The sequence below is a fragment of the Azospira sp. MPR-E4 genome (assembly GCF_058809645.1).
Genome location: NZ_JBXAST010000018.1, coordinates 1 through 56134, shown reverse-complemented (window position 1 = coordinate 56134; position 56134 = coordinate 1). Strand labels below are relative to the sequence as shown.

Below are 56134 nucleotides of genomic sequence, written 5' to 3'. Positions count from 1 at the left end.
GTCGTGGGGGGCGGGCGTGGGGGCGAGGGCGGCGTTCATTTGCGGATGTCCATGGCGGAGCGCACGCTGTCAGCGAGCAGGTTGAAGGCGATGGAAGTGACGAAGATCAGCACGCCGGGCAGGGCGGCGACCCAGGGATTGCTGTAGATGGCCGAGCGCAGGGTGTTGAGCATGAGGCCCCACTCGGGTTCCGGCGGCTTCACCCCGAGCCCGAGGAAGGACAGGCCCGAGGCCAGGATCATGCTGACGCTGAGGAGGCCGGTGGCATAGACGAAGACCGGTCCCAGCACATTGCCCAGCACGTGGGTGCGGATGATGGAGAAGGCCCCGGCGCCGCTCATGCGCGCCGCCTCGATGTAGTCCAGCTGGCGCACCTGGGTGGTGACGCTCTCGGCCACCCGCACCACCTGGGGCACGAAAACCAGGGTCAGGGCGATCAGGCTGTTGCTCATGCCTGGCCCCAGGGCGCCGGAGATGGCCACCGCCAGCAGCACCGAGGGGAAGGCGTAGAAGATGTCGAGCACGCGCATGATGGCCATGTTCACCCGGCCGCCGACGTAGCCAGCCAGGAGGCCGATGGTGGTGCCGATGCCGAAGGCCGCCAGCACCGGCACCACACCCATGAGCAGGGAGAGGCGGCCGCCGTGCATGAGGCGGCTGAGCAGGTCGCGGCCCAGCTCGTCGGTGCCGAGAAGGAAGCCGGGGCTGCCGATGGGCAGCAGGCGCTTGATCATGCTGGCCTTGTAGGGATCGGCCGGGGCCAGCCAGGGCGCGAAGACGGCGGCGCCGACGATCAGCAGCAGCACGGCGGCGCTGGCCATGGCCATGGGGTCGCGCCGCAGCTGGCGCCACACCACGGTCCAGTAGCTGCGGCTGGGCTGGGCCGGCGCCGCAGCGGCCGGCAGGGGGAGGGGAAGGGTTGCGGACATGGTCGTTCCTCTTTCAGCTGCGGCCCATGCGCGGGTCGATCAGGGGTTGCAGGATGTCCACCAGCAGGTTGAGCACCACGAAGAACATGCACAGCACCAGGATGGTTCCCTGGAGCAGGGGGATGTCCCGCTGGAAGATGGCGGTGTTGAGAAGGAAGCCGGTGCCGGGCCAGGCGAAGACGGTCTCCACCAGGATGGAACCGCCCATCAGGTAGCCGATCTGCAGGCCGGCCACGGCCAGCACGGTGGGGGCGGTGTTCTTGGCCACATGGCGGAAGACGGCGCCGCCGGAGAGGCCCCGGGCGCGCAGGGCGGTGACGAATTCCTGGCCCAGCATGTCGGCCACCAGGGCCCGCACGGTGCGGGTGATGATGCCCATGGGGATCACCGACAGGGTCAGGGCCGGCAACACCAGGTAGCGCAGGTGCTCCAGGTCCCACAGCCACTCGCCGGAGCCGCCGGGGCCGGCGCCCATGGCCGGGAACCAGGGCAGCCAGATGGAAAAGAGGATGGTCAGGACCAGGCCCAGCCAGTAGTGGGGGATGCTGACGCCGACCACGGAGAGGGCGGTGGCTGCCTTGTCGATCCAGGTGCCGTGGCGGTAGCCGGCAAGGGCGCCGAGGATGCAACCGAGGACCACGCCGATGGCGGCGGCCATGCCGGCCAGGAGCAGGGTGTTGCTGACGGCGCTGAGCACTTCGGCGGTGACTTCCCGGCCCGAGGCGATGGACAGGCCCAGGTCGCCCTGCACGGCGCGCATCAGCCACAGGCCGTATTGCACGGGCACCGGCTTGTCCAGGCCGTAGGCGCTCTTCAAGGCCTGGATCACCTCTTCCGGTGCGTCGGCCGGGGCAATGGCGTTGAGGGGGTCGCCCGGGGCCAGATAGACGAGGACGAAGGACACCACCGTCACACTGAGGGCGATGGGGATGGCGTAGATCAGCCGTTTCAGGATGTAGGCAAACATGGCGGGCTTTCCGTCATGGGCCGGGGCTAACCCCGGCCCGGTGGGGATTACATGCGGATGGTGGTGAGGTCCTGGAACCAGTGCTGGGCCTGGATGAACTCCTTGACCTTGGGCGACAGGGCGTGGGGATTCACGTCATGCACCACCCACAGCATCTGGGCGTCGTCCACCATGCTCTGGTGCACGAAGGCGAGCAGGCCGTCCTGGGTCTTGCTGTCGAAGGTGGTGCGGATCTTCTCCAGGGCCGCGTCCACCTTGGGGTTGTTGTAGCCGCCCCAGTTCACCCCGTTGGGCGCCACGTAATGGCTGTCGGTGAAGCGGGTGATGGCGTAGAACGGGTCGGCCGTGACGTAGCCCAGGTTGATGGCGGTGATGCCCTTGCCGGCGTTGATGTCGGCCTTGGCCCCGGCGCGCCAGTGGCGGTACAGGTTCTCCAGCTCCACCACCTCGAAGGTCACCTCGATGCCGATCTCCGCCAGGCTCTGCTGCACGAACTCGTTCATGGGGAGGGACAGCATCTGGCCGGTGCCGCCCTGAGCGATGATGACCTTGGCCTTGAGGGGCTTGGAGGGGCCGTAGCCGGCCTGGGCCATGAGGGCGCGGGCGGCGGCCAGGTCGTAGCCGATCTTGAAGTTGGGCTTGCCGAACCAGGGGCTGGTGGCGTCCACCTGGCCCTTGGCCGGGGTGGCCAGGCCGCTCATCAGCTTGACCACCGCATCCCGGTCGATGGCCAGGTTGGCCGCCTTGCGCACCCGGATGTCGGTCCACGGCGAGCCCGGGTAGGTGGAGAAGTGGTAGGGCCAGACGTGGGGCGTGACGTTCTGCACCAGCTTGAAGCCGCCGGCCTTGAGCTGGGGCAGCACGTCCGGCGGCGGCGTCTCGATGATGTCCACCTGGCCGTTGAGCAGGGCGTTGGCCCGGGTCATGGCGTCGGGGATGGGCAGCAGGACGATGCGGTCGGTCTTGGGCAGGCGGCTCTTGTCCCAGTAGGCGGCGTTCTTCACCAGGTCGGCCCGTTCCCGGGGAACCAGCTTGTCCAGCTTGAAGGGGCCGGTGCCGGAGGGCTGGCTGGCCACCTTGTTCCAGTCCTTGCCCAGCTTTTCCCACTGGGCCGGGCTGGAGACCAGGAACCAGGGCAACTGGTAGGGGAACAGGGCGTCCACTTCCTTGGTGGTGATCTCCACCTCGTAGGGACCGACCTTGCGGTAGGAGGCGATGGAGGGAATGCGCGGGCGCACCTGGGCGCTCTGCTTGGCGTCGAACTGGGGCGACTTTTCCGCCAGGACCTTGTCCAGGTTCCAGATCACCGCATCGGCAGTGAATTCGGAGCCGTCATGGAACTTGACGCCCTTGCGCAGGGTGAAGCGCCACTTCTTGTTGTCCTTCGGATCTGCCTTCCACTCGGTGGCCAGGCCGGGCACCAGCTTGCCGGGGCGGTTGCCCACGTTGGCTTCCCAGGCGATCAGGGGGTCGTACAGGGTGTGGCCGGTGAACTGGTAGGCGCCGGCGCCCCGGTCCGGCTGGCCGGTGGTGAGGGGAATGTCGGCCATGGAAATGCCGTAGCGGGCCACCGTTTCTGCATGCAGTCCTGCATGCAGGGCGAAGCTCAGGGGGAGAGCTGCCAGCCAGTGGCGAAGCTTGAAATTGCGGGGTTTCATCGACTACTCCTAGGTTGGGGAGACAGTCCATGGATTGCATGCAACGTGCCAATCCGGGCCGGAGCGCCGATGTATTTCCTAGTCGCTTGAATGTGCTCTGCTAGTTGGCAAATTGTATTTTTTGCCGCGCCGGCGGCGGCAGTCGAACTTGCATACAAGATGCACCTGGACGGGGCGCATGCCCGGAGAAGATCACTGCTTAGGTGCCAGGCCAGGTTCCGTCATTGGCCGTCGGGCCGGCCTGGGGCGTGGCCCTTTGCCAGCGAAAGGCAGGGGCGGCATCAAGGGAAAAGGGGCAGGCTGGCGGTGGGTTGACCGGACCTTTTCTTTTCAATACATTACTGACCGGTCAGTCAGTAATGTATTCCCATGTCTCTCTGTGATTCCGCCGATCCACCCCGCCGCCGCCGCAAGGAAGCCCGCCCCCAGGAGCTGACGGCGGCTGCCCTGGAACTGTTTACCGAACGCGGTTTTGCCGCCACCCGGCTGGAGGACATCGCCGCCCGGGCCGGCGTTTCCAAGGGCACCCTGTACCTTTATTTCGACAGCAAGGAAGCCCTGTTCGAGGCGGTGATCCGGGAAGGCATCATTCCGGCCATGAACGAGGGCCGCACCATGCTGGAGGAGCACCAGGGCTCGGCCAGCGAACTGCTGCGCTGCCTGCTGCTCGGCTGGTGGGAGCTGCTGGGGGAAAGTCCCCTGGGCGGCGTGCCCAAGCTGATGGTTTCCGAGGCCGGCAACTTCCCCAAGGTGGCGGCGTTCTACCGGGAGAACGTCATCGATCCGGGCCGTGCCCTGCTGCGGGAGGCCCTGCAGCGCGGCATGGACCAGGGCGAGTTCCGTCCCGTGGATGTGGGCATGGCGGTGGACGTCATTTTCGCTCCCATCCTGATGCTGGCCGTGTGGCGCTATTCCATCGGCCCCTGCTGCGCCGAGGAGGAGCGGGACCCCGTCCGTTTCCTCGACACCCATTTCGATTTGTTGATCAAGGGCCTGCGGCCGTGAGCACCGCCCCTTCCGGAGTCCTCCCCATGAAAACCATTCCTTCCTTCGCGCTGCTGGCCGTCACGGCCATGGTCCTGGCCGCCTGCGGCAAGGAGGCGCCCAAGGCGCCCGAGCCCCGCCCGGCCCTGACCCAGGTGGTGGGCGCAGTCGGCCAGAGCGACATGCTGTGGGTGGGCGAGGTGCGGGCCCGCTACGAGACCGACCAGGGCTTCCGCATCGGCGGCAAGGTGGTGGAACGCAAGGTGGATATCGGCGCCGTGGTTAAGAAGGGCCAGATTCTTGCCCGCCTGGACCCGGTGGACGCGGGCCTCTCGGCGGCCGCCGCCAATGCCCAGACCAAGGCGGCCGAGGCCGACTTCCTGGTGGCCAAGGCGGAATACGAGCGGCAGAAGAAGCTGCTGGAAAAACAGTTCATCTCCCAGAGCGCCTTCGACAGCCGCGAGGCCCAGTTCAAGGCCGCCCAGGCCCGCCTCGACCAGGCCCGGGCCCAGGCTGCGGTGACCGGCAACCAGGCCGGCTACACCGACCTGGTGGCGGAAAAGGACGGGGTGGTGACCGACGTCAAGGTGGAGCCGGGGCAGGTGGTCAGCGCCGGCCAGCCGGCCATCCGACTGGCCCTGGCGGGCGACAAGGAAGTGGTGGTGGCGGTGCCGGAAGGTCGCATGAAGGGCATCGAGCCCGGCACCAGCGCCGTCATCCGCCTCTGGGCCAACCAGGACCAGTCCTACGCTGCCCGGGTGCGGGAAGTGGCGCCGGCAGCCGATGCCGCCACCCGCAGCTTCCAGGTCAAGGTCACTGTGCTGGAGCCGGATGCCGGCCTGCGCCTGGGCATGACCGCCGGCGTGCTCATCGGCAGCGCCGAGGCGCCCCTGCTGGTGCCCACCGCGGCCCTGACACGTCAGGACGGCAAGAACACGGTGTGGGTGGTCAATCCCCAGAGCGGCGAGGTGCAGCCCCGCAGCGTCACCACCGGGCCCTTCCGGGAGGACGGCGTGGTGGTGGAAAAGGGCCTGGCCCGGGGTGAGCGGGTGGTCATCGCCGGCGTGCACAAGCTGCAACCCGGCCAACTGGTGCGGGCCGTGGAGCCGAGCAACGTGCCTCTGCCCATGGTGGGCGGCGGCGGGGCTGGCCCCGTAGCCGCGACCCCGGTGGCGGCCAAGCCGGCGGAGTCCGCCAAGTGAAGCGCTTCAACATTTCCGAGTGGGGCCTGCGGCATCCGGCCCTGGTGCTCTATTTCATGGTGGCCCTGACCCTGGTGGGTCTGCTGGCCTATTCCAAGCTGGGCCAGTCGGAAGATCCGCCCTTCACCTTCAAGGTCATGGTGGTGCGCACCGCTTGGCCCGGCGCCAGTGCCCAGGAGGTGGAGCGCCAGGTCACCGAGAAGATCGAGAAGACCCTGCAGTCCGTGCCTTACGCGGACATCATCCGCAGCTATTCGCGGCCCGGCGAATCCATGATCTTCTTCCAGGCCAAGGACGCGACGCCCGCCGCGGCGGTGCCGGACATCTGGTACCAGGTGCGCAAGAAGGTGGGCGACATGCGCTACACCCTGCCCAAGGGTATCGAGGGCCCCACCTTCAACGACGAGTTCGGCGACGTGTACGGCAATCTCTACGCCGTGGTCGGCGACGGTTTCGGCTATACGGAACTGAAGCGCCAGGCCGAGGCCATCCGGGCCGAACTGCTGCGGGTGAAGGACGTGGCCAAGGTGGATTTCTTCGGCGAGCAGAAGGAGCGGGTCTATATCGAACTCTCCAACGCCAAGCTTGCTACCCTGGGCATTGATGGCGCCGCAGTGGTGGCCGCCCTGCAGAACCAGAATGCGGTGCTGGCAGCCGGCAGCTTCGATACCCCCAGCGAGCACATCCGCATCGACGTCAGCGGCCGTTACGACGACCTGGCGGCCCTGCGGGAAACCCGTCTGCGGGCCAACGGCCGCGAGGTGCGCCTGGGCGACATCGCCAGCATCGGCCGCGGCTATGAGGATCCGCCCACCCAGAAGATCCGCTACATGGGCAAGGAAGCGGTGCTGATCGGCGTCTCCATGGCCAAGGGCGGCGACATCATCCGCCTCGGCGGCGGCCTCGACGGCGCCGTGGCCTCCATCCAGGACCGCCTGCCGGTGGGCCTGGAACTGCACACCGTCTCCTCCCAGCCCCAGGCGGTGCAGCGTTCGGTCAATGAATTCGTGCGTTCCCTGATTGAGGCGGTGATCATCGTCCTCGGCGTCAGCCTGCTTTCCCTCGGCCTGCGCACCGGCATCGTGGTGGCCATCACCATTCCGGTGGTGCTGGCCATCACCTTCCTCTTCATGCAGATCTTCGGTGTCGGCCTGCACAAGATTTCCCTCGGCGCCCTGATCCTGGCCCTGGGCCTGCTGGTGGACGACGCCATCATCGCCGTGGAAATGATGGCGACCAAGATGGAACAGGGCTGGGCCCGGGCCAAGGCGGCCTCCTTCGCCTACGAATCCACCGCCATGCCCATGCTCTCCGGCACCCTGGTGACGGCCGCGGGCTTCCTGCCCATCGCCACCGCCGCTTCCGCCACCGGCGAGTACACCCGTTCCATCTTCCAGGTGACGGTGATTGCCCTGCTCATTTCCTGGGTGGCGGCGGTGCTGTTCGTGCCCTATCTTGGCTACAAGCTGCTGCCGGACTTCGCCCACCACCGGGTGGCCCATCAGGAGCCGGGACGCCTCAGCCGCTGGCTGATGCGCCGCCTGCCCTGGCTCGAACGCTGGCTGCACAAGGAGCCCCACACCCACAGCGAGCACGATATCTACGCCACGCCCTTCTATCGCCGCTTCCGCGCCCTGGTGGATGCCTGCGTGCGGCGCCGCTGGCTGGTGATCGGCATCACCGTGGGTGCCTTCGTCGCCTCCATCGTCGGTTTCGGCATGGTGCAGCAGCAGTTCTTCCCGGATTCCACACGGCCCGAACTGATCGTGGACCTGCGCCTGGCCGAGGGCGCCTCCTGGGATGCCGCCGACGCCGAGGCCAAGCGCCTGGAGTCCTGGCTGGCCGAGCAGCCCGGCATCGACAATGTGGTGGCCTACGTCGGTACCGGCAGCCCCCGCTTCTATCTGCCCCTGGATCAGCAGATGCCGCAGAAGAACTTCGCCCAGTTCGTCATCCTGACCCAGGGGTCGCCGGAACGGGAGACCCTGCGCAGCAAGCTGATCGATCTTTTCGAGCATGACTTCCCCAGCCTGCGGGCGGCCATCAACCGTCTGGAGAACGGCCCGCCGGTGGGCTTCCCGGTGCAGTTCCGCGTCGCCGGCCCCGATCTCAATGTGCTGCGTGGCTACGCCCACGAGGTGGCCCAGGTGATGCGGGCCAATCCCAGCCTGGCCAATGTGCACCTGGACTGGGAGGAGCCGGCCAAGGTGGTCCATCTCACCGTAGATCAGTCCAAGGCCCGCCTGCTGGGCGTCACCTCCAGCGACATCGCCAACCTGATCAACACCGCCCTCAAGGGCCAGAGCGTCACCGAATTCCGCGACGGCGCCGAACTGGTGGATGTGCATCTGCGCGGTACCGAAATGGAACGGCGGCGTCTCTCCCTGCTGCCGGACCTGATGCTGCCGACCCGGGCCGGCAAGGCCGTGCCCCTGTCCCAGGTGGCGACCCTGGAATACGGCTTCGAGGAAGGCATCGTCTGGCGCCGCAACCGGGTGCCCACCATCACCGTGCGCGGCAATATCTACGGCCACATGCAGGGGCCGGTGGTGTCGGCCCAGGTGGAAAAGTCCCTGCAGTCCATCAAGGCCTCCCTGCCCCTGGGCTACACCCTGGAAGTGGGTGGCGCTGTGGAAGAGTCGGCCAAGGGCGGCGCTTCCGTTGCCGCCGGCGTGCCCCTCTTCTTCCTGGTGGTGCTGACGGTGCTGATGCTGCAGCTGCAGAGCTTCTCCAAGGTGGCCATGGTGCTGCTGACCGCGCCCCTGGGCCTGGTCGGGGTGACCGTGTTCCTGCTGCTGTTCAACAAGCCCTTCGGCTTTGTCGCCATGCTCGGGACCATCGCCCTCTCCGGCATGATCATGCGCAACTCGGTGATCCTGGTGGACCAGATCGACCAGGACGAGAAGGCGGGCAAGCCCCGCTGGGAGGCCATCGTCGATTCTACGGTGCGGCGTCTGCGGCCCATCGTGCTGACGGCGGCGGCAGCCATCCTGGCCATGATTCCCCTGACCCGCAGCGCCTTCTTCGGCCCCATGGCCGTGGCCATCATGGGCGGCCTGACCGTGGCGACCCTGCTCACCCTTATTTTCCTGCCGGCCCTGTACGCCGCCTGGCACAAGGTCAAGCCTGCCGCGCCGGCGGAGTCCCTGCAAACGGTGGACGAAACCCTGGCCGGCAGTCGCCAGGGGCCTCAGTTATAATCGCCTTTTTCCGCCAACCACATATTAGTAAGTGCTAATATAACGACCGCAGACGGGGACTCGTGATGGAACAAGTGCAAAACATGGAACAAGCCCGCTTCAACATGATCGAGCAGCAGATCCGGCCTTGGAACGTGCTGGACCAGGATGTGCTGGACCTGCTGTCCGAGGTCCGGCGCGAGGAGTTCGTCCCCGCCGCCCATCAGGCCCTGGCCTTTGCCGACCTGGAGATTCCCCTGGGCGAAGGCGCCGTGATGCTGGCCCCCAAGATGGAAGCCAAGCTGCTGCAGGAACTGGCCGTGCAACCCAAGGACAAGGTCCTGGAAATCGGTACCGGCTCCGGCTACATGGCCGCCCTGCTCGCCGCCAAGGCCGACCAGGTGACCAGCGTCGAGATCAGCCCGGCCATCGCCAAGACCGCCAAGGCCAACCTGGCCAAGGCCGGCATCAGCAACGTCTCCGTCGAAGTGGGTGATGGCGTGCATGGCTGGGCCGCCGGCGCTCCCTACGACGTCATCGTCGTTTCCGGTTCCCTGCCGGTGGTGCCCGAAGAACTGCTGCAACAGCTCAAGGTTGGCGGCCGCATGGCCGTATTTGTCGGTGAGGCCCCGGTGATGGAAGCCCAGATCGTCACCCGCACCGGCGAGACCACCTTCGCCAGCCTCAATCTTTTCGAAACCGTGGTGGCGCCCCTGCAGAACGCGCCGGCCAAGGAGCGTTTCCGTTTCTGATTGCCCCTGATGAACCAGCTTTCCGTTTCCTCCCTCGCCGACTGGCTGGCCGATCCGACCCGCCCCCGCCCCCTGCTGCTGGATGTGCGCCAGCCGGAGGAGCTTGCCATCTGCGCCCTGCCGGACGTGGTGGCCATGCCCATGGCCACGGTGCCGGTGCGGGCAGACGAGTTGCCCCGGGACGAGGAAATCGTGGTGATCTGCCACCATGGCGGACGCAGCATGCAGGTGGCGATGTTCCTCGAGAACCGCGGTTTTAGCGCCATCCACAACCTGTCCGGCGGCATGCACGCCTGGGCCCAGGTGGTGGATCCGTCCATGCCGACCTACTGAAGGCTGTCCATGAAACTGAAAGCTGTTTCCCTGCTGCTGTCCTCCCTGTTCATCGCCGCCGCGGCCCAGGGGGCCGACCTGCTGCAGATCTACAAGGAGGCCCTGGACAACGATGCCCAGTTCACCGCCGCCAAGCACACCCTGGAAGCCGGCCGCGAAAAGCTGCCCCAGGGCCGGGCCAGCCTGCTGCCGACCCTGGGTGTGTCCGTGAACACCATGTGGAACGACGTGGACTACCAGCGGCGGGTCCCTGGCGCGGAAACGGCTAATGGCAAGTACAACAGTCACGGCTACAGCGTCAGCCTCAGCCAGCCCCTGTTCCGCTGGCAGAACTGGATGCAGTACGATCAGGCCAAGCTGCAGGTGGCCCAGGCCGAGGCCCAGTTCCTCCAGGCCCGCCAGGACCTGATCCTGCGCGTCGCCCAGGCCTATTTCGACGTGCTGTACGCCCAGGAGAACCTGCGCTCCCTGCAGGCCCAGAAGTCAGCCATTGCCCAGCAGCTGGAACTGGCGAAGAAGAGCTTCGAGGTGGGCACCGCCACCATCACCGACACCCACGAAGCCCAGTCCCGCTACGACCTGTCCACCGCCCAGGAAATTGCCGCCGAAAGCGATCTGGAAATCAAGCGTCGCAACCTGCAGGCCATCATCGGCCGGGAGGCGGGCGAGCTGGCCACCCTGCGTACCGACACCACCCTGGAGCCGCCCAAGCCTGCCAACATGAACGACTGGGTGGCTTCCGCCGAGAAGGACGCCCTGGCGGTGCAGATACAGGAAGCCCAGGTGGAAATCAGCGACAAGGAAGTGAGCAAGCAACGTGCCGGCCATTTTCCCACCCTGGACCTGGTGGCCACCCGCAGCAACGCGGTACAGACAGGCAGCGTACAGACCAATCCCCTTTTCCCCCCGGTCGGTTACGAGCAGGATTCCACTACTATTGGCGTGCAGTTGAACATTCCCCTGTTCCAGGGCGGCGCCGTGCTCTCCAAACAGCGTGAGGCCGAAGCCGGCCGCGAGGCGGCCCGTGCCACTCTGGATTATTCCCGCCGCCAGGCGGCCCTGGGGGCACGCCAGTACTATCTGGGCGTGGTCAATGGCCTGGCCCAGGTGCGGGCCCTGGAAGCGGCCCTGGTTTCGTCCAAGTCGGCCCTGGATTCGAACAAGCTGGGTTACGAGGTGGGGGTGCGCATCAACATCGACGTGCTGAACGCCGAGCAACAGGTCTATTCGACCCAGCGCGACCTGGCCAAGGCCCGTTTCGATACCCTGGTGAACCAGCTGCGCCTCAAGGGCGTGGTCGGCAGCCTCACCGACGAGGACCTGCAGCGGGTCAACGGCCTGCTGGCGCGATAAGGGAACGGATCAGGTCCATGGTCCTGGCGGTGGCCCCGCCGTGGGCCGCCGCGAAGGCTGACGCCGCATCGGACATGATGCGGCGTTTTTCTTTGTCCCGCAGCAGGGCCTGGGCCGTGCAGGCCAGGGATTGGCCAGCCTCAAGACGCAGGGCGGCACCGGCGGCGACGGCATCCTCCGCCGCCTGGGCGAAGTTGAAGGTGTGGGGGCCGAGCAGCAGGGGGCAGCCGCAGGCCGCCCCTTCGATCAGGTTCTGGCCGCCGAAGGGCAGCAGGCTGCCGCCCATCACGGCCAGGTCGGCACAACTGAAGTAGGCCGCCATTTCCCCCATGCTGTCCCCCAGCCAGACCCGGGTCTCCGGCGTCGGCAGGCCCTGGCTGCGCCGCACCAGACCGAGTCCTCTGGCCCGGACCAGTTCCTCGACCTGGTTGAAGCGCTGGGGGTGGCGCGGCACCAGCAGGAGCAGCAGGTCGGGAATGTCCATGGCTGCGCAGGCTTCCAGGATCAAGGCCTCCTCGCCCTCCCGGGTGCTGGCTGCCAGCCAGACGGTGCGACCGGCCAGCTGGCGGCGCCAGTCCTGTCCCTGTTGCCGCAATGCCGGGGCGATCTGCACGTCGAACTTGAGATTGCCGCAGACGCTGACCTGCTTGGCGCCGAGGCCTTGCAAGCGGGCCGCATCGTCCGGGGTCTGGGCGGCGATGCCGTCGAGACCGGCCAGGGCCGGGGCGAACAGGCTGGGCCAGCGGCCGTAGCCGCGGGCCGAACGGGCCGAGAGGCGGGCATTGACCAGCAGCATGGGGACGCCGTGGTGCCGGGCCTGGTGCAGCAGGTTGGGCCACAGCTCGGTTTCCATGAGCAGGCCCAGGCTGGGGCGGTAGCGCTCCAGGAAGCGGCTGACGGCGCCGGGATAGTCGTAGGGCAGGTAGCGGTAATGGAGGCGCGGGGCGTGGTCCTGGCCCAGGGCGGCGAACACCTGGGCGGCGGTGTCGCGGCCGGTGGGCGTCATGCCGGTGAGCAGAATCGAGTGCTGCGGATACTGGGCCAGCAGTTCGGCCAGCAGGGGCTGGGCGGCCCGGGTCTCGCCGACGGAGACGGCATGGACCCAGATCACCGGCCCCGGGATGGCCGCGCCGCTAAGGCCGAAGCGTTCGCCCCAGTGGCGGCGATACTCCGGCTGCTGCCGGCTGCGTCGCAGCAGGCGCAACAGCACCAGGGGCGTGGCTAGGCGCAGCAGCAGGGTGTACAGGAGGCGGGAAACCATGGCGCGTCAGCCGGCCAGGGCCCGCTCGACGGCATCGAGGATGGTGGCGAGACTGGGTGGTGCCCCCTTCTGGCCGTAGCTTTCGCAGAAGGCGTCGCCGAAGACGGCCGCCTGCACGCTGTCCGAATCGCAGAAAATGCCGACCGTGGGGCGTCCCAGGGCGGCGGCGAAGTGGGTGAAGCCCGTGTCCAGGCCCACCACTACCCGGGCCCCGGCCAGGAAGCGGCCGGCCGTGCCCAGGTCCATCAGGGGCGGGATGAAGGAACCGGGCAGCCGGGCCCCAAGGCGCTCGCTGCGCTGGCGCTCTTCGGGGCTGCCCCAGGGCAGGGCGGCGACGATGCCGTCTCGGGCCAGGCGCTGGCCCAGGGCGACCCAGTGCTCCTCGGCCCACAGCTTGGGCGGGCGGCTGGCGGCGTGCATCAGCACGGCGTAAGGCTGGCCGGGCAGCCAGTCGGCCACCAGGGGCTCGGCCTGGATGCCATAGCGCGGCGGCGTATCCAGGTCATAGCCGAGGGCGCCGGCAGCCACGGCACGGCAGCGGTCCACCACATGGCGCGACCATTTGATGGGCAGGCGCAGGTCGTAGAAGCGGGCGGCGAAAGGCTCCTTGATGCTGCGGGCGTCGCCGCCGACGATGCGTCCGCCGGGAGCGAGCCGGGCCAGCTTGTCCACCGCGGCGCTCTTCAGCAGACCCTGGCTGTCGAGGACGAAATCGTAGGCCTGGGCCTGCAGGGCACGGCGGAATTCCCCCATTTCCTGCCAGGCGTGGCGCTGGCCCAACTGCTTGCGCCAGCGGCGCCAGGCGATGGGAATGACGCGGCGCACACCGGGGTGCAGGGAGGGAATGGGAACGTAGGCTTCTTCGGCCACCCAGTCGATGCGGGCCTCGGGGAAGCGGGCCAGGATGTCGGTGACGGCCGGGCAGTTGTGGACCAGATCCCCCATGGAGGAGGTCTTTACCATAAGAATTTGGGGCATCGGGGCGGCGGTGGTGGTTTTTGACTTGGGGCCGGGGCCGGGGGGATTTAGAATCCCTGCTGGCCTCCATTATAGCTTGCGCATGTATTCTGCCCCTCCTCCTGCCGCGACGGCGCCCCTCAGTGCGGTGCTGATCACCCTGAATGCCGCCCATTCGCTCCCGTCCTGTCTGCAGAGCCTGGCGTTCGCCGACGAAATCGTCGTGGTGGATTCGGGCAGCAGCGACGGCACCGTGGCCCTGGCCGAGCACTACGGCGCCCGGGTTATCCATCAAGAGTGGCTGGGCTTCGGTCGCCAGAAGCAGTTTGCCGTCAGCCAGGCGCGCCACGACTGGGTCTTTTGCATCGATGCCGACGAACAGGTGACGCCGGCCCTGGCGGCAGCCATTGGCGCCGCCCTGCAGGGGCCCCGGCATCACGCCTACCGGGTTGCCCGCTGCAACCGTTTCATGGGGCGCTACCTGCGCCACGGCGAGGGCTATCCGGACTGGAACCTGCGCCTCTTCCACCGCGGCCATGCCCGCTGGTCCGACGACGCGGTGCACGAGCACGTGCTGACCGGGGAAAGCGTGGGCGATCTGGCGGGGGACCTGCTGCACGACTCGGCCGAAACCCTGGATAGCTACCTGGCCAAACAGAACCGCTACACCACCCTGGCGGCCGAGGCCGCCCATCGCGCCGGCAAGCGGGCCGGCAGCGGCCGTCTGCTGCTGTCACCCCTGTTCCGCTTCATCAAGTTCTACCTGGTGCGGCGGGGCTTCCTGGACGGCCTGCCGGGCCTGGTGCATACCCTGATCGGCTGCACGAACAGCTTTGCCAAGTATGCGAAAATGATCGACCTGCAGCGGCGCTTCGGGCGCTGAGCTTTCTTCTGGAATTCCCATGCTAGTCCCGGTGGTGGTGGCACGCACTCCGCTTAGAGCCTCCTTGAGCGCGGTGATTTTGCGGCGGGTGTCCCGTGGTGTTGTCCGATGCCAGTTTCCTATCACTGATGGCCGAATTGGGCTGGGGTGATCGCCGCTCTCCTCGTAGAACTATGGTGTTATATGTATGGCTACTTACGCGATCGGTGACATTCAGGGGTGCTATCAGACGCTCCGGCAGTTGCTGGATTTGTGTCGTTTTGATCCGCTCCGCGATCAGCTGTGGTTGGTCGGTGACTTGGTCAACCGGGGGCCCCGCTCCCTTGAAACCCTGCGTTTCATCAAGGGGCTGGGGGAGCGCGCCATCACGGTGCTCGGTAACCACGATCTATCGTTGCTGATGGCAGCGGAAGGTTATGGAAAGCGCCATCGCAGTGACACCATCGATGACATCCTGCAGGCTCCAGATAGAGATGAATTGCTGTACTGGCTGCGCCAGCAGCGGCTAATGCATGTTATGGGTGAATATGGGATGGTTCATGCCGGCCTGCTGCCGAAATGGACTGCTAGCGAGGCTTTTGCATTGGCACAAGAGGTGGAGCAGGCCCTGCAGGCAGAGAATTACCGGGAGTTCCTGGCTAATATGTGGGGCAGCGAACCGGGTTCCTGGGATTCCAGCCTGACCGGTTGGCCCCGCTTGCGGGTGATCGTCAATGCCATGACCCGCATGCGCTTCTGCTCCCCGGCCGGGGAAATGGACTTCAAGGCCAAGGGCGAACTGAGCCAGGCGCCGGCCGGCTATCTGCCCTGGTTCGAGGTGCCGGGCCGGCGCAGCGCCGCGACGGTCCTGGTGACCGGCCACTGGTCGGCCCTGGGGCTGCGCCTGGAACCCAATCTGCTGGCCCTGGACTCCGGCTGCCTGTGGGGCGGCAAGCTGTCCGCCCTGCGTCTGGAGGACCGGGCCCTGTTCCAGGTGGACTGCGCCGCCGACGAGGCCGTGCCCCTTTTCAAGGAATGAGCATGCATATTCTGGTCACCGGCGGCCTGGGCTATATCGGCTCCCATACCTGCGTCGAGTTGCTGCAGGCCGGCCATGGCGTCACCATCCTCGACAACCTCTCCAACAGCCGTGCCGATGTGGCCGAGCGCATTGCCCGCCTGGGCGGTGCCGCGCCGATCTTCATCGAGGGCGACGTGCGGGACCGCCAGTTGCTGTGCCGGATTTTCCGGGAGCAGGCTGTCGATGCCGTGATCCACTTTGCCGGCCTCAAGGCGGTGGGGGAGTCGGTGGCCCAGCCTCTGCGCTATTACGAGTGGAACGTTTATGGCAGCCTGGTCCTCTTCGAAGCCATGGCCGCCGCCGGGGTGCGTCGTCTTGTCTTCAGTTCCTCGGCCACTGTCTATGGCAATCCCGGGATCGTCAAATTTCACGAAGACTTGCCGGTGGCGCCCATCAATCCCTATGGGCGCAGCAAGTTGATGGTCGAGCAGATGCTCGGTGACCTGCGGCAAAGCGATCCGGCCTGGCAGGTTGCCTGCCTGCGCTATTTCAATCCTGTTGGTGCGCACCAGAGTGGCCTGTTGGGCGAGGCGCCCCTGGGGATTCCCAATAACCTCATGCCCTTTGTCGCCCAGGTGGCAGCCGGAGTCCGGGAACGGTTGGAGGTATTCGGCAACGATTACCCGACACCGGATGGTACCGGAATCCGTGACTATATTCATGTCATGGACTTGGCCAGGGGGCATCTGGCGGCACTGCAGTATCTATTCACCGACGATGCCGGCCTGCTTACGGTGAATCTGGGGGGCGGCAGGGGTTACAGCGTTCTGGAAATGGTGGAGGCATTTGCTCAAGCCTCGGGCAAATCTATCCCCTATCGTGTCGGGCCTCGGCGTCCCGGGGACCTGGCGGAGTACTTTGCCGATCCGTCACGCGCTGAACAAATTCTGGGCTGGAAGGCCCAGTATGACCTGGCCGCCATGTGCCGCGACACCTGGCGCTGGCAGCAGACTGCGGTGACGTTGGGGTTGGCCTAGGCGGCGTGCTGTAGGGGCGCGGCTGCCCCTGTCTCGTTGCTGCCCAGCATGAGGCGCGTGGCGATCTGCTGACGGGCCTGCTGGGCCAGTTCCTTGCGCCCTCCCGCGGCCTCCACGGTGAGGGGCGGGCATGCTTCCACCCGGCCTTCCAGCCAGCCGGCCGCCAGGATGGATTGCAGGCATTGCCACAGGCTGGTCTCCCCCACGTAGGCGGCAGCGGTGCTGCGCCGGCCGTTGCGGTCATGGTAGGAGAGAGCCAGGGGAACGATGGGGCGTCCGGCCTCGATGGCCGGTTGCAGCAGGGCGCCGTGGAAGTGCAGCAGGCTGCCGCCGTCGGTGGTGGTGCCTTCCGGGAAGAGGGCCACCATGTGGCCCTGGCCCAGGATGGTGCCGATTTCCTCGTTGATGATCCGGGCATGGCCGCGGCTGCCACGGCGCAGGAAAATGGTGTCGGTGCGCGCAGAGAGCCAGCCGATGACGGGCCACTGCCGCACTTCGGCCTTGGAGACGAAGGCGGCCGGCTGGGCGGCGTTGATCAGATAGACGTCCAGCCAGGAGACATGATTGGCCACCAGCAGGCTGCCCGGGGGCAGACCCTGTAGCTGGGCCTGCAGGTGCACGCCGAGGATGTTGAGTAGCTTCTCCGACCAGGCCTGCTTCAGGCGCAGGCGCCGTTCCGTGCCGATCAGGGGATACCACAGGGCCACCACCAGGATGCCGTGCACCAGGTGCAGCATCAGGCGGGACAGACGGAACCAGCGGATGGGGCGGGGCAGGGGATGGGCTTCAGCCCCGCTGCGGAGTGGCGATGTATCCAGTTTCAACGTCCCAGAAAGTGTTTGGCGTAGCGGGCGTCCACCTTGGACATGGGCAGCAGCACCGGCAGGTCGGCGGTGTTGAAGTCCGGGTCCCAGGCCGGTTCGCCGCAGATCCAGGCGCCGGCCCGCAGGTAGCCCTTGATCAGGGGCGGGGTCTCGGCCTTCACCTCGTTGCGCAGGGCCTCCAGGGGCAGGGGGCAGCGGGGGAAGACGCGGTACTCCAGGGGGCTCAGGTGGTCCTGCAGCTGATTATACAGAGCCGCCGCGGCGTGGCCGCCGTCGGCCATGCTGATGGAGGCGCAGCCCACCAGATACTCGTGGCCGTTTTCCAGCATGTAGCGGGCCAGGCCGGACCACAGCAGGGTGATGGTGGCGCCGGTGCGGTAATCCGGATGGACGCAGGAGCGGCCCACTTCCACCAGGCGCGGGCGCAGGTGCTGCAGGCGGGTCAGGTCGAATTCGTTTTCGGTGTAGTAGCCGCCGATCTTGCGGGCCTTTTCCGGCGACAGGATGCGGTAGGTGCCGATGATCTCGCCGCTGTCCTCGTTGCGGCAGACCAGGTGGTCGCAATAGGGGTCGTAGATGTCCTGATCCACGCCCGGCACCCGGCTGGGCAGCTTGGCGCCCATCTCCTGGCCGAAGACGCGGTAACGCAGTTTCTGGGCTTCGAGGATTTCCCGTTCGCTCTCGGCCAGGCCGACGGAAAGGTTGCGGGCGTAGATGCGGCGGCTTTGTTCCAGCGACGTCTGTTCGTTCTGCATGGTCTGTCCTCCTTGAGTCATGAGGACAGAATCTAGAGAGCGTCTGTTACGCCGAGGTTGCGCCGTGGTGAAGTTTGGATGAAGCGGGGGCCGTGCCGGCTTGGTGCCGGCACGGGGTCGGACTCAGTGGCTGACGCGGCTGCTGCCGTTGCCGGAGAGAATGCGCACCCGTTCGCCCGGGTGAAATTCCTCGTCGGCTTCCTGGACGATGGCCACCAGGTTGCCGTTGTCCAGCTTGACGGTGATTTCGACGCCGTCCTTCTTGCTGATCTTCTCTTCCAGGGCGCTGCCGGCCATGCCGCCGGCGACGGCGCCGAGGATGGCGCCGACGGTGCTGCCGCGGCCGCCACCCACGTTGCTGCCGGCCATGCCGCCGATGGCGGCACCGGCGACGGTGCCCACCGGGGTGTTGCCGCCTTCGATGGTGACCTTGCGCACGGATTCGACGACACCCTGGCGCACGGTCATTTCCTGACGGGTGCTGCTGCGGCCGTAGGAGCTGCCGGACTGGCTGTTGGCACAGCCGGCCAGGCTGCCGAGCAGCAGCAGGCCGGCCAGGCCGGCGATGGCGAGGGAGGGGATACGGGTCATGCTTTCTCCTTGCCGGCGGGGCTTACCACAGGCGGCTGCCGAAGGCCTGGTGGTATTGCTCGCCGATTTCTTCACGGGTGAAGGTGTGGTTCTGGGGGCCGGAACGGGCGATCTTGATGGCGCCGACGAGGGCGGCGAGGCGGCCGATCTGGTCCCAGTCCATGCCGTTGGCGATACCGTAGAGCAGACCGGCGCGGTAGGCGTCGCCGCAGCCCGTGGGATCGACCACCTCTTCTGCCTTAACGCAGGGAATATCCAGGCGTTGACCGCCGACGTAGATATGGGAGCCTTCGCCGCCCCGGGTCACCACCAGAGCCTTGACCAGCTTGGCCAGCTCTTCCAGGGACTTGCCGGTGCGGTCGGTGAGCAGCTTGGCCTCGTAGTCGTTGAAGGTGGCGTATTCGGCTTGGGCCAGGAAATCCAGCAGTTCGTGCCCGGAGAACATGGGCATGCCCTGGCCCGGATCGAAGATGAAGGGGATGCCGGCTTCGGCGAACTGCTTGGCGTGGCCGATCATGCCGTCGCGGCCGTCCGGGGCGACGATGCCCAGGCCGATGTCCTTGGCTTCGCCCACGCTGTTGAGGTGGGAGAAGGTCATGGCACCGGGGTGGAAGGCGGTGATCTGGTTGTCGTCCAGGTCGGTGGTGATGAAGGCCTGGGCGGTGTAGCTGTTGGCCACGGGGCGCACGTGCTCCCGGGACAGGCCCAGGTCGTCGAGGCGCTTCAGGTAGGGGGCGGCATCTTCGCCGACGGTGGCCATGATGACCGGCTCGCCGCCCAGCAGCTTGAGGCTGTAGGCGATGTTGCCGGCGCAGCCGCCGAATTCGCGGCGCAGTTCGGGCACCAGGAAGGCCACGTTCAGGATATGGATCTGTTCCGGCAGGATGTGGTTCTTGAAGCGGTCCGGAAAGACCATGATGTTGTCGTAGGCAATGGAACCGCAGATGAGTGCGCGCATGGGAATCGTCGGGAAAATGGATTAAGCCCGCGATTATACCCGGGCCGCCGCCCGGCGGCCCGGCCCTAGTCCGGCGCCATGACGATGGCGGTGGCGGCCTGGTAGCGGCGCTCGTGGCTGCGCACGGCCTGGCCGAGGGCGGCGGCGAAGGCGTCGTGGATGTGCTCCCAGTCGTTGCCCACCACGCTCATGCGGGCGTGGTTGCGCAGCACCCGGAGGGTATTGGGTTCGGCCGCCTCCCGGGCCGCGGCGACGAAGGCGGTCGCGTCGCCGGCCGGGGCCAGCAGGCCGTTGCGACCGGGCACGATCAGTTCCGAGGCCGCCGCGTAGTCGTAGGCCACCACCGGCAGGCCGGAGGCCAGGGCCTCCTGGGTGACGTTACCGAAGGTCTCTGTGAGGCTGGGGAAGAGGAACAGGTCGCCGGAGGCGTAGTGGCTGGCCAGGTCGCTGCCGCTGCGCATGCCGGCGAAGACGTGCTGGGGATGGTGGGCCTGCAGCCCCGCCCGCACCGGGCCGTCGCCGACGAAGACCAGGCGCGCCTCCGGCTGGAGGGCCTGGATGGCGGCGAAGGCCTCCAGCACCAGATTGAGGTTTTTCTCCGGCGCCATGCGGCCCACGGACAGCACCACCAGGCTGTTGTCGGTGGCGCTCCAGGAGCGGCGCAGTTCGGCGGAGCGGCGCTCCGGGTGGAACAGGGCGGTATCCACGCCCCGGGCCACCACCTGCAGGTTGTCGTAGCCGTTGTCGCCCAGTTCCCGGGCCAGCTGCCCGGTGGGGACGAAGGTGGCGTCGGTCTTGTTGTGGAAGCGGCGCAGGTAGGCGGCGATGGGGCGCTTCAGCCAGCCCATGCCGTAGTGGTGGCTGTAGGCGTGGAAGTTGGTGTGGAAGTCGGAGGTGACGGGCAGGCGCAGCTTGCGGGCGGCGGCGATGGCCGAACTGCCCAGGGGACCTTCGGTCACCACATGCACCACGTCCGGCCGCTGCAGGGACCACAGGCGGGTGAGGGCGCGCTTGGCCGGCAGGCCCAGCTTGAGGCCGGCATAGCTGGGGATGGGCACGCCGGCGGCCAGCACCTCCTCCAGGGCGTGGCCGCTGGCCGGGCGCTCCTGGGCGTGCTGGCGGGGCCGCACCAGCTGGATGCGGTGGCCGCGGCGGATCAGTCCGTCCACCATGCGGCTCAGGGTCATGGCCACGCCATTGACTTCCGGCGGGTAGGTTTCCGTCACCACGGCGATGCGCAGCTGGGGCTGGCTGGGCGCGTAGTCGTGGACGCAGAGCGGGGGCAGGTCGTCTTCGTGCATGGAGCCCATGCTGGCGACCAATGGTGACTTTTGTGTGACCGTTCGATGAAGTTTCGCTGACGTTGCCGGCAGGTGGCCATGCCTAGTCCAGCAGCACGAGGCTCCACACGGCGGCCACGTTGGCCAGGGAAATGAGCACGGCGGCGCTGCCGATGTCCTTGGCTCGCTTGGCGAGGCGGTGGTTTTCCAGGGAGATGCGGTCCACCGTGGCTTCCACCGCCGAGTTGAGCAGTTCCACCACCAGCACCAGCAGCACGCTGCCGATCATCAGGGCCTTGCCGATGCCGCTGCCGGGAAGCAGCACGGCCACGGGGATGAGCAGCACGGCCAGCCACACCTCCTGGCGGAAGGCATCCTCATGGCGGTAGGCGGCACGCAGGCCGTCGATGGAGTAGTGCAGGGCGTTCCACAGGCGGGTGAGGCCGGTCTTGCCCTTGAACGGGCTTTCATTTTGGGAGTCGTGGCTCATGGGGTCGGGGCGCGGGGATGAAAAAAAGCCCTTCCGCCTGGAAGGGCTGAACATTCCGAACGCCACAGAGCCTACCGTGGCCGTGTTACCGGGGGATTACGGGTAGAAGACGTAGAGGCGGTAGCCCGAGGGCACCAGATCCTTGGCCTCGATCCACAGCTTGACGGGGATTTCGCTGTTGGCCTGGAAGCCGGCGGGGGCGGCGGGGGCGGCGGTGCCGGTGAGATAGTCGGCGGGGTGCAGGACGCGGCGGGAGACCACCGCATCCTGGGTGTCGGTGAGGGCCAGTTCCAGGGCCGGCAGGTCCTGCACGTAGGGCGCCCGGTTCTTCAGGGTGGCCATCAGGATGAGCTGGCCCTTGGCGGCGTCGGCCTGCAGGTCGGAGGCTTCGATGCTCACCAGCTCGGCCTTGCGCGGCAGGGGAATGTCCCAGCCGGCGGCGAGCATGAGGGGCTGCAGGGAGGGCAGGGCGATGGCCAGGTCGCTGCGGAAGCGGTGGGCCATCTGGCCGAGGAGGACGGAGAAGAGGATCAGAATGGCCAGCAGGAAAGGCCAGCGGGGCTTGCGCGCCGGTTCGGCCATGAGGGCGCCGCCACCGGCCAGGGGGCGCTCGGCCCACTTGCTGTAGCCGGGAATGGCAGTGGTTTCCCGGGGCAGGATCGGGTCTGCCGGGTCATGGGCCAGGTCGGCCGGCGCGGCGCCGGCGTCGGCCAGCACCGGCGCGTCGTTCGGCTCCTCGATGGCGGAGGCGTCCAGGATCGGCTCCTGGCGGTCGTCTTCGAGTGTGTCAGGCTGGGAGTCAGGAGTGTCACCGTTCTCCGGCATGGCCGCCTGGAGATCGGCTTCCACTGCGCCCGCTGGCGCAGTACTCGTTGCGGTGGCTGCGGTGGCGAGTTCCACCTCGCCCGTCTCCGCCGGTCCGGCCGGCGGCGCGGCGGGGCGCAGGGAGGCGGCTTCCTCGCCGCCTTCGTCCAGCAGGTGCTCCAGGGCATTGAAGACGTGCTGGCACTGGCCGCAGCGGACCTTGCCGCCCCGGGCCTTGAGCTGTTCCGGCGTGACCCGGAAGGTCGTCTGGCACTCAGGTTGGGGGCAGCGGGTGAGGATCATATGCGGCGGCCTTCCAGGCAGACCCAGCCTTCCCGGCGGTCGGCCACGGCCATGGCGAACCAGGGGCTGTAGATGGCCATCAGTTCCTCTTCCTGTTCCACCAGGATGCCGGACAGGGCCAGCCAGCCGCCGGGGCGGACGTGGGCAGCCAGGGCCGGGGCCAGGGCCTTGAGCGGGTTGGCCAGGATGTTGGCGATGAGGATGTCGAACTGGCCGTCGATGGGCTCGCGGGAATCGGCGAAGTGGGCGCTGACACCGTTACGCTCGGCATTGGCCTTGGCCGCATCCACCGCCTGGGGATCGATGTCCACCCCGGTCACCGGGTTGGCGCCGAGACGGGCGGCGGCGATGGCCAGGATGCCGGAGCCACAGCCGTAGTCGAGCAGGCTGCAATCGGCGGTGACGTAGCGCTCCAGCCATTCCAGGCAGAGCCGGGTGGTGGGGTGGGAGCCGGTGCCGAAGGCCATGCCCGGATCCAGGATCAGGTTGATGGCGTCCGGGGCCGGGGTCTCGTGCCAGGAGGGCACGATCCACAGCTTGTCGGAGACGCGGATGGGGTCGAACTGGGACTGGGTCAGCTGCACCCAGTTCTGCTCTTCCACCGTTTCCAGGGTGAAGGAGGGCGTCGGCAGGCCCAGCCCGGCGCAGCAGGCGGCAAGCACCGCCCCCGCGTCCGCATCGGCCTCGAACAGGGCGGCGATGCGGGAATGGTCCCAGGCCGCCGCGATGTCCATGCCCGGTTCGCCGAACTGGGGCGTCTCTTCCGGCGTGCCCGCATCCGCATCCTCGATGCCGGCGGAGAGTGCCCCCGCCTCCATCAGGGCGTCGGTGAGGGCTTCGGCGCTGGCAGCGTCGGTGTCGCAGCGGAGCTGGAGCCAAGCCATCGGCGCTTAGCCTTCCACCGACTTCACTTCGTTCTTGGCGGCCAGCTTGTGCTCCAGGTAGTGGATGCTGGTGCCGCCTTCGACGAAGCGGGCGTCCTGCATCAGTTCCTGATGCAGCGGGATGTTGGTCTTGATGCCCTGCACCACGGTCTCGGAAAGGGCGATGCGCATGCGGCGGATGGCCTGTTCCCGGGTGTCGCCGAAGGTGATGATCTTGCCGATCATGGAATCGTAGTGGGGCGGCACCTTGTAGCCGGAATAGGCATGGGAATCCACGCGCACGCCGGGGCCGCCGGGCGGATGCCACCAGCTGATGGTGCCGGGAGAGGGCACGAAGGTGAAGGGATCTTCGGCGTTCACGCGGCATTCGATGGCGTGGCCGCGGAACTGGATATCCCGCTGCTTGAAGCGCAACTTCTCGCCGGCGGCGATGCGGATCTGTTCCTGGACGATGTCGATGCCGGTGATCAGTTCGGTCACCGGATGCTCCACCTGAACCCGGGTGTTCATCTCGATGAAGTAGAACTCGCCGTTCTCGTAGAGGAACTCGAAGGTGCCGGCGCCGCGATAGCCGATGCGGCGGCAGGCTTCGGCGCAGCGTTCGCCGACCCGGGCGATGAGGCGGGCGGGGATGCCGGGAGCCGGCGCTTCCTCGATCACCTTCTGGTGGCGGCGCTGCATGGAGCAGTCCCGCTCGCCCAGGTAGACGGCGTTCTTGAACTCGTCGGCCAGCACCTGGATTTCCACGTGGCGCGGGTTCTCCAGGAACTTCTCCATGTACACCATGGGGTTGCCGAAAGCGGTCTGGGCTTCCTGGCGGGTCATGGCCACGGCGTTGATGAGGGCGGCTTCGGTATGCACCACGCGCATGCCGCGACCGCCGCCGCCGCCGGCAGCCTTGATGATCACCGGGTAGCCGACGGCGCGGCCGATCTTGATGATTTCCTTGGGGTCTTCCGGCAGGGCGCCATCGGAACCGGGCACGCAGGGCACGCCTGCAGCCTTCATGGCGTCCTTGGCGGAAACCTTGTCGCCCATGAGGCGGATGGTCTCGGCCCGGGGACCGATGAAGACGAAGCCGGAGGATTCGACCCGCTCGGCGAAGTCCGCATTTTCGGAGAGGAAGCCGTAGCCCGGGTGAATGGCCTGGGCGTCGGTGACCTCGGCGGCGGAGATGATGGCCGGGATGTTGAGGTAGCTGAGGGCGGAGGAGGCCGGGCCGATGCAGACGGATTCGTCCGCCAGCTTCACATACTTGGCTTCCCGGTCGGCCTCGGAGTGCACCACCACGGTCTTGATGCCCAGCTCACGGCAGGCCCGCTGGACCCGCAGGGCGATCTCGCCCCGGTTGGCGATGAGGATTTTCTCGAACATGGAGAAAACTCCTTAGCCGATGACGAACAGGGGTTCGCCGAATTCAACCGGTTCGCCGTTGTCCAGCAGGATGGCCTTGATGGTGCCGGAAGCGTCGGCTTCGATCTCGTTGAGCAGCTTCATGGCTTCGATGATGCACAGGGTGTCGCCCTGCTTGACGGTCTGGCCCACCTGCACGAAGGGCTCGGCGCCGGGGGAGGAGGCGCGGTAGAAGGTGCCGACCATGGGCGACTTGACCACGTGGCCTTCCGGCAGGTCGTCGGTGTCGTCCAGGTTCACGCTGCTGGGGGCCGGTGCGGCAGCCGGGGCGGCGGCGGGCACGGCGTAGGTCATGGGCTGGCCCATGGGGGCGGCGACATGCTTGGCAATGCGGACTTTCTCTTCGCCTTCGGTGACCTCCAGCTCGGAGATGCCGGATTCCTGTACCAGGTCGATGAGTTTTTTGAGTTTACGCAGATCCATTGAATTCTCCCTCGAAAATCCGCCCTATTGAGTTGGCGGTGGAAGTAGCTAGATGTGAAAAACCGGAAACCGGGTCTGGCGAGGCAGCTCAGTCGGCGTTGAGTCGGCTCAGCAGGAACTCCAGGGCCAGGGAATATCCCTCGGACCCCAGGCCGCTGATGACCCCGATCGCCAGATCGGAAAAATAGGAGTGGTGCCGGAACGGCTCCCGGGCGAAGACATTGGAGAGATGCACTTCGACGAAGGGGATGCCGACCGCGGCCAGGGCGTCCCGCAGCGCAACGCTGGTATGGGTGTAGGCCGCCGGGTTGATGAGGATGAAGCGTACTCCCTGCTCCCGGGCCGCATGGATCCGTTCGATCAGGGCGCCTTCATGGTTGCTTTGGAAAGCTTCCAGTTCGACGCCGGCAGATTCGGCGCGCACGGCCAGAGCCCGGTTGATGTCGGCCAGGGTGGTGCTCCCGTAAATCTGGGGCTCCCGGGTGCCGAGCAGGTTCAGGTTGGGGCCGTGCAGGACCAGCAGGCGCGGCGGAATGGTTTGTTCTGCCTGGGTCTTGCCCTTGGCGGAAGATGAAGTTTGCTTCTTCATGGCAGCAAGTTTGCCGCAATTCGCGACAGTTTGTCCAGTTTGCCTCTTTCGAAAGTCATAGCAGGGGTTGCAGGATGGCTGCCAGTTCGGCGCCGTTGAGTCCGCCCAGGCGTACGTGGCGGGCCTGGCCCTGGCGGTCCAGCACCAGGGTGAAGGGCAGGCCGCCCCGGCTGTTGCCCAGATTTTTCAGGTTGCCCACGGCTTCCGGGGTGGCGATCAGCAGGGGGTAGGCGGTTGGCTGCTTGGCGGCGAATTCCTGCACGCTGTCGGCAGAATCCAGGGCAATGCCGATAAATTGCACCCCCTTGCTCCCCAGCTCCTGCTGCAGGCGGGAAAACTCGGGCATTTCCTCCCGGCAGGGCGGGTACCAGGTGGCCCAGTAATTGATGACCCGCACCTGCCCGGACCACTGGGCCAGGGCCTGGGGTTTGCCGTCAGCCGTCGGCAGCTGCAGTTGCAGGAGCTGCCGTACGGCCTCCGCCGGCGGTTCGGGGGTAAAGGCCGGGTGCTCGCCCCGGCCGAAATAGAGGCCGGCGGCGAAGGCTGTGGCGGCCAGGCCGATGGCCAGGGCCAGGCGCATTAACAAGGGGCGTGTCGGTTTCATGGATTTGCCGGTAGCAGGGCGCGCACGGCTTCCAGGCGGGCCCGCTCCCGCAGGCGGCCGTCCCGGCTGCGGTAGGCGGTGCGCTCGTCCTGGGGCGGGTAGATCACCAGATTGATGGTGTCCCCTTCCATATCCAGTTGCAGCACCGCATCCACCCGGTCGTGGCGGGGCGTGGTGTGTTCAAAGGGGATTTGCCGGTTGAGGAGGAATATCTCCACCTCCTTGGCGCTGTCCGGGTAGAGCAAAATGTCCACCTCGGCGTAGCGGCCGGCGCTGCCGTCCAGGATGGAGCCGGTGAGATAGGGGTGGAATGGCGTCATGATCTCCATCATTTCCGCCGCTTTTCCCCGCAGTTCGTCGATCCGTTCCTTCTGTTCCCGCTCCTGGTAGAGGGCCTGGTAGGCCCGCAGCTCGCTTTCTACCTCGGCATTGGTGGGCAGGGCGTCCGTATCCGGGCTGCCCAGCTGCCGGGCTGCCTTGCGCTTGGCCAATGGGTAGTCGGCGATGCCGTCCTCCGCCATGAGGCGGGCGGCGGTGCTGGCGATGAGCTGGCGCAGGTGGGCGTTGCGGGAGGCCTGGGCATCGGCACGGCGAGAGGATGGCTTCATGGCAGACCCCGGCTGTTAGAATCAGGCCTCATTCTAACCGGCGAAATATTGCATGCATATTCACATTCTCGGCATCTGCGGCACCTTCATGGGCGGCATCGCCCTGCTGGCCCGGGCTGCCGGCCATCGCGTCACCGGCTGCGATGCCAATGTCTATCCGCCCATGAGCACCCAGCTGGAGGCTCAGGGCATCGAACTGACCGAGGGCTACGATGCCGGCCAGATCGCCGTCGATCCCGACGTTTTTGTCGTCGGTAACGCCATTTCCCGTGGCAATCCGCTGCTCGAGGCCATTCTCGACCAGGGACTGCCCTATGTGTCCGGCCCCCAGTGGCTGGCCGAGCATGTGCTGCAAGGCAAGTGGGTCCTGGGCGTGGCCGGCACCCACGGCAAGACCACCACCAGTTCCATGCTGGCCTGGATTCTCGAGTGCGCCGGCCTCAACCCGGGCTTTCTCATCGGCGGCGTGCCCCAGAATTTCGGCCTGTCGGCCCGCCTCACCGACCTGCCTTTCTTCGTCATCGAGGCGGATGAATACGACACGGCCTTCTGCGACAAGCGCTCCAAGTTCATCCACTACCGGCCGCGGACGGCCGTGCTGAACAACCTTGAGTTCGATCATGCCGACATTTTTGCTGATCTGGCGGCGATCGAGACACAATTTCACCATTTGGTGCGCACCATGCCCCGTTCCGGCCTGGTGGTGGCCAATGCCCGGGAGGAAAGCTTGCAGCGGGTGCTGGCCCGGGGCTGCTGGTCTGGGGTGGAGTGGTTCGGCGGCGACAGCTGGTCCGCCATCGGCGACGACGGTGACGGTTCCCTGGTCCTGCTGCAGGATGGCCGGGAAGTGGCCCGCACCACCTGGGGCCTGACCGGCGAGCATAACCGGCAGAACGCCGTGGCCGCCATCCTGGCTGCCCGTCACGTGGGGGTGCGGCCCGAGGACGGCCTGCAGGCCCTGTCCACCTTCCAGAATGTGAAGCGGCGCATGGAAGAGCGGGGCACGGTGCGCGACATCACGGTGCTGGACGACTTCGCCCACCATCCGACCGCCATCGCCACCACCGTGGCCGGCCTGCGGCACAAGCTGGGCAAAGGCTCCGGCCGCATCCTGGCGGTGCTGGAGCCCCGCTCCAACACCATGAAATTGGGCGTGATGAAGGACCGGCTGGCCGGCAGCCTGGTGGATGCGGATCTGGTCTTCTGCTATTCCCGGGATCTGGGCTGGGATGCGGCTGCCGCCCTGGCATCCCTGGGCGAGCGGGCCGTGGTGCTGGACGACCTGGAGGGGCTGGTGGCCCGCATCGCCGCCGCCGCCAGGCCGGGAGACCAGGTACTGGTGATGAGCAATGGCGGCTTCGGCGGTATCCACCAGAAGCTGCTGACGGCCCTGGCTGCCTGAGCGTTGCCGTCGCGGCGCCTCGTTGTGCCGCCTATTCGCTGCCAATAAAAAAGCCCGGGCCAGTCCCGGGTTTTCTTTATTGGTGCTGTTGCCGAAGTTACTGGGTTTTCTTGCTGCGGCTGCCGGCGGCGGGCTTTTTCGGTTTGGCTGCCGTCTTGGCGGCAGCCTTTGCCTTGGGCGGTTCGGCCGGGGCTTCCGGCTGGGCGGCCTGCTGTTGCTGCAGGTGTTCCTGTACCTGGTTCATCATGTTCCAGGGCCACATGGCAGCCTGGGAAAAAGCGCTGGCCGCGGCTTCGGCGGCGGCACCGGCGGCTTCGGCCGTGCCCGAGGTGTCCTGGGCCATTTCCTCCCGCTGCTGGGCGGCCATGGCACCCATGGTCTTTACGGCGGTGAGGGTGGAGTGCTGCATTTCCATGCCTTGGATGGTCATCTGCAGCATGGACAGGTTCATGCGCAGCCAGCCTTCCACCGCCTTCAGGTCGGTGATCTGCTTTTGCAGCTCGTCCGTGTCCAGGGTGGGGGTGACCATGCCGGGGAGGGAGAAGCCCATGTTGCCCCACATGTTCTTGACGAAATCCAGGGGATCGTTGCTTCCGTTGTTGAGGCTCATGGTGGGTCTCCTTTGTTGGCGCCGTATCCTGCCATAGTAGCGAATATTTTCTGCGCCGGAATAGCCGGGAGTCCGCCGGAGTGCTAAATTAGCGCCAAAACAACAACGTCATCCCATAACCCTATGCTCAATTTGCTCGTCATCGAAGACCACGCACTCGTCAGGGAGGGCCTGGTTCGCGTACTGCGTCAGCTGGAAGCGGAGGTGACCGTCTTCGAGGCTGGCGATTGCCATTCCGCCCTCGCCGTGCTGGAAAAGGAAGCGGACCTGGATCTGGTGCTGCTGGACATCGCCCTGCCGGGTCTTGATGGCCTGGCCTGCCTGGACCTCTTCCGCAGCCGCTTCCCCGCCGTGCCGGTGGTGGTCGTTTCCGCCTACGACGATGCCCATACGGTGAACCGGGCTCTCAAGCACGGCGCCCTGGGCTTCATTCCCAAGGCCTATTCCACCGAGAAGCTGGTGGCGGCGGTGCGGCAGGTGTTGGGCGGCAGCATCCACAAGCCGGAGCAGACCATGCCGGTGAACCTGGGGGCCGAACTGGCGCCCACGCCGGCGGTGCAGGAAGCGCCCGCTTCCGAATTCGGTCTGACCGAGCGTCAGGCCGAGGTGCTGGGGCTGATGACCAAGGGCAAGTCCAACCGGGACATCGCCAATCTGCTGGGCCTCTCCGAAGGCACGGTGAAAATCCACATCACCGCCATTTTCAAGGCCCTCGGCGTTTCCAGCCGGACCCAGGCCCTGGTGGCCGTCAGCCGCCTGGGCATCAAGGTCTGACCTAGGCGTTTTCCGTCTTTTCCAGTTCGCCGGCCAGGCGCTGCAGCAAGGCACGCAGCTTGGCCGGTCGCGCCGGATGGGGCAGGCTGAACCAGCCCCCATCCGCCATTCCCTCCTGCTCTCCCCCGCCGATGATCACGGCCGGGCGCTCCGGCGCCAGGGCCAGCACTTCGCGCAAGGTTGTGCCGTTGCCCGGTGCCAGCCAGAGGAAGGGGCCTTCGCTGCCGGCGGCCATCTCGGCCAGCAGGGCCTGGGCCGCGGCGACCGATTCCACCCGACGGCAGCGCAGGCCCCAGTCCCGCAGCCAGGCCTCCAGCTGTTCGGCGCTATCGGCCATGAAGCCCGGGCCGTAGGCCAGCAGGGCGGCCAGGGGCGGGCGTTGTTCCAGTTCTGCGGCGGGCGTTTCCGCCACGGCCGCGCAGGCCGGCAGCTGGACTGCGAACACCGAGCCCTGGCCCAGGGCGGAGCGCAGGTCCAGGGGGGCCTCCATGGCCTTGGCCAGCCGGTCCACGATGGCCAGGCCCAGGCCCAGGCCCTTGCCCTGGCCCCGTTCCGCATTGCCGACCTGGACGAATTCCTCGAACACGGCCCGCTGGAACTCGGGGGCGATGCCGTCGCCGCTGTCCCTCACCTCGACCCGCCAGGCCTGGCCCCGGCGGCGGGCGGCGACCAGAATGCTGCCCCGCTCGGTGTAGCGCAGGGCATTGGTGATGAGGTTGCCCAGCAGCCGTTCCACCAGGGCCGGGTCCGTATGGGCCCAGGCCCGGGTGGGGCGGAAGCGCAGGCGCAGCCCCCGGTTCTCCGCTTCCCGGGCATAGGTCTGCTGCAGCTTGTCGAAGATGGCCTGCAGGGGCGTGGCCAGGGGCTGGGGATTGACCCCGGCCACATCCAGGCGGGAGATGTTGAGCAGGGCGTCCAGCAGTTCCGACATGCTGCGGATGGAGGTGCCGATCTGGCCGGCCAGCTTTTCCTGGTCCGGGCCCCGGGCGTGGTTCTTCAGGTCGGAGGCGAACAGGTTGAGGGCGTGCAGGGGTTGCCGCAGGTCGTGGCTGGCGGCGGCCAGGAAGCGGGACTTGGCCAGGCTGGAGCGCTCCGCCTCGGCCCGCTTGCGTTCCAGTTCCCGGGTGGCGTCGGCGATCTTGCCTTCCAGATTGTCCCGGGCTTCCTGCAGGGCCTGGGCCATGGTGTTGAAGCCTTCCTCCAGGCGCTGCAGGTCGCCGCCGCTGTCGGCGGGCAGCTGCAGGTTGAGCTGGCCGGCGCGGATGCGCTCCACCGCCTTTTCCAGGCGCACGATGGGGCGGCTCACCTGGCGCGTCAGGATCATGGCCAGCAGACTGGTGGCGGCCACGGTCAGCAGCACCAGGGTCAGGGTGAAGGCGATGGTTTCCTGGCGGCGGGTCTCCAGGGACTGGCGGGACATTTCCACCACCACCCAGCCGAGCAGGGGCGGCGGCTCGGGGCGGCCGGCTACCGGGGACTCGGCGAGGAAGGGGTCCTGGATATCGAAGCGGTGGCGCAGCACCGGGGCGGCGATGCGCAGATGGTCTTCATCCTCATGGATGACGTCGCTCTGGGTCGGGCTCGGCAGGGGCGAGAGGGGCGCCGGCAGGGCGCCGCTGGCCGCCAGGGCCTCGCCCTCCTGGTCGTAGACCTCGACGCTGTTCACGTGGGCTTCCTCCAGGGCGGCCAGGGCCACGCTGCCCAGGGTCTGGCGGTCGCCGGAGTAGGTGCTGTACTCGGCGATGGCCGCCAGCTGCCGGGCCAGGCCCAGGCCCCGGTCCCGCAGGTCCCGGTCCAGGTCGGAGAGCAGGGCGAGGACGAAGTAGACGCTGAGGGCGCCGGCCACCGCCACGGCGGGGGCCAGGGCGAGCAGGAGGATGCGGGTCTGGATGCCCCAGTTTTTCAAGATGGCGGCTGCTGTCGGTAGGAAGGTTGATGACGTTAGGCTAGGCCGGATTGTCCCCGGATGCGTCTTCCGCGGCAACTGCGGCGGCCAGCTGGGTGCGCAGACTCTCCGGGGTGTAGCAGTAAAGGCGGGTGCGGCGGCGGTCGCCCACTTCGATGATGCGATCCGCCTCGGCCCAGGGCACGGGGAAGCTGTTGCTCACCAGCAGGCCGTCGGCCGGCAGTTCCGCGGCGGCCTTCTGGCCCAGCCAGTCCATGGGTTCGGGGGAAAGGAAGGTGTACACCAGGTCGTGGCCGGCCAGGTCGGTGCGCCACATGTCGCCGTAGCGCAGGGCGGCATTGGCCTGGCCGGAGAGGCGCAGGCGGCCCAGCAGCCAGGTGAGGGGGGCGTTCTCCAGGCCATCCACCCGGACTTCGGGCAGGGCCCGGGCCAGGGGCGCCTGCAGGCTGCCGATGCCGGCCCCCAGGTCCAGGATGCGCCGGCTGCCCCGCTCCCGGGCCAGGTCGGCCAGGGCGGCCGCCGTTTCCCGGTTGGAGAGGTAGAGCGGCACCTGGCCGGAGACGGCGCCCCGGTACACCAGCAGCATGAGGATGAAGGCCAGCAGGAACCAGCCCGGGGCAATGTCGAGCTGGGCCACGGCCCAGGCCAGGGGGGCGAAGCAGGCGTGGATCAGGCGCCACCACCAGGCCTGGCGGCTGAGGGTGGCGAAGACCAGAGCGGTGGCGCCGATGGCCAGGGCCACCTGGTCCCAGGGCAGCAGCTCGGCCTTCATGCCGTAATAGGGCCAGGCCAGGGACAGCACCAGGAGAACGGCGGCGAACTGGAGGGCGAGTTGGCGGGAAGAAGCGGGCACGGCGGAGCCTGAAAAAAAAGCGGGTCGGTCATTGTAACCGACCCGCCGTTCCGGCCCGGACGGGCTCGCCGGCCTCGGACCTCAGACCTCAGACCTCAGACCTCAGACCTCAGACCTCAGACCTCAGACCGCCGGGGCCGCTCCGCCCCCTTCCAGTTGCCGCAGCAGCTCCTGATGCTGCTGCCGGGCTTTCTCGGCGCTGGCAGCCTTGACGTGGCCGTAGCCGCGCACGCTTTCCGGCAGCCGCGCCAGTTCCAGCAGGGCCGGGTGGGCGCTGCCGGCGGCCAGGGCCTCCAGAATGCGCTCCAGGTCTGCCTCGTAGCCGGCCTGCAACGCCCGTTCCATGCGCCTCTCGGCGGTATGGCCGAAAACGTCCAGGGCCGTGCCGCGCAGGAACTTGAGGCGGGCCAGCAGCTTCAGGGCGCCGAGCATCCAGGGACCGTACTGCCGCTTGCGGATCTGGCCGCTACGCGGGTCCGGCCTGGCCCACAGGGGCGGGGCCAGGTGCACATGCACCGCGTAGTCCTTGCCCGGTTCGCCGGCGAAGGTCTGGCGCAGGCGGGCGAAGAACTCGGGCCGGGTATGCAGGCGCGCCACTTCGTACTCGTCCTTGATGGCCAGAACCTTGAAGTAGTTGCGGGCGGCGGCCAGGGTCACCGGCAGGGCCGGGTCCAGGGGCTCCTCGGCCTGGCGCAGGGCTTCGATGCGCTGGCGGTAGCGGCGGGCCAGGGCGGCGTCCTGGTAGTCCGTCAGTTCCTGTTCCCGCAGGGCCAGCACTTCCTCCAGGGCGGCGTCAGGCCGGGGCGGCGGCGTGTCGGCGGCAGGCGTTGCCAGCTGGCGTACCCGGGCCTCGTCCACGGCGGCGCGGCGGCCCCAGTCGAGGGCCTGGAGATTGGCCGCCACGGCGGTGCCGTTGAGCTCGATGGCCCGGCCCAGGGCCGGCAGGCTTACCGGCACCAGGCCTTTCTGCCAGGCGTAGCCGAGGAGGAACATGTTGGTATACAGGGCGTCGCCCATGAGGGCCGTGGCCAGGGCCTGGGCGTCGAGGAACCAGGCGTGGTCGGCGCCCACGGTGGCGGTCACCGTCTGCTGCATGCGGGCCAGGGGGAACTGCCAGTCCGGGTTGCGGGTGAATTCGGCGGTGGGGGTTTCCGTGCAGTTCACCACGGCCCGGGTGCGCCCTTCCAGCATCTTGGACAGGGCTTCGTTGCCTGCCGTCACCACCACGTCGCCGCCCAGGATGGCGTCCGCCTCGCCGGTGGCGATGCGGGCGGCGTGGATGTCCTCCGGCCGGTCGGCGAAGCGCAGGTGGGTGAACACGGCGCCGTATTTCTGGGCCAGACCGGTCATGTCCAGCACCGAGACGCCCTTGCCGTCCAGGTGGGCGGCCATGCCGATAAGGGCGCCCAGGGTCACCACGCCGGTGCCGCCGACCCCCGTCACCAGCAGGTTGTAGGGCCGCGCCGTGGGCGGCAGCACGGGCTCGGGCAGGGGCGGCCAGTCCTGTTCGTCCATGGCCAGGGCCTGGCCCTTTTTCAGCTTCGCCCCTTTCAGGGTGACGAAGGAGGGGCAGAAGCCCTTGAGGCAGGAGAAATCCTTGTTGCAGTTGGACTGGTCGATGGCCCGCTTGCGCCCGAATTCGGTTTCCACCGGGATGACCGAGAGGCAGTTGGACTGCACCGAGCAGTCGCCGCAGCCCTCGCACACCGCCTCGTTGATGAAGACGCGGCGGTCCACGTCGGCCAGCTTGCCCCGCTTGCGGCGCCGGCGCTTTTCCGTGGCGCAGGTCTGGTCGTAGATGAGGATGGTGGTGCCGGGGATCTCCCGCAGTTCCCGTTGCACCGCGTCCAGCTCGTCCCGGTGGCGCACCGGCACGTTGGGCGCCAGGTCCGTCACCTCGGCGTATTTCTCCGGCTCGTCGGTGACGATCACCATCCGGCCCACCCCTTCGGCCTCCAGCTGGCGGGTGATGCGGGGCACGGAGAGGATGCCGTCCACCGGCTGGCCGCCGGTCATGGCCACGGCATCGTTGTAGAGGATCTTGTAGGTGATGTTGGTTTTGGCCGCCACCGACTGGCGGATGGCCAGCAGGCCGGAGTGGAAGTAGGTGCCGTCCCCCAGGTTGGCGAAGATGTGCTTTTCTTCGGTGAAGGGCGCCTGGCCGACCCAGGTGACGCCCTCGCCGCCCATGTGGGTGAAGGTGGAGGTGCTGCGGTCCATCCAGGTCACCATGTAGTGGCAGCCGATGCCGGCCACGGCCCGGGAGCCTTCCGGCACCCGGGTGGAGGTGTTGTGGGGGCAGCCGGAGCAGAAGTGGGGCGTGCGCTGGGTGAGGATCAGGGGCGTCTGCAGGGCCTTCTGCTTGGCCTCGATGAGGTCCAGGCGGGCCTTGATGGCCGGGCTGGTGAAGTGGCGCTCGATGCGGCTGGCGATGGCCCGGGCGATCTGGGCCACGGACAGTTCGCCGGCTGCCGGCAGCAGCCAGTCGCCGTGGGCCAGATGGCCCTTGCCGTCGGGCAGCAGGGCCCATTCGCCCTTCTCGTCGAACTTGCCCACCACCCGGGGCCGCACGTCCTCGCGCCAGTTGTAGAGCTCTTCCTTCAACTGGTATTCCAGCATCTGGCGCTTCTCTTCCACCACCAGGATTTCGTCCAGCCCCTCGGCGAACTGGCGCACCCCTTCCGATTCCAGAGGCCAGACCATGCCCACCTTGTAGAGGCGGATGCCGATCTGGGCGGCCAGCTGCTGGTCGATGCCCAGCTCGTCCAGGGCCTGCATCACGTCCAGATAGGACTTGCCGGCGGTGATGATGCCCAGGCGCGGTGCCGGGGAGTCGATGACGATGCGGTTGAGCCGGTTGGCCCGGGCGTAGGCGAGGGCGGCGTAGAGCTTGAAGTGGGTGAGGCGGGCCTCCTGCACCAGGGGCGGGTCGGGCCAGCGGATGTTGAGGCCGTCGGCCGGCAGTTCGAAATCATCCGGCAGGCGGATGTCCAGGGCCATGGGGTCCACCCACACCGAGGCCGAGGTTTCCACCGTGTCCGCCAGGGCCTTGAAGGCCACCCAGCAGCCCGAATAGCGGCTCATGGCCCAGCCATGCAGGCCGTATTCCAGGTACTCCTGGACGTTGGCCGGATACAGCACCGGCATCATCACCGCCTTGAAGACGTGCTCGGTCTGGTGGGGCAGGGTGGAGGACTTGGCGGCGTGGTCGTCGCCGGCCACCACCAGCACTCCGCCGTGCCGGGAGCTGCCGGCGGCGTTGGCGTGGCGGAAGACGTCGCCGCTGCGGTCCACCCCCGGGCCCTTGCCGTACCACAGGGCAAACACCCCGTCGTACTTGGCGCCGGGGAAGAGATTGACCTGCTGGCTGCCCCAGACGGCGGTAGCGGCCAGGTCCTCATTGACCCCGGGCTGGAAGGTGATGTGGTTTCCCGCCAGATATTTCTGGGCTTTCCACAGGCCCTGGTCCAGGCCGCCGAGAGGGCTGCCCCGGTAGCCGGAAATGAAGCCGGCAGTATTGAGCCCCTGGGCCTGGTCCCGCAGCCGCTGCAGCATGGGCAGGCGGATCAGGGCCTGGGTGCCGGTGAGAAAGGCGCGGCCGGAAAGGGTGGTGTACTTGTCGTCCAGGCTGGCGGACGCCAGCTCCTTGGGGACGTGCAAAGAGAGATCGCTCATGCGATTTGCTCCTCCATTGGTCGCCGGCGTCTCGCCTTCATCCCGTTTGCGGGCGGGCAGGATCGCGTTGGCAGGTTGGTCTGTCCGGTCGCTGCCTTGTGGGCTGTGCCGGTCTTGTCATGCGTCGCGGGTGGGCGACGCAGGCATTGTATGGGACCGCGGAGGGCGCGTAACGTTGCGTTGCAGCAGGCGCGGCGCGCAACGGCAGAGGCAATGAAAAAGGGCGCCGCAGCGCCCTTGGTGGGGGAGGTGGAGCCTCAGGCCTGGGGCGGCAGAATCTTGCCCGGGTTCATCAGGTTGAGGGGGTCCAGGGCAGTCTTCAGGGTGCGCATCAGGGCCACACCGTCTTCCCCGTGCTCCTGCAGCAGGTAGTGCTGCTTGCCCAGGCCGATGCCGTGTTCGCCGGTGCAGGTGCCTTCCATGGCGATGGCCCGTTCCACTACGCGCTGGCTGATCCATTCGCCCTCGGCCATTTCCTTGGGGTTGTCCGTATCCACCAGCACCACCAGATGGAAGTTACCGTCGCCCACGTGGCCGAAGAGGGCGATGGGCAGGGAAACCTGGGCGATGTCCTCATTGGTGGCGTGGATGCATTCGGCCAGACGGGAGATGGGGACGCAGACGTCGGTGGGGAAGCAGCGGGCACCGGGCTTGAGCTGCAGGCAGGCGAAATAGGCGTCGTGGCGGGCCTGCCACAGGCGGCTGCGGTCCTCCTGACGGGTGGCCCACTGGAAGTCCTGGCCGCCGTTGCCCTGGGCGATCTCCTGGGTCAGTTCGGCCTGCTCCTGGACGCTGCTGTCGCTGCCGTGGAATTCGAAGAACAGGGTCGGTGCTTCCGGCAGGGTGGTCTTGGAATAGCGGTTGATGGCCTGCAGGGTGAGGGCGTCCAGCAGTTCCACCCGGGCCACCGGCACGCCCAGCTGGATGGTCTGGATCACCGTGTCCACGGCGGCATCCACCGAGGGAAAGGCGCAAACGGCGGCGGACATAGCTTCCGGAATGGGGTACAGCTTCACCGTCAGCTCGGTGATGATGCCCAGGGTGCCCTCGGAGCCGACGAAAAGGCGGGTCAGGTCGTAGCCGGCGGAGGACTTGCGGGCCCGGCTGCCGGTGCGGACGATTTTGCCCTCGGGGGTGACCACGGTCAGACTCAGCACGTTTTCCCGCATGGTGCCGTAGCGCACGGCATTGGTGCCGGAGGCCCGGGTGGCGGCCATGCCGCCCAGGGTGGCGTCGGCGCCCGGGTCGATGGGGAAGAACAGGCCGGTGCCCTTGAGTTCGTCGTTCAGCTGCTTGCGGGTGACGCCGGCTTGGACGGTGACGTCCAGGTCCTCGGCATGGATGGACAGCACCCGGTTCATGCCGGACAGGTCGATGCTGATGCCGCCGTGCACCGCCAGCACGTGGCCTTCGACGGAACTGCCGACCCCGTAGGGAATGACGGGTACGCGATATTCGCGGCAGAGGCGGACGACGGCTGCCACTTCCTCGGTGCTTTCGGCGAACACCACGCCGTCGGGCAGCATGGGCTCGTGCTTGGATTCATCGCGGCCATGCTGCAGGCGCACGGATTCGCCCTGGGAGTAACGGGTGCCGAACTGCTGGCGCAGGGCTTCAACGAGGGCGGCGGGCAGGGGCACGGAGGCTGTGGTCATAGGTAATGTGGGGGCTTGAGCAAAGGCGGCATTCTAGGCCCAGAGGGGCGGGAAGCGAATTCGTACAAATCGGGCTGGACGTATGGGAATCTTTTGCTATAATGCGCCCTCGCTTCGCGATGCAGGGCTTGACACGGGCAACCGGCATAGCCATAATTCGCGGCTTCGTTTTGGAGGAGTTCCCGAGCGGTCAAAGGGATCAGACTGTAAATCTGACGGCTCTGCCTTCGAAGGTTCGAATCCTTCCTCCTCCACCAAGTTTTTGTTGCGGTTAGCGATGTCCGGTTCTGAAGTTTGGGCGTCGTGGGTGAAAAATCGAACGCGGGTGTAGCTCAATGGTAGAGCTGAAGCCTTCCAAGCTTAAGACGAGGGTTCGATTCCCTTCACCCGCTCCACTCCGCACGGTTGGTTGAAAGCGGATGCCCATGTAGCTCAGTGGCAGAGCACTCCCTTGGTAAGGGAGAGGTCGGCAGTTCAATCCTGCCCATGGGCACCACTGATTGCCCCGAAGTTTTTTTTACATTTTCTAAATTCGAGGTACCGCAATGGCCAAGGAAAAGTTTGAACGTACGAAGCCGCACGTTAATGTGGGCACCATCGGTCACGTTGACCACGGTAAGACCACGCTGACTGCTGCTATCACCACCATTCTGTCCAAGAAGTTCGGTGGCGAAGCCAAGGCTTACGACCAGATCGACGCTGCGCCTGAAGAAAAGGCCCGCGGTATCACCATCAACACCGCCCACGTCGAATACGAAACCGCCACCCGTCACTACGCTCACGTGGATTGCCCGGGTCACGCCGACTACGTGAAGAACATGATTACCGGTGCTGCCCAGATGGACGGCGCCATTCTGGTCTGTTCCGCCGCTGACGGCCCCATGCCCCAGACCCGCGAGCACATCCTGCTGGCCCGTCAGGTGGGCGTGCCCTACATCATCGTGTTCCTGAACAAGTGCGACATGGTGGACGACGCCGAACTGCTGGAACTGGTCGAAATGGAAGTGCGCGAGCTGCTCTCCAAGTACGACTTCCCCGGCGACGACATTCCCATCGTCAAGGGCTCCGCCCTGAAGGCTCTGGAAGGTGACCAGTCCGACATCGGCGAACCCGCCATCCTGGCCCTGGCCGACGCTCTGGACAGCTACATCCCCACCCCCGAGCGGGCTGTGGACAAGCCCTTCCTGCTGCCCATCGAAGACGTGTTCTCCATCTCCGGCCGCGGCACCGTGGTGACCGGTCGTGTCGAGCGCGGCATCGTCAAGGTCGGCGAAGAAATCGAAATCGTGGGTATCAAGCCCACCACCAAGACCACCTGCACCGGCGTGGAAATGTTCCGCAAGCTGCTGGACCAGGGTCAGGCTGGTGACAACGTGGGCGTGCTGCTGCGTGGCACCAAGCGTGAAGAAGTCGAGCGCGGCCAAGTGCTGGCCAAGCCCGGTTCCATCACCCCCCACACCCACTTCACTGGCGAAGTGTATGTTCTGTCCAAGGACGAAGGTGGTCGTCACACCCCGTTCTTCAACAACTACCGTCCCCAGTTCTACTTCCGGACCACTGACGTGACCGGCGCCATCTCCCTGCCCGAAGGCGTGGAAATGGTCATGCCTGGTGACAACATTCAGATGACCGTGAAGCTGATCGCCCCGATCGCCATGGAAGAAGGTCTGCGCTTCGCTATCCGCGAAGGCGGCCGTACCGTCGGCGCCGGTGTGGTTGCCAAGATCATCGAGTAATTTTTACTCGGTTTAAGTAAAAGCGTCCCGACCCTCGGGGCGCTTTTGTAGTCTCTGCTGCAGGGGCGTAGCTCAATTGGCAGAGCGTCGGTCTCCAAAACCGAAGGTTGGGGGTTCGAGACCCTCCGCCCCTGCCATCCAATAAGACGCGAGATACATGGCCGACAAGATCAAGTTTGCGCTGGCGCTTCTGTTGCTTGCCGCTGGCGTGGCCGGCTTTTATGTCCTCTCCGAGCAGGCAATGATCCTGCGCGTTCTGGTGGTTCTGGTTGGTCTGGTTGCGGCTGCTGCCGTGGCCTGGAAAACCGAGCCCGGAATGCGCTTTTTCATTTTCGGCCGGGAGGCTGTTGCCGAATCCAAAAAGGTTGTCTGGCCGAGCCGCAAGGAAACGTTGCAGACGACCGGCGTGGTATTCGTCTTCATGGTCGTCATGGCCATCTTTCTCTGGCTGACGGACAAGAGTCTGGAATGGCTCCTCTATGATGTGGTCCTGGGTTGGAAAAAATCATGAGCAAACGCTGGTATGTAGTTCACGCCTATTCCGGTTTTGAGAAGAGCGTGCAGCGTGCCCTGGTGGATCGCATCCAGCGCGCTGGCATGGAAGACATGTTTGGTCGCATCCTCGTTCCCGTCGAAGAAGTCGTGGAAATGAAGGGCGGCCAAAAGAGCATTTCCGAACGCAAGTTCTTCCCCGGCTACGTGCTGGTGGAAATGGAAATGAACGACGACACCTGGCACCTGGTGAAGAACACTTCCAAGGTCACCGGTTTCGTCGGCGGCACCGCCACCAAGCCCACCCCCATTTCCGAGAAGGAAGTGGACAAGATCATGCAGCAGATGCAGGAAGGGGTGGAGAAGCCCCGTCCCAAGACGCTGTTCGAGATCGGCGAAGTGGTGCGGGTCAAGGAAGGTCCGTTCACCGACTTCCATGGCTCCGTCGAGGACGTCAATTACGAGAAGAGCAAGCTGCGTGTCTCCGTGACCATCTTCGGTCGCGCCACGCCGGTGGAGCTGGAGTTCGGCCAGGTCGAGAAGTCCTGAGTCGTTTCGCTTCGCCAAGAATTCAGCAGGACGGGGGCCGGAACCCGCCAATTCCGAGCAAGAGGAGCGTCAGTAGGCGGCGTCAGCTGCCCAACCCGCGCTAATACTCATCCAGTTAGGAGCCATCATGGCAAAGAAAATCATCGGCTTTATCAAGCTGCAAGTGCCGGCCGGCAAGGCGAATCCGTCGCCCCCCATCGGCCCCGCCCTGGGCCAACGCGGCCTCAACATCATGGAGTTCTGCAAGGCCTTCAACGCCCAGACCCAAGGTGTGGAACCCGGTCTGCCCATCCCCGTGGTGATCACCGCTTTCGCGGATAAGTCCTTCACCTTCGTGATGAAGACTCCTCCGGCCACCATTCTGATCAAGAAGGCCGCCGGCATTCAAAAGGGCTCCGCTAAGCCCCATACCGACAAGGTTGGCAAGATCACCCGCGCCCAGTGCGAGGACATTGCCAAGGCCAAGTCTCCTGATCTGACCGCTGCCGACCTGGAAGCAGCTGTTCGCACCATCGCCGGCTCCGCCCGGTCCATGGGCATCACGGTGGAGGGTCTGTAACATGGCAAAGCTGACCAAGAAGCAAAAGGCCCTGCAGGGCAAGATCGACCGCAACAAGGCTTATGCCGTTGCCCAAGCCCTGACCCTGGCCAAGGAAACCGCCACCGCCAAGTTCGATGAATCCATCGACGTGGCCGTGAACCTGGGTATCGACGCTCGCAAGTCCGACCAGCTGGTTCGTGGCTCCGTGGTGCTGCCCGCTGGTACCGGCAAGAGCGTTCGCGTCGCCGTGTTCGCCCAGGGCGACAAGGCCGAGGCTGCCAAGGCTGCCGGCGCCGACGTGGTTGGTTTCGACGACCTGGCCGAACAGGTCAAGGGCGGCAACCTGAATTTCGACGTGGTCATCGCCACTCCCGACGCCATGCGTGTCGTCGGCGCCCTGGGCCAGATCCTGGGTCCCCGCGGCCTGATGCCGAACCCCAAGGTCGGCACCGTGACCATGGATGTGGCTACCGCCGTGAAGAACGCCAAGGCCGGTCAGGTTCAGTACCGTACCGACAAGGGCGGCATCATCCACGCCACCATCGGCCGTGCGTCCTTCCCGGTTGAAAAGCTGGAAGAGAACCTGAAGGCCCTGATCGATGCCCTGAACAAGGCCAAGCCCGCTTCCTCCAAGGGCCAGTACCTGCGCAAGGTCGCCGTGTCCAGCACCATGGGCCCCGGCGTGCGCGTGGACCAGGCTACCCTGGTCGCCTAAGGTATTTCGCAGCAAGAAGAACTTTGGGCCGTGGCCTCTCCCTCCGGGGTGGGGCCGCGGATCGTCAAAGACCGCAGGTGCCGCCGGGAAGTTCTCTTTCCGGTAGCTTAAGTTCCGCGAGGGGCCTGCGCAGACGGTGTTCCCGAAACAGGATTTTGGCCGGTTTCCGGCATGATTCCCTGATTCAGGTCGCCGTGGGTGCGGCGGATTCGGCTTCCGAGCCGCCGTGTTTAGACTTGAAAGGAGGAAAGACCTATGGGTCTCAATCTTAATGACAAGAAAGCCGTCGTGGCAGAGGTGTCGGCACAGGTAGCCAACGCCCAGACCATCGTCGTGGCTGAGTACCGCGGTATCGAGGTGGGCGATCTCACCGTGCTGCGGAAAAAGGCCCGCGAATCTGGTGTTTACCTGCGTGTGCTGAAGAACACCCTGGTGCGTCGTGCGGTGGCTGACACCGCCTTCGCCGGCCTGGCTGAGCACATGGTCGGTCCGCTGATTTACAGCGTTTCCGCTGACCCTGTTGCCGCTGCCAAGGTCCTCAACGACTTTGCCAAGACCAACGACAAGCTGGTGCTGAAGGCTGGCTCTTATGCCGGTAAGGTGATGGACAAGGCTGGCGTGCAAGCCCTGGCTTCCATCCCGAGCCGCGACGAGCTGCTGGCCAAGCTGCTGGGCGTGATGAAGGCTCCCGTGTCCGGCTTTGCCGTGGCTATGGGCGCTCTCGCCAAGAAGCGCGAAGCCGAAGGCGCTGCTGCCTGATCGGCCTGTCGAACACTTGCATATCCGATTTGAATTAGGAGTTATCTAAATGGCTATTACCAAAGAAGACATCCTGGAAGCCGTCGGTTCCATGACCGTTATGGACCTGAACGACCTGGTTAAGGCTTTCGAAGAGAAGTTTGGCGTTTCCGCTGCCGCTATGGCCGTGGCCGCTCCCGGCGCTGCCGCCGGTGGCGCTGCTGCTGAAGAGCAGACCGAGTTCACCGTGGTCCTGGCTGCTGCCGGCGACAAGAAGGTTGAAGTCATCAAGGTCGTCCGCGCTGCTACCGGCCTGGGCCTGAAGGAAGCCAAGGACGTCGTCGACGGCGCTCCCAAGGCTGTGAAGGAAGGCATCTCCAAGGCTGACGCTGAAGCCCTGAAGAAGCAGCTGGAAGAAGCTGGCGCCAAGGTCGAAGTCAAGTAAATTCGACTCGCTTGCCATGGGCTGGCGGCATTTTTGCCGCCAGCCCATTTGTGCTTTTCTGAAACGCCCAGGCGTTTCAACGGTTCCAACAGCATCACCCAGTACTGCGCAACGTATAAACGCAAGCATCATCTCCCGGCGCCGGCGCCGGACAGGCAGAAAAGATGAAGCTTGCGTTTATCCGTTGCAGCCGCCGGGAACATCGGCGGATCCAACCTCTTTTGAGGAATTTTGCTTTCTGAGCTCGGAGCGACCATGACCTACTCCTACACCGAGAAAAAACGCATCCGCAAGAGTTTTGCCAAGCGTGCAAGCGTGCTCGACGTGCCGTTCTTGCTGGCCACCCAGCTGGAATCCTATACGGCCTTCCTGCAGGCGGAACTGCCCACCGCCAAGCGTCGCAATCAAGGGCTTCAGGCCGCTTTCGGCTCCATCTTCCCCATCGTTTCCCATTCCGGCAATGCCCGGCTGGAGTTCGTCAGCTACCAGCTGGCCGAGCCCGCCTTCGACGTCAAGGAATGTCAGCAACGGGGCCTGACCTTCGCCTCCGCCCTGCGCGCCAAGGTGCGTCTGGTGATCATGGACCGGGAAGCTCCGGATACCGTGAAGGAAGTGAAGGAGCAGGAAGTGTACATGGGCGAGATTCCGCTCATGACCACCACCGGTTCTTTCGTCATCAACGGTACCGAGCGGGTCATCGTCTCCCAGCTGCACCGTTCCCCCGGCGTGTTCTTCGAGCACGACCGCGGCAAGACCCATTCTTCCGGCAAGCTGCTGTTCTCCGCCCGCGTGATTCCCTACCGCGGTTCCTGGCTGGACTTCGAATTCGACCCGAAGGACATCCTCTTCTTCCGCGTTGACCGTCGCCGCAAGATGCCCGTCACCACCCTGCTCAAGGCCATCGGCCTGACCAACGAGCAGATCCTGGCCGGCTTCTTCGAATTCGACGACTTCAAGCTGCTGAAGAACGGCGCCGACTTCACCCTGGTGCCCGAGCGTCTGCGCGGCGAAACCGCCCGCTTCGATTTCTGCGACAAGGCCGGCAAGGTCATCGTGCCGAAGGACAAGCGCATCACCGCCAAGCACATCCGCGATCTGGACGCTGCCGGCATCAAGCACATCGCCGTGCCCGACGACTTCCTGGTCGGCCGCGTCATCGGCCACAACATCATCGACAAGGACAGCGGCGAAGTCATCGCCAATGCCAACGATGAAATCACCGAGTCCCTGCTGGCCAAGCTGCGGGAAGCCGGCGTGGCGGAATTCCAGACCCTGTACACCAACGATCTGGACCGTGGCGCCTTCATCTCCAACACCCTGCGTGCTGACGATACTGCCACCAAGCAGGCCGCCCGCGTCGCCATCTACCGCATGATGCGTCCCGGCGAGCCGCCCACCGAAGAAGCTGTGGAGATCCTCTTCAACGGTCTCTTCTACTCCGACGATCGCTACGATCTGTCCGGCGTGGGCCGCATGAAGTTCAACCGCCGCATCGGCCGTCCCGATGTGGTCGAGTACAAGGTCACCATCAAGAACGCTCCGCACAAGACCGAAGCGCTGGCCAAGGCCATCGCCGAGTTCACCGGCGCCAATCAGGGCACCGTCCAGGAAATCCTGAACGAGCTGCAGTATGGTTCCCGTGCCGCTGCCGAAAACCTGACCGAAGAAGCCGCCCACACCCTGGCCGCCCAACTGAAGGCCCTGGGCGCCAACGTCGAAGTGCGCGAGCAGCTGACCCTGTCGCCCCGCGACATCGTCGAATCCATCAAGCTGCTGGTGGAACTGCGCAACGGTCGCGGCGAAATCGACGACATCGATCACCTGGGCAACCGCCGCGTGCGTTCCGTCGGCGAACTGGCTGAGAACCAGTTCCGCGCCGGTCTGGTGCGCGTCGAGCGCGCCGTCAAGGAGCGCCTGTCCCAGGCCGAGTCTGACAACCTGATGCCCCACGACCTGATTAACGCCAAGCCGATCAGCGCCGCCATCAAGGAATTCTTCGGCTCCAGCCAGCTGTCCCAGTTCATGGACCAGACCAACCCCCTGTCCGAGATCACCCACAAGCGGCGCGTTTCCGCTCTGGGCCCTGGCGGTCTGACCCGCGAACGCGCCGGCTTCGAAGTGCGCGACGTGCATCCGACCCACTACGGCCGCGTCTGCCCGATCGAAACCCCGGAAGGTCCGAACATCGGCCTGATCAACTCCCTGGCCCTGTTCGCCCGCACAAACTCCTACGGTTTCCTGGAAACCCCCTACCGCAAGGTGGTGGACGGCAAGGTGACCGACCAGATCGAATACCTCTCCGCCATTGAAGAAGGCGCTTACGTGGTGGCCCAGGCCAACGCCGCCCTCGGTGCCGACGGTACCCTGGTGGACGAGCTGGTGACCTGCCGCGAAAAGGGTGAAACCATCCTGGCCGAACCGTCCCGCGTCCAGTACATGGACGTGGCCCCGGGCCAGATCGTTTCCGTCGCTGCTTCCCTGATCCCCTTCCTCGAGCACGACGATGCGAACCGGGCCCTGATGGGCGCCAACATGCAGCGTCAGGCCGTGCCCTGCCTGCGTCCGGAGAAGCCCCTGGTCGGTACCGGCATCGAACGCACCGTGGCCGTGGACTCCGGCACTGCCGTGCAGGCCCTGCGTGGCGGCGTGGTGGATTACGTGGATGCTTCCCGCGTCGTGGTCCGTGTGCATGACGATGAAACCGTGCCGGGCGAAGTCGGCGTGGACATCTACAACCTGACCAAGTACACCCGTTCCAACCAGAACACCAACATCAACCAGCGTCCGCTGGTGAAGATGGGCGACATCATCGCCAAGGGTGACGTGGTGGCCGACGGCGCTTCTACCGACAAGGGCGAACTTGCCCTCGGTCAGAACATGCTGATCGCCTTCATGCCCTGGAACGGCTACAACTTCGAAGACTCGATCCTGATCTCCGAGCGCGTGGTGGCGGAAGACCGCTACACCTCCATCCACATCGAAGAACTGACCGTGGTGGCCCGCGACACCAAGCTCGGACCCGAGGAAATCACCCGCGACATCGCCTCCCTGGGCGAAGTGCAGCTCTCCCGTCTGGACGAATCCGGTGTGGTTTACATCGGCGCCGAAGTGGAAGCCGGCGACGTGCTGGTGGGTAAGGTTACCCCCAAGGGCGAGACCCAGCTGACGCCGGAAGAAAAGCTGCTGCGCGCCATCTTCGGCGAGAAGGCCTCCGACGTTAAGGACACCTCCCTGCGCGTGCCGTCCGGTATCGCCGGCACCGTCATCGACGTGCAGGTGTTCACCCGCGAAGGTATCGAACGCGACAAGCGCGCCCAGTCCATCATCGACGACCATCTGCGCGGCTACAAGCAGGATCTGGCCGACCAGATGCGCATTGTGGAGCGTGATACCTTCGCTCGTGTCGGCCGCCTGATCACCGGCAAGCCGGCCAACGGCGGTCCGAAGAAGCTGGCCAAGGGCACTGTCGTGACCCAGGATTACCTGGACGGCATCGATCCCCACAACTGGTTCGACGTGCGCATGGCCGACGAGGAGGTCGCCCAGCAACTGGAACAGCTGAAGGAATCCCTGGAGCAGACCCGCAAGGACTTCGACATTGCCTTCGAAGAGAAGCGCAAGAAGCTGACCCAGGGCGACGAACTGCCCCCGGGCGTGCAGAAGATGGTCAAGGTCTACGTGGCCGTGAAGCGCCGCCTGCAGCCCGGCGACAAGATGGCCGGCCGCCACGGTAACAAGGGTGTGGTTTCCCGCATCGTGCCCGTGGAAGACATGCCCTACATGGCCGACGGCCGTCCCGTGGATATCGTGCTGAACCCCCTGGGTGTGCCGTCCCGGATGAACGTGGGCCAGATTCTGGAAGTGCACCTGGGCTGGGCCGCCAAGGGCCTGGGCTACAAGATCGGCGACATGCTGCAGGCCGGCGCCAAGGCTGCCGAAGTGCGCAAGTTCCTGGAAGAGATCTACAACTCCGAAGGCAAGAAGGAAAACCTGAACGAGCTGAACGACCAGGAAATCATGGAACTGGCCGGCAACCTGACCACCGGCGTGCCTTTCGCCACCCCGGTGTTCGACGGTGCCGACGAAGCCGAAATCAAGGCCATGCTGCGTCTCGCGGGCATGCCCGAATCCGGCCAGATCACCCTGCACGACGGCCGTACCGGCGACGCCTTCGAGCGTCAGGTGACGGTGGGCTACATGCATTACCTGAAGCTGCACCACCTGGTGGACGACAAGATGCACGCCCGTTCCACCGGCCCGTACAGCCTGGTGACCCAGCAGCCCCTGGGCGGTAAGGCCCAGTTCGGTGGCCAGCGCTTCGGTGAAATGGAAGTGTGGGCCCTGGAAGCCTACGGCGCCTCCTACGTGCTGCAGGAAATGCTGACCGTGAAGTCGGACGATGTGAATGGTCGTACCAAGGTTTACGAAAACATCGTCAAGGGCGAGCACAAGATCGATGCCGGCATGCCGGAATCCTTCAACGTGCTGGTGAAGGAAATCCGCTCCCTGGCGATCGACATCGACCTGGAACGGTACTGAACCGCCCCACGCAGCAAATTGGCCCGATACACGGAATTTTTGGATTCACACCCCGGTTGGAGTGAACAATGAAAGCACTGCTCGATCTGTTTAAGCAGGTAACCCAGGAAGAAGAATTCGACGCGATCACCATCAGTCTCGCGTCGCCGGACAAGATCCGGTCCTGGTCCTACGGCGAAGTTAAAAAGCCGGAAACCATCAACTACCGCACCTTCAAGCCGGAGCGTGACGGCCTGTTCTGCGCCAAGATCTTTGGCCCGATCAAGGACTACGAGTGCCTGTGCGGCAAGTACAAGCGCCTCAAGCATCGTGGCGTCATCTGCGAGAAGTGCGGCGTCGAAGTAACCCTGGCCAAGGTGCGCCGCGAGCGTATGGGCCACATCGAGCTGGCCAGCCCGACCGCCCACATCTGGTTCCTCAAGTCCTTGCCCAGCCGTCTTGGCATGGTGCTGGACATGACCCTGCGCGACATCGAGCGGGTCCTCTACTTCGAAGCCTACGTGGTGATCGAGCCCGGCATGACCTCCCTCAACCGGGGCCAGCTGCTGACCGAAGACGACTACCTGGCCAAGGTGGAAGAGTACGGTGACGACTTCATCGCCCTGATGGGTGCCGAGGCCGTGCGCGAACTGCTGCGTACCCTGGACCTGGATCACGAAGTCGAGCGTCTGCGCAGCGAACTGGAAACCACCGGTTCCGAAGCCAAGAACAAGAAGATCGCCAAGCGTCTGAAGATCCTCGAAGGCTTCCAGAAGTCCGGCATCAAGCCCGACTGGATGATCCTGGAAGTGCTGCCCGTGCTGCCCCCGGACCTGCGCCCGCTGGTACCCCTGGACGGCGGTCGTTTCGCCACTTCCGACCTGAACGACCTCTACCGTCGCGTCATTAACCGGAACAACCGTCTGAAGCGCCTGCTGGAGCTGAAGGCGCCGGAAATCATCGTGCGCAACGAAAAGCGCATGCTGCAGGAGTCCGTGGACTCCCTGCTGGACAACGGTCGCCGCGGCAAGGCCATGACCGGCGCCAACAAGCGCCCCCTGAAGTCCCTGGCCGACATGATCAAGGGCAAGGGCGGCCGCTTCCGTCAGAACCTGCTGGGCAAGCGGGTGGACTACTCCGGTCGTTCCGTGATCGTGGTGGGTCCCCAGCTCAAGCTGCACCAGTGCGGTCTGCCCAAGCTGATGGCCCTGGAGCTGTTCAAGCCCTTCATCTTCCACAAGCTGGAACTGATGGGCCTGGCAACCACCATCAAGCAGGCCAAGAAGATGGTCGAATCCCAGGAGCCCGTGGTGTGGGACATCCTGGAAGACGTCATCCGCGAACATCCGGTCATGCTGAACCGTGCGCCGACCCTGCACCGTCTGGGTATCCAGGCTTTCGAGCCGACCCTGATCGAAGGCAAGGCCATCCAGCTGCATCCCCTGGTGTGTGCCGCCTTCAACGCCGACTTTGACGGCGACCAGATGGCTGTCCACGTGCCCCTGTCCCTGGAAGCCCAGATGGAAGCCCGCACCCTGATGCTGGCCTCCAACAACGTGCTCTCCCCGGCCAACGGCGAACCGATCATCGTGCCGTCCCAGGATATCGTGCTGGGTCTGTACTACGCCACCCGCGACCGCATCAACGCCAAGGGCGAAGGCATGAACTTCGCTGACGTCAGCGAAGTGCTGCGGGCCGTGAATTCCGGCCTGGCCGACCTGCACGCCAAGGTTTCCGTGCGTCTGAAGGAATACGTGCGCGGCGAAAGCGGCGAGTGGGTGGAGAAGATCACCCGCTACAACACCACCTGCGGCCGTGCCATCCTTTCCGAGATCCTGCCCAAGGGCCTGCCTTTCAGCGTCATCGACAAGGCCCTGAAGAAGAAGGAAATCTCCAAGCTGATCAACACCTCCTTCCGCCGTTGCGGCCTGAAGGAAACGGTGGTGTTCGCCGACAAGCTGATGCAGAACGGCTACGCTCTTGCTACCCGTGCCGGCATCTCCTTCTGCTCCGACGACATGCGTGTGCCGACCGAAAAGCACACCATCATCGCCGAGGCCGAGAAGGAAGTTAAGGAAATCGAAACCCAATACACCAATGGTCTGGTGACCTTCGGTGAGCGCTACAACAAGGTCGTGGATATCTGGGGCCGTACCGGCGATCAGGTGGCCAAGGTCATGATGGAGCAGCTGGGTCATGAAGAGGTGGTGGACCGTCACGGCAAGACCGTGAAGCAGGAGTCCTTCAACTCCATCTACATGATGGCCGACTCCGGCGCCCGGGGTTCCGCGGCCCAGATTCGCCAGCTGGCCGGTATGCGGGGCCTGATGGCCAAGCCGGACGGCTCCATTATCGAAACGCCGATTACCACCAACTTCCGTGAAGGCCTGAACGTGCTTCAGTACTTCATCTCCACCCACGGTGCGCGGAAGGGTCTGGCTGATACGGCACTGAAGACCGCCAACTCCGGCTACCTGACCCGCCGTCTGGTGGATGTGACCCAGGATCTGGTGGTGACCGAGGACGATTGCGGCACCCAGAACGGCGTCACCATGAAGGCCCTGATCGAGGGCGGTGAGGTGATCGAGCCGCTGCGCGACCGTATTCTGGGCCGCGTGGTCGTGGCTGACGTGGTGAATCCGGAAAGCGAAGAAACCGTTATCGAAGCCGGTACCCTGGTGGACGAGGATCTGTGCGATCTGATCGACAAGCTGGGCATCGATGAAGTCAAGGTCCGTACCCCCCTGACCTGCGACACCCGTTACGGTCTGTGCGCCAAGTGCTACGGCCGCGATCTGGGCCGCGGTTCCCTGGTCAATGTGGGTGAGGCTGTCGGCGTCATCGCCGCCCAGTCCATCGGCGAACCGGGTACCCAGCTGACCATGCGGACCTTCCACGTCGGCGGTGCGGCTTCCCGTGCTGCCGTGGCCGACCGGGTCGATACCAAGTCCAACGGTGTGGTGCGCTTCACCGCCACCATGCGCTATGTGACCAACGTCAAGGGTGAGAAGATCGTCTTCACCCGTTCCGGCGAAGTGCTGGTGACCGACGACAACGGCCGCGAGCGCGAACGTCACAAGGTGCCCTACGGCGCCATCCTGACCGCCGATGACGGCCAGGTGGTGAAGGCCGGTGCCGTGCTGGCGACCTGGGATCCCCATACCCGTCCGATGATTACCGAGTACGCCGGTACCATCAAGTTCGAAAACGTGGAAGAAGGCTCCACCGTCGCCAAGCAGATCGACGATGTGACCGGCCTGTCCACCCTGGTGGTGATCGATCCCAAGCGCGGCGGCAAGGCCCAGGCCAAGGGCCTGCGTCCCCAGGTCAAGCTGCTGGACGAGAACGGCCAGGAAGTGAAGATGCATGGCACCGAACACGCCGTGACCATCACCTTCCAGGTGGGCTCCATCATCACCGTGGCCGACGGCCAGCAGGTGGGTGTCGGCGACGTGCTGGCGAAGATTCCCCAAGAATCCGCCAAGACCCGCGACATTACCGGCGGTCTGCCCCGTGTGGCAGAGCTGTTCGAAGCCCGTACGCCCAAGGATGTGGGCATGCTGGCCGAGTACACCGGTACCGTTTCCTTCGGCAAGGACACCAAGGGCAAGCAGCGTCTGGTCATCACCGATCTGGACGGTGTCGCCCACGAGTATCTGATCCTCAAGGACAAGCACGTCATGGTGCACGACGGTCAGGTGGTGAACAAGGGCGAGGTCATTGTGGACGGCGAGCCCGATCCCCATGAAATCCTCAAGCTCAAGGGTGTCGAAGCCCTGGCCCGCTACATCACCGATGAAGTGCAGGATGTGTACCGTCTGCAGGGCGTGAAGATCAACGACAAGCACATTGAAGTTATCGTGCGCCAGATGCTGCGTCGGGTCACCATCACCGAGCCGGGCGATACCCGCTTCATCAAGAGCGAACAGGTCGAACGTGCCGATGTGCTGGACGAGAACGATCGCGTCGTTGCCGAAGGCAAGCTGCCCGCCAGCTACGATTACATGCTGCTCGGTATCACCAAGGCCTCCTTGTCCACCGACTCCTTCATCTCCGCGGCTTCCTTCCAGGAAACCACCCGCGTGCTGACGGAAGCGGCCATCATGGGCAAGCGCGATGAACTGCGCGGCCTGAAGGAAAACGTCATCGTCGGCCGCCTGATTCCTGCCGGTACCGGTCTTGCCTACCACAATTCCCGTCGTCAGCAGGCTGCTGGCAACGACCAGGGCCTCGACCGGGTCCTGGGCGGGGAGGATGTGGCTGTCGAGGAAGTGCCTGCCGGCAACGACGCCGTCTGATCTTTGGGAAGCAACCGTTGACTCGAGGGTTGCTTCCCAATAAAATCTCGGGTCTTTTCGCGGCAAAGGCTAATCATTGCCTTTGTTTGGATAAAAAAATCGCTGAGGCGAGGCGGGCAGTCAGCCCGCTGTTTCAGTGTTTTGGCGGCAAAGCCGCCTAAATGAGGATTTGTTATGCCGACCATCAACCAACTCGTGCGCAAGCCCCGGGTGGCCGAAATTACCAAGAGCAAGGTTCCTGCTCTGGAAAAGTGCCCCCAGAAGCGTGGCGTGTGCACCCGTGTTTACACCACCACTCCGAAGAAGCCGAACTCCGCACTGCGTAAGGTGTGCAAGGTTCGTCTGACCAATGGCTTCGAAGTCATTTCCTACATCGGTGGTGAAGGCCACAACCTGCAGGAGCACTCCGTGGTCCTGATTCGCGGTGGTCGTGTGAAGGATTTGCCTGGTGTGCGTTACCACACCGTGCGCGGCTCCCTGGATACCCAGGGCGTCAAGGATCGTAAGCAGTCCCGTTCCAAGTACGGGGCCAAGCGTCCGAAGGCGGCCTAATCAGGTCGTTTTAGTAAGTGGCCGCCCCCACATGGGCGGCCATGTGTCATTTCTATTCCGGAAATGTCGCAACTGAATTGTGAACTAGTGAGGTTGTTATGCCCCGTCGTCGTGAAGTACCGAAACGCGACATCCTGCCCGATCCCAAGTTCGGCAGCGTGGATGTCTCCAAGTTTGTGAATGCCGTGATGCAAAGCGGCAAGAAGTCCGTGGCCGAGCGCATCGTCTACGGTGCCTTCGACCAGATTTCTTCCAAGTCCGGCAAGGATCCTCTGGAAGTGTTTGCCTCCGCCATCGCCAACGTGCGTCCCATGGTGGAAGTGAAGTCCCGTCGCGTCGGTGGTGCCAACTACCAGGTGCCCGTGGAAGTTCGTCCCGCCCGCCGTATGGCTCTGGCCATGCGTTGGCTGCGCGAGGCCGCCCGCAAGCGTTCCGAAAAGACCATGGGTCTGCGTCTGGCTGCCGAAATGCTGGAAGCGGCCGAAAACCGCGGCGGCGCCGTGAAGAAGCGTGACGAAGTGCATCGTATGGCCGAAGCCAACAAGGCCTTCGCCCACTACCGTTTCTAACCGTCTCCTGACAAACGTTTACAGCGAAGGTTACTAACGTGGCTCGCAAAACTCCCATCGAGCGCTACCGCAATATCGGTATTAGCGCTCACATTGACGCCGGTAAGACGACTACCACCGAGCGCATCCTGTACTACACCGGTGTGAACCACAAAATCGGTGAAGTGCACGACGGTGCTGCCACCATGGACTGGATGGAGCAGGAGCAGGAGCGTGGTATTACCATTACCTCCGCTGCTACCACTTGCTTCTGGAAGGGGATGGACAACTCCTTCCCCGAGCACCGCTTCAACATCATCGACACCCCGGGGCACGTGGACTTCACCATCGAGGTGGAGCGTTCCATGCGTGTGCTGGATGGTGCCTGCATGGTTTACTGTGCTGTGGGTGGCGTTCAGCCCCAGTCCGAGACCGTGTGGCGTCAGGCCAACAAGTACAAGGTGCCCCGTCTGGCTTTCGTGAACAAGATGGACCGCTCCGGTGCCAACTTCTTCAAGGTCGTCGAGCAGATGAAGGTCCGCCTGAAGGGCAATCCCGTGCCGATCGTGATTCCGATCGGTGCCGAAGATACCTTCACCGGCGTGGTCGATCTGATCAAGATGAAGGCCATCATCTGGGACGAAGCCTCCCAGGGTATGAAGTTCGAGTACAAGGACATTCCCGCTGATCTGGTCGAGACCGCCCAGACCTGGCGCGAACAGATGGTCGAGGCTGCTGCCGAGGCATCTGAAGAGCTGATGAACAAGTACCTGGAAGAGGGTGATCTGCCTGAGGCCGACATCCTGCTGGGTCTGCGTACTCGCACCATCAACTGCGAAATCCAGCCCATGCTGTGCGGTACCGCCTTCAAGAACAAGGGCGTGCAGCGCATGCTGGATGCTGTTATTCAGCTGCTGCCCTCCCCGGTGGATATTCCCCCCGTTGAAGGTGAAAAGGAAAACGGCGAGAAGGATTGCCGCGTTGCTTCCGACGACTCCAAGTTCTCCGCTCTGGCTTTCAAGCTGATGACCGACCCCTACGTCGGCCAGCTGACCTTCGTGCGCGTGTACTCCGGTGTCCTGACCTCCGGCTCCACCATTTACAACCCGATCAAGGGTCGTAAGGAACGCATCGGCCGCATCCTGCAGATGCACGCCAACAACCGCGAGGAAATCAAGGAAGTTCTGGCCGGCGACATCGCCGCCTGCGTGGGCCTGAAGGAAGTGACCACCGGTGAAACCCTGTGCGATCCGGATGCTCCGATCATTCTCGAGCGCATGGAATTCCCGGATCCCGTGATTCACGTGGCTGTCGAGCCCAAGACCAAGGCTGACCAGGAGAAGATGGGTATCGCCCTGAATCGTCTGGCCGCCGAAGATCCGTCCTTCCGCGTGCGTACCGACGAAGAATCCGGTCAGACCATCATTTCCGGTATGGGCGAACTGCACCTGGAAATTATCGTCGACCGCATGAAGCGCGAATTCAGCGTCGAAGCCAACGTGGGTGCTCCCCAGGTGGCCTACCGCGAATGCATCAAGAAGGCTGTCGAACAGGAAGGCAAGTTCGTCAAGCAGTCCGGCGGTCGTGGTCAGTACGGTCACGTCTGGCTCAAGATCGAGCCGAACGAAGCCGGCAAGGGCTACGAGTTTGTCGACGCCATCAAGGGCGGCACCGTGCCTCGCGAATTCATTCCCGCGGTGGACAAGGGTCTGCAAGACGCCATCTCCAGCGGTGTGCTGGCCGGCTTCCCGGTGGTCGACATCAAGTTCACCCTGTTCGACGGTTCCTACCACGACGTGGACTCCAACGAAAACGCATTCCGCATGGCTGCCTCCATGGCATTCAAGGAAGGTATGCGCAAGGCCCAGCCCACGCTGCTGGAGCCGATGATGGCCGTTGTCGTTGAAACCCCGGAAGACTACATGGGTAACGTCATGGGCGACCTGTCCGGTCGTCGCGGCATCGTCCAGGGTATGGATGATCTGCCCGGCGGCATCAAGGAAGTGAAGGCTGAAGTGCCCCTGGCCGAGATGTTCGGCTACGCCACCCAGCTGCGCTCCCTGACCCAGGGTCGTGCGACCTACTCCATGGAGTTCAAGCACTACTCCGAGGCGCCGAAGAACGTCGCCGAAGCCGTGATTAACAAGAAGTAATCGAATTTTTGCGAATTGAGGAATTGAAAGATGGCCAAGGAAAAGTTTGAACGTACGAAGCCGCACGTTAATGTGGGCACCATCGGTCACGTTGACCACGGTAAGACCACGCTGACTGCTGCTATCACCACCATTCTGTCCAAGAAGTTCGGTGGCGAAGCCAAGGCTTACGACCAGATCGACGCTGCGCCCGAAGAAAAGGCCCGCGGTATCACCATCAACACCGCTCACGTCGAGTACGAAACCGCCACCCGTCACTACGCTCACGTGGATTGCCCGGGTCACGCCGACTACGTGAAGAACATGATTACCGGTGCCGCCCAGATGGACGGCGCCATTCTGGTCTGTTCCGCCGCTGACGGCCCCATGCCCCAGACCCGCGAGCACATCCTGCTGGCCCGTCAGGTGGGCGTGCCCTACATCATCGTGTTCCTGAACAAGTGCGACATGGTGGACGACGCCGAACTGCTGGAACTGGTCGAAATGGAAGTGCGCGAGCTGCTCTCCAAGTACGACTTCCCCGGCGACGACATCCCCATCGTCAAGGGCTCCGCCCTGAAGGCTCTGGAAGGTGACCAGTCCGACATCGGCGAACCCGCCATCCTGGCCCTGGCCGACGCTCTGGACAGCTACATCCCCACCCCCGAGCGGGCTGTGGACAAGCCCTTCCTGCTGCCCATCGAAGACGTGTTCTCCATCTCCGGCCGCGGTACCGTGGTGACCGGTCGTGTCGAGCGCGGCATCGTCAAGGTCGGCGAAGAAATCGAAATCGTGGGTATCAAGCCCACCACCAAGACCACCTGCACCGGCGTGGAAATGTTCCGCAAGCTGCTGGACCAAGGTCAGGCTGGTGACAACGTGGGCGTGCTGCTGCGCGGCACCAAGCGTGAAGAAGTCGAGCGCGGCCAAGTGCTGGCCAAGCCCGGTTCCATCACCCCCCACACCCACTTCAC

The 56134-nt window shown here is 65.3% G+C and carries 47 protein-coding genes and 4 tRNA genes; 28 read left to right on the top strand and 23 right to left on the bottom strand.

Annotated elements, in window-relative coordinates; all coding sequences use genetic code 11:
* Nucleotides 1-35: 35 nt before the first annotated feature.
* Genes AC1RTA_RS07870 through AC1RTA_RS07860 form a run of 3 tightly spaced genes read right to left on the bottom strand, consistent with a single transcriptional unit; the run spans nucleotide 36 to nucleotide 3554 of the window.
* Complete coding sequence (locus AC1RTA_RS07870; RefSeq protein WP_130459891.1) at nucleotides 36-929, bottom strand: ABC transporter permease; 894 nt, start codon at nucleotides 927-929, stop codon at nucleotides 36-38.
* 13 nt (nucleotides 930-942) lie between these two features.
* Nucleotides 943-1896, bottom strand: a complete 954-nt coding sequence (locus AC1RTA_RS07865; RefSeq protein ID WP_014235527.1) for an ABC transporter permease — start codon at nucleotides 1894-1896, stop codon at nucleotides 943-945.
* 47 nt (nucleotides 1897-1943) lie between these two features.
* Nucleotides 1944-3554 (bottom strand): ABC transporter substrate-binding protein, encoded by a 1611-nt coding sequence (locus AC1RTA_RS07860; RefSeq protein WP_014235526.1) that lies wholly within the window; start codon nucleotides 3552-3554, stop codon nucleotides 1944-1946.
* Between the two features lie 369 nt (nucleotides 3555-3923).
* Between AC1RTA_RS07860 and AC1RTA_RS07855 the strand changes: the two genes are divergently transcribed.
* The 6 genes from AC1RTA_RS07855 to AC1RTA_RS07830 all read left to right on the top strand — a co-directional run bounded on the left by AC1RTA_RS07855 (nucleotide 3924) and on the right by AC1RTA_RS07830 (nucleotide 11357).
* On the top strand, nucleotides 3924-4559 hold the full coding sequence (locus AC1RTA_RS07855; protein ID WP_014235525.1) for a TetR/AcrR family transcriptional regulator: 636 nt from the start codon (nucleotides 3924-3926) through the stop codon (nucleotides 4557-4559).
* Nucleotides 4560-4585: 26 nt separating this feature from the next.
* Nucleotides 4586-5740 (top strand): efflux RND transporter periplasmic adaptor subunit, encoded by a 1155-nt coding sequence (locus tag AC1RTA_RS07850; protein WP_492784421.1) that lies wholly within the window; start codon nucleotides 4586-4588, stop codon nucleotides 5738-5740.
* Nucleotides 5737-8940 carry an efflux RND transporter permease subunit gene (locus tag AC1RTA_RS07845; protein WP_492784420.1) on the top strand — a complete coding sequence of 1068 codons (3204 nt, stop codon included), beginning with the start codon at nucleotides 5737-5739 and terminating at the stop codon, nucleotides 8938-8940. Before AC1RTA_RS07850 ends, AC1RTA_RS07845 begins: the two co-directional genes overlap by 4 nt.
* Before the next feature lie 65 nt (nucleotides 8941-9005).
* Nucleotides 9006-9671, top strand: a complete 666-nt coding sequence (locus tag AC1RTA_RS07840) for a protein-L-isoaspartate O-methyltransferase family protein (RefSeq protein WP_014235522.1) — start codon at nucleotides 9006-9008, stop codon at nucleotides 9669-9671.
* Between the two features lie 9 nt (nucleotides 9672-9680).
* Nucleotides 9681-10004: a rhodanese-like domain-containing protein gene (locus AC1RTA_RS07835; protein ID WP_492784419.1), complete on the top strand. Its 324-nt coding sequence runs from the start codon at nucleotides 9681-9683 to the stop codon at nucleotides 10002-10004.
* A gap of 9 nt (nucleotides 10005-10013) precedes the next feature.
* The gene (locus AC1RTA_RS07830) at nucleotides 10014-11357 is read left to right on the top strand and encodes a TolC family outer membrane protein (RefSeq protein WP_492784418.1); all 1344 of its coding nucleotides are present in this window, start codon (nucleotides 10014-10016) and stop codon (nucleotides 11355-11357) included.
* Here AC1RTA_RS07830 and waaA read toward each other — a convergent pair.
* Together waaA and waaC are read right to left on the bottom strand one after the other, a co-directional pair.
* Complete coding sequence (gene waaA / locus AC1RTA_RS07825) at nucleotides 11335-12618, bottom strand: lipid IV(A) 3-deoxy-D-manno-octulosonic acid transferase (protein ID WP_492784417.1); 1284 nt, start codon at nucleotides 12616-12618, stop codon at nucleotides 11335-11337. The genes AC1RTA_RS07830 and waaA overlap by 23 nt on opposite strands.
* A 6-nt stretch (nucleotides 12619-12624) precedes the next feature.
* Entirely contained in the window at nucleotides 12625-13581 is a 957-nt protein-coding gene (gene waaC, locus AC1RTA_RS07820) for a lipopolysaccharide heptosyltransferase I (RefSeq protein ID WP_275888314.1), read from the bottom strand.
* Between the two features lie 97 nt (nucleotides 13582-13678).
* Between waaC and AC1RTA_RS07815 the strand changes: the two genes are divergently transcribed.
* The 3 genes from AC1RTA_RS07815 to galE all read left to right on the top strand — a co-directional run bounded on the left by AC1RTA_RS07815 (nucleotide 13679) and on the right by galE (nucleotide 16495).
* The gene (locus AC1RTA_RS07815; protein ID WP_492784416.1) at nucleotides 13679-14458 is read left to right on the top strand and encodes a glycosyltransferase family 2 protein; all 780 of its coding nucleotides are present in this window, start codon (nucleotides 13679-13681) and stop codon (nucleotides 14456-14458) included.
* A 187-nt stretch (nucleotides 14459-14645) separates the two neighbouring features.
* Complete coding sequence (locus AC1RTA_RS07810) at nucleotides 14646-15476, top strand: symmetrical bis(5'-nucleosyl)-tetraphosphatase (RefSeq protein WP_492784415.1); 831 nt, start codon at nucleotides 14646-14648, stop codon at nucleotides 15474-15476.
* Between the two features lie 2 nt (nucleotides 15477-15478).
* Complete coding sequence (galE, locus tag AC1RTA_RS07805) at nucleotides 15479-16495, top strand: UDP-glucose 4-epimerase GalE (protein ID WP_492784414.1); 1017 nt, start codon at nucleotides 15479-15481, stop codon at nucleotides 16493-16495.
* Here the strand turns inward: galE and AC1RTA_RS07800 are convergent.
* From AC1RTA_RS07800 to AC1RTA_RS07740, 13 genes are all read right to left on the bottom strand, one after another.
* Nucleotides 16492-17319, bottom strand: coding sequence for a lysophospholipid acyltransferase family protein (locus AC1RTA_RS07800; RefSeq protein WP_492784413.1), 828 nt, complete (start codon nucleotides 17317-17319; stop codon nucleotides 16492-16494). The two genes, galE and AC1RTA_RS07800, sit on opposite strands and share 4 nt — an antisense overlap.
* Nucleotides 17316-18074 (bottom strand): GNAT family N-acetyltransferase, encoded by a 759-nt coding sequence (locus tag AC1RTA_RS07795; protein ID WP_014235511.1) that lies wholly within the window; start codon nucleotides 18072-18074, stop codon nucleotides 17316-17318. Before AC1RTA_RS07795 ends, AC1RTA_RS07800 begins: the two co-directional genes overlap by 4 nt.
* A 123-nt stretch (nucleotides 18075-18197) precedes the next feature.
* Complete coding sequence (locus tag AC1RTA_RS07790; protein ID WP_416243711.1) at nucleotides 18198-18665, bottom strand: outer membrane lipoprotein; 468 nt, start codon at nucleotides 18663-18665, stop codon at nucleotides 18198-18200.
* Nucleotides 18666-18687: 22 nt separating this feature from the next.
* Nucleotides 18688-19623 (bottom strand): carbohydrate kinase family protein, encoded by a 936-nt coding sequence (locus AC1RTA_RS07785; RefSeq protein WP_014235509.1) that lies wholly within the window; start codon nucleotides 19621-19623, stop codon nucleotides 18688-18690.
* A gap of 65 nt (nucleotides 19624-19688) precedes the next feature.
* Nucleotides 19689-20924, bottom strand: coding sequence for a glycosyltransferase family 4 protein (locus tag AC1RTA_RS07780; RefSeq protein ID WP_492784412.1), 1236 nt, complete (start codon nucleotides 20922-20924; stop codon nucleotides 19689-19691).
* Nucleotides 20925-21006: 82 nt separating this feature from the next.
* On the bottom strand, nucleotides 21007-21393 hold the full coding sequence (locus AC1RTA_RS07775) for a diacylglycerol kinase (protein ID WP_014235507.1): 387 nt from the start codon (nucleotides 21391-21393) through the stop codon (nucleotides 21007-21009).
* A gap of 96 nt (nucleotides 21394-21489) precedes the next feature.
* Nucleotides 21490-22500, bottom strand: coding sequence for a DUF3426 domain-containing protein (locus tag AC1RTA_RS07770; protein ID WP_492784411.1), 1011 nt, complete (start codon nucleotides 22498-22500; stop codon nucleotides 21490-21492).
* Complete coding sequence (prmA, locus tag AC1RTA_RS07765; RefSeq protein ID WP_492784410.1) at nucleotides 22497-23384, bottom strand: 50S ribosomal protein L11 methyltransferase; 888 nt, start codon at nucleotides 23382-23384, stop codon at nucleotides 22497-22499. Before prmA ends, AC1RTA_RS07770 begins: the two co-directional genes overlap by 4 nt.
* A gap of 6 nt (nucleotides 23385-23390) precedes the next feature.
* Nucleotides 23391-24758: an acetyl-CoA carboxylase biotin carboxylase subunit gene (gene accC / locus AC1RTA_RS07760; protein WP_014235504.1), complete on the bottom strand. Its 1368-nt coding sequence runs from the start codon at nucleotides 24756-24758 to the stop codon at nucleotides 23391-23393.
* A gap of 12 nt (nucleotides 24759-24770) precedes the next feature.
* Nucleotides 24771-25220, bottom strand: coding sequence for an acetyl-CoA carboxylase biotin carboxyl carrier protein (gene accB / locus AC1RTA_RS07755; RefSeq protein ID WP_014235503.1), 450 nt, complete (start codon nucleotides 25218-25220; stop codon nucleotides 24771-24773).
* Nucleotides 25221-25308: 88 nt separating this feature from the next.
* On the bottom strand, nucleotides 25309-25809 hold the full coding sequence (gene aroQ / locus AC1RTA_RS07750) for a type II 3-dehydroquinate dehydratase (protein ID WP_014235502.1): 501 nt from the start codon (nucleotides 25807-25809) through the stop codon (nucleotides 25309-25311).
* A gap of 55 nt (nucleotides 25810-25864) precedes the next feature.
* Entirely contained in the window at nucleotides 25865-26413 is a 549-nt protein-coding gene (locus AC1RTA_RS07745; protein WP_492784409.1) for a TlpA family protein disulfide reductase, read from the bottom strand.
* Nucleotides 26410-27021 carry a hypothetical protein gene (locus AC1RTA_RS07740; RefSeq protein WP_492784408.1) on the bottom strand — a complete coding sequence of 204 codons (612 nt, stop codon included), beginning with the start codon at nucleotides 27019-27021 and terminating at the stop codon, nucleotides 26410-26412. Before AC1RTA_RS07740 ends, AC1RTA_RS07745 begins: the two co-directional genes overlap by 4 nt.
* 52 nt (nucleotides 27022-27073) lie before the next feature.
* Between AC1RTA_RS07740 and mpl the strand changes: the two genes are divergently transcribed.
* Nucleotides 27074-28423: a UDP-N-acetylmuramate:L-alanyl-gamma-D-glutamyl-meso-diaminopimelate ligase gene (mpl, locus tag AC1RTA_RS07735; RefSeq protein ID WP_492784407.1), complete on the top strand. Its 1350-nt coding sequence runs from the start codon at nucleotides 27074-27076 to the stop codon at nucleotides 28421-28423.
* 97 nt (nucleotides 28424-28520) lie between these two features.
* Here the strand turns inward: mpl and AC1RTA_RS07730 are convergent, their stop codons facing one another.
* A complete protein-coding gene (locus AC1RTA_RS07730) occupies nucleotides 28521-29033 on the bottom strand; it encodes a PhaM family polyhydroxyalkanoate granule multifunctional regulatory protein (protein WP_205229791.1) in 513 nt (170 codons plus the stop codon).
* A 123-nt stretch (nucleotides 29034-29156) separates the two neighbouring features.
* Here AC1RTA_RS07730 and AC1RTA_RS07725 point away from each other — a divergent pair, with 123 nt between their 5' ends.
* Nucleotides 29157-29807, top strand: a complete 651-nt coding sequence (locus AC1RTA_RS07725; RefSeq protein WP_014235497.1) for a response regulator — start codon at nucleotides 29157-29159, stop codon at nucleotides 29805-29807.
* A gap of 1 nt (nucleotide 29808) precedes the next feature.
* On the opposite strand, the gene AC1RTA_RS07720 is transcribed toward AC1RTA_RS07725, so the two are convergent.
* The 4 genes from AC1RTA_RS07720 to AC1RTA_RS07705 form a co-directional block, all read right to left on the bottom strand.
* On the bottom strand, nucleotides 29809-31713 hold the full coding sequence (locus AC1RTA_RS07720) for an ATP-binding protein (RefSeq protein WP_492784406.1): 1905 nt from the start codon (nucleotides 31711-31713) through the stop codon (nucleotides 29809-29811).
* 40 nt (nucleotides 31714-31753) lie between these two features.
* Nucleotides 31754-32566, bottom strand: coding sequence for a class I SAM-dependent methyltransferase (locus AC1RTA_RS07715; RefSeq protein ID WP_130459912.1), 813 nt, complete (start codon nucleotides 32564-32566; stop codon nucleotides 31754-31756).
* A 123-nt stretch (nucleotides 32567-32689) separates the two neighbouring features.
* Nucleotides 32690-36241 carry an indolepyruvate ferredoxin oxidoreductase family protein gene (locus tag AC1RTA_RS07710; RefSeq protein ID WP_492784405.1) on the bottom strand — a complete coding sequence of 1184 codons (3552 nt, stop codon included), beginning with the start codon at nucleotides 36239-36241 and terminating at the stop codon, nucleotides 32690-32692.
* A 257-nt stretch (nucleotides 36242-36498) separates the two neighbouring features.
* Nucleotides 36499-37896 (bottom strand): FAD-binding oxidoreductase, encoded by a 1398-nt coding sequence (locus AC1RTA_RS07705; protein ID WP_416243717.1) that lies wholly within the window; start codon nucleotides 37894-37896, stop codon nucleotides 36499-36501.
* Between the two features lie 172 nt (nucleotides 37897-38068).
* Between AC1RTA_RS07705 and AC1RTA_RS07700 the strand changes: the two genes are divergently transcribed.
* From AC1RTA_RS07700 to tuf (AC1RTA_RS07620), 17 genes are all read left to right on the top strand, one after another.
* Nucleotides 38069-38153: transfer RNA gene (locus tag AC1RTA_RS07700), tRNA-Tyr, on the top strand.
* A gap of 64 nt (nucleotides 38154-38217) precedes the next feature.
* Nucleotides 38218-38291, top strand: a tRNA-Gly gene (locus AC1RTA_RS07695).
* Nucleotides 38292-38317: 26 nt separating this feature from the next.
* Nucleotides 38318-38392 (top strand) — tRNA-Thr (locus AC1RTA_RS07690).
* A 49-nt stretch (nucleotides 38393-38441) separates the two neighbouring features.
* Nucleotides 38442-39632, top strand: a complete 1191-nt coding sequence (tuf, locus tag AC1RTA_RS07685; RefSeq protein WP_014235481.1) for an elongation factor Tu — start codon at nucleotides 38442-38444, stop codon at nucleotides 39630-39632.
* Between the two features lie 61 nt (nucleotides 39633-39693).
* Nucleotides 39694-39769: transfer RNA gene (locus AC1RTA_RS07680), tRNA-Trp, on the top strand.
* 20 nt (nucleotides 39770-39789) lie between these two features.
* Nucleotides 39790-40143, top strand: coding sequence for a preprotein translocase subunit SecE (secE, locus tag AC1RTA_RS07675; protein WP_014235492.1), 354 nt, complete (start codon nucleotides 39790-39792; stop codon nucleotides 40141-40143).
* Entirely contained in the window at nucleotides 40140-40673 is a 534-nt protein-coding gene (gene nusG, locus AC1RTA_RS07670) for a transcription termination/antitermination protein NusG (RefSeq protein WP_014235491.1), read from the top strand. Before secE ends, nusG begins: the two co-directional genes overlap by 4 nt.
* Before the next feature lie 127 nt (nucleotides 40674-40800).
* Nucleotides 40801-41232, top strand: a complete 432-nt coding sequence (rplK, locus tag AC1RTA_RS07665; RefSeq protein WP_014235490.1) for a 50S ribosomal protein L11 — start codon at nucleotides 40801-40803, stop codon at nucleotides 41230-41232.
* Nucleotide 41233: 1 nt separating this feature from the next.
* Nucleotides 41234-41929, top strand: a complete 696-nt coding sequence (rplA, locus tag AC1RTA_RS07660) for a 50S ribosomal protein L1 (RefSeq protein WP_014235489.1) — start codon at nucleotides 41234-41236, stop codon at nucleotides 41927-41929.
* 255 nt (nucleotides 41930-42184) lie between these two features.
* The gene (gene rplJ, locus AC1RTA_RS07655) at nucleotides 42185-42688 is read left to right on the top strand and encodes a 50S ribosomal protein L10 (RefSeq protein WP_014235488.1); all 504 of its coding nucleotides are present in this window, start codon (nucleotides 42185-42187) and stop codon (nucleotides 42686-42688) included.
* Nucleotides 42689-42737: 49 nt separating this feature from the next.
* Nucleotides 42738-43112 (top strand): 50S ribosomal protein L7/L12, encoded by a 375-nt coding sequence (gene rplL / locus AC1RTA_RS07650; protein ID WP_014235487.1) that lies wholly within the window; start codon nucleotides 42738-42740, stop codon nucleotides 43110-43112.
* Nucleotides 43113-43367: 255 nt separating this feature from the next.
* The gene (gene rpoB / locus AC1RTA_RS07645) at nucleotides 43368-47651 is read left to right on the top strand and encodes a DNA-directed RNA polymerase subunit beta (RefSeq protein ID WP_492784404.1); all 4284 of its coding nucleotides are present in this window, start codon (nucleotides 43368-43370) and stop codon (nucleotides 47649-47651) included.
* Nucleotides 47652-47719: 68 nt separating this feature from the next.
* Nucleotides 47720-51928: a DNA-directed RNA polymerase subunit beta' gene (gene rpoC / locus AC1RTA_RS07640; protein ID WP_014235485.1), complete on the top strand. Its 4209-nt coding sequence runs from the start codon at nucleotides 47720-47722 to the stop codon at nucleotides 51926-51928.
* Between the two features lie 174 nt (nucleotides 51929-52102).
* Entirely contained in the window at nucleotides 52103-52480 is a 378-nt protein-coding gene (rpsL, locus tag AC1RTA_RS07635) for a 30S ribosomal protein S12 (RefSeq protein ID WP_014235484.1), read from the top strand.
* Between the two features lie 98 nt (nucleotides 52481-52578).
* Nucleotides 52579-53049, top strand: a complete 471-nt coding sequence (rpsG, locus tag AC1RTA_RS07630) for a 30S ribosomal protein S7 (protein WP_014235483.1) — start codon at nucleotides 52579-52581, stop codon at nucleotides 53047-53049.
* A 38-nt stretch (nucleotides 53050-53087) separates the two neighbouring features.
* Complete coding sequence (fusA, locus tag AC1RTA_RS07625; protein ID WP_014235482.1) at nucleotides 53088-55181, top strand: elongation factor G; 2094 nt, start codon at nucleotides 53088-53090, stop codon at nucleotides 55179-55181.
* Nucleotides 55182-55211: 30 nt separating this feature from the next.
* On the top strand, nucleotides 55212-56134 hold a 923-nt coding region (gene tuf, locus AC1RTA_RS07620), incomplete at its 3' end, for an elongation factor Tu (protein ID WP_492784403.1).

Bases quoted from the DNA above. Each gene is read 5' to 3' on its own strand.
- AC1RTA_RS07870 (WP_130459891.1), bottom strand. From the start codon at position 929: ATGTCCGCAACCCTTCCCCTCCCCCTGCCGGCCGCTGCGGCGCCGGCC.
- AC1RTA_RS07865 (WP_014235527.1), bottom strand. From the start codon at position 1,896: ATGTTTGCCTACATCCTGAAACGGCTGATCTACGCCATCCCCATCGCC.
- AC1RTA_RS07860 (WP_014235526.1), bottom strand. From the start codon at position 3,554: ATGAAACCCCGCAATTTCAAGCTTCGCCACTGGCTGGCAGCTCTCCCC.
- AC1RTA_RS07855 (WP_014235525.1), top strand. From the start codon at position 3,924: ATGTCTCTCTGTGATTCCGCCGATCCACCCCGCCGCCGCCGCAAGGAA.
- AC1RTA_RS07850 (WP_492784421.1), top strand. From the start codon at position 4,586: ATGAAAACCATTCCTTCCTTCGCGCTGCTGGCCGTCACGGCCATGGTC.
- AC1RTA_RS07840 (WP_014235522.1), top strand. From the start codon at position 9,006: ATGGAACAAGTGCAAAACATGGAACAAGCCCGCTTCAACATGATCGAG.
- AC1RTA_RS07835 (WP_492784419.1), top strand. From the start codon at position 9,681: ATGAACCAGCTTTCCGTTTCCTCCCTCGCCGACTGGCTGGCCGATCCG.
- AC1RTA_RS07830 (WP_492784418.1), top strand. From the start codon at position 10,014: ATGAAACTGAAAGCTGTTTCCCTGCTGCTGTCCTCCCTGTTCATCGCC.
- waaA (WP_492784417.1), bottom strand. From the start codon at position 12,618: ATGGTTTCCCGCCTCCTGTACACCCTGCTGCTGCGCCTAGCCACGCCC.
- waaC (WP_275888314.1), bottom strand. From the start codon at position 13,581: ATGGTAAAGACCTCCTCCATGGGGGATCTGGTCCACAACTGCCCGGCC.
- AC1RTA_RS07815 (WP_492784416.1), top strand. From the start codon at position 13,679: ATGTATTCTGCCCCTCCTCCTGCCGCGACGGCGCCCCTCAGTGCGGTG.
- AC1RTA_RS07810 (WP_492784415.1), top strand. From the start codon at position 14,646: ATGGCTACTTACGCGATCGGTGACATTCAGGGGTGCTATCAGACGCTC.
- galE (WP_492784414.1), top strand. From the start codon at position 15,479: ATGCATATTCTGGTCACCGGCGGCCTGGGCTATATCGGCTCCCATACC.
- AC1RTA_RS07795 (WP_014235511.1), bottom strand. From the start codon at position 18,074: ATGCAGAACGAACAGACGTCGCTGGAACAAAGCCGCCGCATCTACGCC.
- AC1RTA_RS07790 (WP_416243711.1), bottom strand. From the start codon at position 18,665: ATGACCCGTATCCCCTCCCTCGCCATCGCCGGCCTGGCCGGCCTGCTG.
- AC1RTA_RS07785 (WP_014235509.1), bottom strand. From the start codon at position 19,623: ATGCGCGCACTCATCTGCGGTTCCATTGCCTACGACAACATCATGGTC.
- AC1RTA_RS07780 (WP_492784412.1), bottom strand. From the start codon at position 20,924: ATGCACGAAGACGACCTGCCCCCGCTCTGCGTCCACGACTACGCGCCC.
- AC1RTA_RS07775 (WP_014235507.1), bottom strand. From the start codon at position 21,393: ATGAGCCACGACTCCCAAAATGAAAGCCCGTTCAAGGGCAAGACCGGC.
- AC1RTA_RS07770 (WP_492784411.1), bottom strand. From the start codon at position 22,500: ATGATCCTCACCCGCTGCCCCCAACCTGAGTGCCAGACGACCTTCCGG.
- prmA (WP_492784410.1), bottom strand. From the start codon at position 23,384: ATGGCTTGGCTCCAGCTCCGCTGCGACACCGACGCTGCCAGCGCCGAA.
- accC (WP_014235504.1), bottom strand. From the start codon at position 24,758: ATGTTCGAGAAAATCCTCATCGCCAACCGGGGCGAGATCGCCCTGCGG.
- accB (WP_014235503.1), bottom strand. From the start codon at position 25,220: ATGGATCTGCGTAAACTCAAAAAACTCATCGACCTGGTACAGGAATCC.
- aroQ (WP_014235502.1), bottom strand. From the start codon at position 25,809: ATGAAGAAGCAAACTTCATCTTCCGCCAAGGGCAAGACCCAGGCAGAA.
- AC1RTA_RS07745 (WP_492784409.1), bottom strand. From the start codon at position 26,413: ATGAAACCGACACGCCCCTTGTTAATGCGCCTGGCCCTGGCCATCGGC.
- AC1RTA_RS07740 (WP_492784408.1), bottom strand. From the start codon at position 27,021: ATGAAGCCATCCTCTCGCCGTGCCGATGCCCAGGCCTCCCGCAACGCC.
- mpl (WP_492784407.1), top strand. From the start codon at position 27,074: ATGCATATTCACATTCTCGGCATCTGCGGCACCTTCATGGGCGGCATC.
- AC1RTA_RS07730 (WP_205229791.1), bottom strand. From the start codon at position 29,033: ATGAGCCTCAACAACGGAAGCAACGATCCCCTGGATTTCGTCAAGAAC.
- AC1RTA_RS07725 (WP_014235497.1), top strand. From the start codon at position 29,157: ATGCTCAATTTGCTCGTCATCGAAGACCACGCACTCGTCAGGGAGGGC.
- AC1RTA_RS07710 (WP_492784405.1), bottom strand. From the start codon at position 36,241: ATGAGCGATCTCTCTTTGCACGTCCCCAAGGAGCTGGCGTCCGCCAGC.
- AC1RTA_RS07705 (WP_416243717.1), bottom strand. From the start codon at position 37,896: ATGACCACAGCCTCCGTGCCCCTGCCCGCCGCCCTCGTTGAAGCCCTG.
- tuf (WP_014235481.1), top strand. From the start codon at position 38,442: ATGGCCAAGGAAAAGTTTGAACGTACGAAGCCGCACGTTAATGTGGGC.
- secE (WP_014235492.1), top strand. From the start codon at position 39,790: ATGGCCGACAAGATCAAGTTTGCGCTGGCGCTTCTGTTGCTTGCCGCT.
- nusG (WP_014235491.1), top strand. From the start codon at position 40,140: ATGAGCAAACGCTGGTATGTAGTTCACGCCTATTCCGGTTTTGAGAAG.
- rplK (WP_014235490.1), top strand. From the start codon at position 40,801: ATGGCAAAGAAAATCATCGGCTTTATCAAGCTGCAAGTGCCGGCCGGC.
- rplA (WP_014235489.1), top strand. From the start codon at position 41,234: ATGGCAAAGCTGACCAAGAAGCAAAAGGCCCTGCAGGGCAAGATCGAC.
- rplJ (WP_014235488.1), top strand. From the start codon at position 42,185: ATGGGTCTCAATCTTAATGACAAGAAAGCCGTCGTGGCAGAGGTGTCG.
- rplL (WP_014235487.1), top strand. From the start codon at position 42,738: ATGGCTATTACCAAAGAAGACATCCTGGAAGCCGTCGGTTCCATGACC.
- rpoB (WP_492784404.1), top strand. From the start codon at position 43,368: ATGACCTACTCCTACACCGAGAAAAAACGCATCCGCAAGAGTTTTGCC.
- rpoC (WP_014235485.1), top strand. From the start codon at position 47,720: ATGAAAGCACTGCTCGATCTGTTTAAGCAGGTAACCCAGGAAGAAGAA.
- rpsL (WP_014235484.1), top strand. From the start codon at position 52,103: ATGCCGACCATCAACCAACTCGTGCGCAAGCCCCGGGTGGCCGAAATT.
- rpsG (WP_014235483.1), top strand. From the start codon at position 52,579: ATGCCCCGTCGTCGTGAAGTACCGAAACGCGACATCCTGCCCGATCCC.